Here is a 57,671-nt window from a genome sequence, read left to right as displayed (position 1 = left end):
GCGTGGCGGAGATGGAGCGCCGCTACAAGCTGATGAGCGCGGTGGGCGTGCGCAACCTGGCCGGCTTCAACAAGAAGGTGAAGGACGCCGAGGACGCCGGCCAGCCGCTGATGGACCCGTTGTTCAAGCCGAACCCGGAGCTGGGCGAGGCGCCGCGCCCGCTGGAGACGCTGCCGTTCATCGTCATCTTCATCGACGAATTCGCCGACATGATGATGATCGTCGGCAAGAAGGTCGAAGAACTGATCGCACGTCTGGCACAGAAGGCACGTGCAGCCGGCATCCACCTGATCCTGGCCACCCAGCGTCCGTCGGTGGATGTGATCACCGGCCTGATCAAGGCCAACATTCCCACCCGCATCGCGTTTCAGGTGAGCTCGAAGATCGACTCGCGCACCATTCTCGACCAGTCCGGCGCGGAGACGCTGCTGGGTCACGGCGACATGCTGTACCTGCCTCCGGGCACCGCCATGCCCGAGCGTGTGCACGGCGCGTTCGTCTCCGACGATGAAGTGCATCGCGTGGTCGAGCATCTCAAGGCGATGGGTCCGGCCGATTACATCGAGGGCGTGCTGGACGAGGTTCAGACCCTGGGGGACGGCGTGGTGGTGGGTGCCACCGGCCTGCCGGAAACCAGTGCCGGCGGCGACGAGTCGGATCCGCTGTATGACGAGGCGCTGAGGGTGGTCACGGAGACCCGCCGCGCGTCGATTTCTGGCGTGCAGCGCCGGCTGAAGATTGGCTACAACCGTGCGGCGCGACTGATCGAGGCCATGGAAGCGGCCGGCGTTGTCAGTGCGCCCGAGCACAATGGCGACCGGACGGTGCTGGCACCGCCGCCGCCGAAGTAAGGCCCGACGTACCCCCACGACGTCCAAGGATCCGACGAATGCTTCATCCCGTACCACGCGCGCTGGCGCTGGCGCTGGCTGGCCTGATGGCCGCCAGCCCGGCCCTGGCGGAGACCGCCACCCCCGCGCCCGCTACGGCGCCGCCTTCCACCAGCGGCGATACCGAAGCCAGCAACAACTTCAGCATCGTCCGCTATCGCGCCGACTACCAGGTGCGGCCCGACGCAGGCAATGTGCAGACCGAGACCTACGAGGTCCTGCTCAAGACCAAGGCCTCGGTCGAGCAGTTCAGCCAGGTGCGGCTGAGCTACAGCGAGAAGATGGAGACGCTGGAGGTGCTCGACGCCTACACCATCACCGCCGATGGCCAGCGCCGTGACGTTCCGGCAGATCGCATCTACACCCAGGAAAGCTATTCCAGCGCCTCGGCAGCGATGTACGCCGACCGCAAGGTGCGGGTGATCGTGTTCCCGAACCTGGCGCCGGGCACGCGCCTGTATTACCAGGTGCGCCGCACCCAGGCCACGCCGTACTTCCCGGGCTACTTCGGCCTGTGGGAGACCTTCAATGTGTTCACCGAATACGAGGATGCCGAGGTGACGCTGAGCGCACCGGCCAACCTGCCGATGTTCGTCGACAGCCGCGGCGTGCAGGGCAGCGATCGCCCGGTGGTGAGGAACGGCCAGGCGCAGTGGCGCTGGCGCTACCAGCGCCGCGAGGCGATGCAGGCGCAGAACTGGTCGGCCGCCGGCTGGGAGTTCGGCCCGAACATCATGGCCAGCACCTATCGTGACTGGGCGCAGATGGGCCGGGCGTACCAGCTCAAGGCCGGTCCCGCCGCGCAGGTCACGGCGGAGATCCAGGCGCTGGCCGACCAGGTCACCGCAGGCATCGGCGACCGTCGCTCGCAGGCCGATGCGCTGTACCGCTGGGTCGCTCAGAACATCCGCTACGTCGCGGTGTACCTGGGCAATGGCGGGCTGGAGCCCAACAGCGCGCAGAGCATCCTCGACAACCACTATGGGGACTGCAAGGACCATGTGACCCTGCTGGAAGCCCTGCTGGCCGCCAAAGGAATTGCCAGTTCGCCGGTGCTGATCGGCGCCGGTGGCGGGCCGACGCTGCCGAAGATTCCGGTGCTGGGGCGCTTCAACCACGCCATCACCTACATTCCCGAGTTCGATCTGTACCTGGATTCGACCACCGCCTGGGCGCGCTTCGGCCAGTTGCCCGAGGGCGACCTGGGCGCGCCGGTGATGCGCACGGCCGACGCGAGCCTGGCACGCACGCCGGCCAATGGTCCGCAGCGCAACGCAACCTCGATGGAGGTGCGCTTCACGTTCGATGCCAACGGCAATCTGCGTGGCGAGACGATTCCGCAGCTGGGCGAGAATGCCGAGATCGGCATGCGCGCACAGTTCGCCCAGCTCAACGCGCAGAATCGGGCGCGTGCCGAGGAGTCGATCATGGCGGCGTCCGGTTTTGATGGCCGCGGCCAGCTGCAGCTGCAGGGCGTCCCGGTCGATCTGACCCGGCCGTTCGGCTACCGCATGGCCTTCCAGGCGGAAGACTACGTGGACTTCAGCGTGGCCGGGGGCATGGCGGTGCCGGATCCGCCAGGCGGCGAGTCGGTGCGCGGGCTGTACGCTACCGCGTCTGCACCGGCCAACGAGACGCCGTTCTACTGCAACGCGAGCCTGCGTGAAGAAACCTATCGCCTGCAGTTCCCGGCCAACGCGCCGATCATCGCCGTTCCGGCCAGCCAGCGTTTTGCCAATGCCGCGGGCGAGTACCGGGTGGAGTGGAGCCGGCAGGGCCAGGAGGTGATCGTCCACCACCGCCTGCAGCAGAATGCCGTGCGTGGACCGGAGGCACTGTGCCAGCCCCAGGACTACACCGCGTTCCGCGCGCTGTATCGCGAAGTGCGCCGCGGCTTCCGCGGACAGGTTCTGTATGGAAGGCTGCCTGCGTCGGCCAACTGAATCCCCGGTGGACGTGCGGGGCGGCATAATGTCGCCCTGATCGCCCATTCATCTTTGCCCGGGCACACTGACATCCACCTTTCCTTGCGCCCGCGCCCACAGGATTCCCGCATGAACGTCCGCCTCCGCCGTATTCTTGCCGCCAGCACTCTCGCCATGGCCTGCGCCGCCGCGGGCAGCGCGTGGGCGGGTGCCCGCGATGACCTGAAGAACTTCACCAGCGGCCTGAAGGGCCTGGATGGCCAGTTCAGCCAGCAGGTGTTCGACAGCCGCGGCAAGGTCAAGGAGTCGACCAGCGGCCGCGTGGCCCTGTCGGCCCCGCGCCTGTTCCGCTGGGAGTACGTGCGGCCGCATGAACAGCTGATCGTGGCCGACGGCAAGAAGGTCTGGATGTACGAGCCGGACCTGGAGCAGGCCACCGTGCGCGAGCAGGGCAAGGAAGAGCAGAACAGCCCCTTGACCGCGCTGATCAACCCGACGCTGCTGGAGCAGCAGTACGACCTCAGCGAGGAGGCGGCACAACGGGATGGCCTGCAGTGGCTGTCGCTGTCGCCGAAGCGCGATACCGAGGCCAGCTTCCAGTACGCTGCACTAGGCTTCAACGCCCAGGGGCTGGCGAGGATGGAGATCACCGACGCGGTCGGCCAGCGCACCGTGATCAATTTCAGCGGCTGGAAGCGCAACCCGACGTTCGCGGCCTCGACCTTCCGCTTCAGCCCGCCGGCCGGCACCGACGTCATCGGCAACTGATGCGTGACGCCGGTCATGGCCCGGCGCTACCGATGTGCGCATTTCGCCGATCCGCCGGGCATGGCCCGGCGCGACCGACGGGGGGCGCGGTACAATGAGCGGGTGCCAAGACAACGCTCCACTTCCTTCCCCGGCCCCGATCTGCTGAGTGTCGATCGGGAGCACCTGCGCCCGCTCGCCGAGCGCATGCGTCCGCAGACGCTCGATGAAATGGTCGGGCAGAAGCGCCTGCTCGCTCCGGACAGCGCACTGCGCCGGGCGGTCGAGTCGGGTCGGGTGCATTCGATGATCCTGTGGGGCCCGCCGGGCTGTGGCAAGACCACGTTGTCGCTGCTGCTGGCCGAGTATTCCGATGCCGAGTTCCGCGCCATCTCCGCCGTGCTGTCCGGCCTGCCGGAGGTGCGCCAGGTCCTGGCAGAAGCGGCGCAGCGTTTCGCCGAAGGCCGGCGTACCGTGCTGTTCGTCGATGAGGTGCATCGCTTCAACAAGGCGCAGCAGGACGCGTTCCTGCCGCATATCGAGCGCGGCACCATCCTGTTCGTGGGTGCCACGACCGAGAACCCGTCCTTCGAGTTGAACTCGGCGCTGCTGTCACGCTGCCGTGTGCACGTGCTGGAGGCGGTCTCGCCCACCGACATCGTCGAGGCACTGCAGCGGGCGCTGGGCGATCGCGAGCGCGGCCTGGGCCAGGAGTCCATCGAGGTTGCGCCCGAGCTGCTGCTGGAGATCGCCACCGCTGCCGATGGCGACGTGCGCCGCGCATTGACCCTGCTGGAAATCGCTGCCGAACTGGCGGGGGGCGAGGGCGGGCACATCACCCCGCAGACGCTCACCCAGGTGCTGGCCGACCGTACCCGCCGTTTCGACAAGGGCGGCGAGCAGTTCTACGACCAGATCTCGGCGTTGCACAAGTCGGTGCGCAGTTCCAATCCCGATGCGGCGCTGTACTGGCTGACCCGCATGCTCGACGGCGGCTGTGATCCGTCGTACCTGGCGCGCCGGCTGACCCGCATGGCGATCGAGGACATCGGCCTGGCCGATCCGCGAGCACAGAGCATGGCGCTGGAAGCGTGGGACATCTACGAACGGCTGGGCAGCCCCGAAGGCGAGCTCGCGTTCGCCCAGTTGGTGCTGTACCTGGCCAGCACCGCCAAGTCGAATGCAGGCTACGCGGCGTTCAACCAGGCCAAGGCCGACGTGCGCCAGAGCGGTACCGAAGAGGTGCCGCTGCACCTGCGCAACGCGCCGACCAAGCTGATGAAGGAACTGGGCTACGGTGCCGAGTACCAGTATGACCACGATGCGGAAGGCGGGATCGCGCTGGATCAGACCGGCTTCCCCGATGCGATGGGCGAGCGCGTGTACTACAACCCGGTGCCGCGCGGACTGGAGATCAAGCTGAAGGAAAAGCTCGACCGGTTGCGCGCCGAGCGCGAGGCGGCGCGGGCGGCGAAGCGGCGTTGATCGCCGTTACGCAACCAATCCGATTGTCGGGTCCACGCTGATTCGAGAGAATCCCCGGTTCACTTCTCAAGGATGACGTTCATGCAGGACATGACTCTGGCGTTGAAGCGGTACGCCCAGTTCGAGGGTCGGGCCAATCGCCGCGAATACTGGATGTTCCAGCTGTTCCTGTTTCTGGTGGCCACGGCGGTGTCGCTGCTGGCCGGCGTGCTGGCGATCATCATGCGCTCCAGTCCGGACGCACTGAGCGCCATCCTGATCGGCATGATGGCGCTGCTGGGCCTGATGTGGCTGGCGACGATCGTGCCGCTGATCGCCGTCACCGTGCGCCGTCTGCATGACTGCAACCAGTCCGGCTGGCTCTATCTTCTCGCATTGGTGCCGATGGGCGGCCTGGTGATCCTGGTGTTCGCTCTGCTGCCGGGCACGCCGCAGGAAAACCCGTACGGCCCCGTGCCTGCGGGCCCTTGACGCGGCACCCGCCGGGCAGCGCCCGGTCCTGGGAATCGGCCCTCCCGCCTTGGCGGGAACGAGATGATGCGTCCCATGACGCCGCGTTATCGCGCGCGTGATACACAGTGTGACGTTTGATCGTTGTGATAATCATTCGCGTTTAAGGTAGACTGCGGTCCCTTGTGAAACAGCGGCCCAGGCCGCTGACGTCGCCCGCCGATGAAGCATTTCGTCCTGCCTCCGCACCGTGGTCCGCTGGCCCGCGGCCTTGCCGTCCTGATGATGGGTCTGCTCCTGGCTACCCCGTATGCGTACGCGCAGCAGCGCAATCCGCTGCAGAAGATCGGCCACACCGTGCTGGATGAGCCGGCCGCCAGCTATCGCTTCGAGCATTTCGTGATCGACAGTGCCGACACGCAGCGCCGCTGGCGGGTGAATCTGGCGATTCCGGTCCGCGCCTCCAGTGCACCTTCGCCGGTGCTGTACGCGCTGGACGGCAATGCGGTGGCGATGGTGCTCGACCAGCCGCTGCTGGCTGAACTTGCAGCACTCAAGGCGCCTCCGGTGCTGGTGCTGATCGGCTACGACAATGATCTGCGCATCGACTCGAAGGCGCGGACCCGTGACTACACGGCATGGATCGACCGCGCCGACGATGAGAGCGGCGCAACCCAGGCGGTCGGCGGGGGCGCTGCGGCGTTCCTTGATGTGATCGAACGCCGCATCAAGCCCGAGGTGGAGCGTCGCGCGCGCGTCGACACCGGGCAGCAGGCGCTGTGGGGGCACTCGCTCGGTGGCCTGTTCGTGCTCAACGCGCTGTACACCCGGCCGGCCGCGTTCCAGGCCTATCTCGCCGCCAGTCCCTCACTGTGGTGGGCGCAGGGCGCGGCGCTGGGCGATCCCGAACAGCAGTTCGTGCAGAACGTCCATGGGCAGCCGGCCAGGGTCTGGTTGATGCTGGGAGGCGCTGAGCGCGTCGGCGACCGCGGCAAGCGTGACCTGAACAACCCGCGGGTGGTCGCGCACCTGCGCCGCATCGGCGGCGCCACGCCTGACGCGGCGATGCAGTTGTCCGAGCGGCTGCGCCGGGTGCCGGGGCTGAGCGTGCAGTACCGCGAGTTTCCTGGCCTGGGCCATGGCCCGATGCTGCCGGCGTCCTTCCACGCGGCGCTGCATGAGCTGTACGGGGTGACCGATCGCAGTGCAGGCGATGGCGCCAGTGCAACGGATGGGCCGTCCAGCGAATGAATCCCTTCGCGCGGCGTGCCGTGCGACCCCACTACCCAGGCGAGGCTGCCCGCGTGCAGCGGCCCAGGCAACCGATGAATCCCGCGCCACGCGGCGCGGCCTACGTGTGCAAGGAGCCTGTCATGTCGTTCCGTTCCTCCCTTCGTCCTTCGCTTCGCTTCACCACTCTGGCCACCGGCCTGCTGCTGGCCGTCGCGGCCACCGCGCAGCCGGTATTCGATCAACCGGCCAACGCCACGTTCAAGGGCCAGGTGGTCTCGCGCGGCGACAATGTGGTGCCGGGCAGCACCGCCGATGTGGTCGGTCGCGGCTTCGTGCCGGGCCAGAAGGTCAGCCTGCTGCGCGGCGACAGCGTGTTGAACGCCCAGCCGGTGGTGGTTGATGCCGATGGCAACTTCAAGACCCAGCTGGCCATTCCCGCCGATGCCGTGCCGGGCACCCATCCGGTCGTGGTGCGGGCGAGCCAGCCGGCCGCCGCGACGGTGCTGAAGCTGCGCGTCTCGCCGCAGCTGCCGCTGTCGGGCCAGGCGCAGTTCACCACCCAGTCCAACAAGCTGGTGCCGGGCCTGTACCAGTCCGCCTACAGCGCCGCCAGCAATGCGCTGTTCGTGACCTCCGCGGTCGGCCGGCCGCCGGTGACCCAGTCGCAGCTGCTGAAGATCGACCCGGCGTCGCTGAAGGTCAGCAAGGCGATCACTCCGGCGCAGGTGCCGGGCAGTACCAACGGCGCGGTCTATGCGGTGTACGGCGTGGGCGTGGATGATGCCAACGGCAACGTGTGGGTGACCAATACCCGTCAGAACAGCGTGGCCGTCTATCGTCAGAAAGATCTGTCGCTGGTGCACCAGTTCCCGGTCGATGCGGTGCCGCATGCGCGCGACGTGGTGATCGATGGTACCCGCGGCAAGGTGTTTGCCTCGGCCACCGGTGAGGATCACCTGTCGGTATTCGATGCGAAGACGTTCAAGGAGCTCCCCGCGGTGACGCTTGAGTCGGGCGTGGATGACGGCAAGTTCACGCCGATGAGCCTGGTGCTGGACGAGAAGGGCGGCAAGCTGTTCACCGTCAGCATCGGCACGCCGGAGGCGGCGGTGATCGACGTGGCCAGCGGTGAGGTCGAGAAGGTGATCGATCTGGGCAACTCGATCAGCGCGTCGGGCGTGGCGTTCGACGCGGCGCGCAACCGGTTGTACGTGGCGTCGCAGGGCACCGACAACCTGCTGATCGTCGACGTCGCAGCCGGCAAGGTGCTGCACGATGTGCCGGTGGGCGCGGGTGCGCTGAACGTCGCCTTCGATGATGCATCCGGCCTGGCCTATGTCAGCAACCGTGGCGCCGGCACCGTGACCGTGGTCGACCGCGAGGGCAAGGTGGTCGCCAACCTCGACGGCGGCACTTTGCCGAACCACGTCCGTGCCGATGGCAAGGGCAACGTGTTCGCGGTGAACAAGTCGCGCGGCGCTGAAGACCCGAGGGGTGACCGCATCACCCGCATCACCCCGAAGCAGTAAGTCAGACGGCAGGGCGGCGCGCGCGTCGCCCTGCCAGCAAGGAGAACGTCCATGAACATCGTGCCCCGTCTGCGCCTGTGCGCACTTCCGTTGGCTGTTTCGCTGGCACTGGCTGCCTGTGGCGGCTCGTCGGCTCCCTCCGATGCCAAGAAGCCTTCCGAACCGCCGCCGGCGGCGATGGCGGCCGCCGCGGACACCGCGTTGCCGGCAGGCTGGAAACGCGTGGCCGGTGCCGAGATGCCGGCCGTGCATGACCAGAAGGCCGTGCTGCCGGCCAAGGTGCATTCCGATGACGGCGCCGATATCGCGGTGACCGACACCCGCCGGATCATCGCCGGTGGCGACGACGTCATCGCGGTGATCGAGGCGCTGGGGCTGGGCAAGCAGGTATTTGCCGCCCCGACCAACACCACCACCGAGGCTGGCCGGGCTGCGCCGCACCAGTTCCTGTTCAACCGCACCACGGGTGTGGAGGGTGTGCTGAGCCTGCGGGGTTCGCTGTTCCTGGGCAACAGCCTGCGCCGCCACACCGAGCTGGCGAAGAAGCTGCGCGAGGTGGGGGAGCCGGCGGTGGTCATCGACGATCTGCAGCCGGCGCCGGACAAGGTGCGCAAGGTCGCCGCCGCACTCGGGCTGGCCGAAGCAGGGCAGACGCTTGCCACGCAGGTGCAGCGTCAGCTGGATGAGGCCGCAGCGATCGGCCGGGGCCTGGGCCATGCGCCGCGTGTGATCCATGTGTCGGCCACCGGTGCCGGTGGCGCACCGACCGTTGCGGGCACCGACAGCGCATCGGCGCAACTGATTGCGCTGGCCGGCGGCGTCAACATCGGCACCGAAGCGGGAGTGAAGAACTACTCGCAGCTGAGCAATGAGGGCGTGGTCGCCGCGGCACCGGAGGTGATTCTGGTGACCGAGCACGATCTGCAGCTGTTCGGCGGTGCCGAGGGCCTGTGGAAGTCGTACCCGACGCTGAAGCAGACACCGGCCGGGCAGGCCAACCGGGTCTGGGTGATGCCGGATGTGCAGCTCAAGTACACCAGCGTAGGTTCCGGGGCTGGCGCACTGGCGCTGGCGCGGGCGCTGGCGGCGCTGCCGAAGGCATGAGTCCGGCGGACCGGCGCCGTCGTCGCGGGCGGACGATGTTGATGGTGGCGATGCTGGCACTGCTGGCCGCCATTCTGGCCTCGTTTGCGGTCGGGCCACTGCGCTTGCCACCGCTGGAGGTGCTGCAGGCGCTGGCGGTGAAGATGGGGCTGCTCGATCCGCAGGCGGTGAGCAGCCGCGACCTGGCGGTGGTCTGGCAGCTGCGCATCCCGCGCGCCCTGTTGGGCGCGGTGGTGGGGGCATCGCTGGCGATGGCCGGTGCCAGCCTGCAGGGCCTGTTCGGCAATCCGTTGGCGGACCCGGGCATTGTCGGCGTCAGCCAGGGCGCCGCGCTGGGCGCGGTCGCCGCCATCGTGCTCGGTGCTGCAGGTGCGGCCGGCTGGTTGGTGCCGGTGGCCGCGTTTGCCGGCGGTGCGCTTGCGATCGGCCTGACCTACGCCCTTGCCCGGCCGGGCAAGGGCAGTGGCAATGCCACGCTGTTGCTGGTCGGCATCGCCATGGCGGCGTTCTGCTCGGCGCTGATCGGTTTCCTGACCTACATCGCCAGCGAGAGCGAACTGCAGTCGCTGGTGTTCTGGCAGATGGGTTCGCTGGCCCGCGCCAGCTGGAGTGATGTCGCCGCCGTGGTGCCGTTGTTCGCCATCGGCGTGTTCGCGCTGCAGCGCCTGGCAACGCCACTGGACATGCTGGCGCTGGGGGAACGCCAGGCCCAGCATCTGGGCCTGGACGTGGCACGGACCCGCCGCCGGCTGGTGGCGTTCAGTGCCCTGCTGGTGGGTGCGGCCGTCGCGTTTGCCGGTTCGATCAGCTTTGTCGGCCTGGTGGTGCCACACGTGGCGCGCATGCTGGTGGGGCCGGGGCACCGCTGGTTGCTGCCCCTTTCCGGCCTGCTGGGGGCGCTGCTGATCGTGGTGGCCGATACGGCCGCGCGCACGCTCGACCCGCCGGCGGAGATTCCACTCGGTCTGTTCTCGGCTGCACTGGGTGCACCGTTCTTCCTCTGGCTGGTGCTGCAGCAGCGCCGCAAGGCAGCCCCATGACGGCCCTGCTTCATCTGCGCGACGTCGTGGTGCGACGCGGGCAGCGCGAGATCCTGCACGGCATCAACCTGGCGTTCGAGCCGGCGACAGTCACTGCCTTGGTGGGGCCCAATGGCGCTGGCAAATCGACGCTGCTGGCAGTGGCTGCGGGCGATCTGCATGCCGATGCGGGTGAGGTGAGCCTGCTTGGCAGGCCGCTGGCCGGCTACAAGGCCGGTCCACTGGCGCGCGAGCGCGCGGTGATGCCGCAGGAGCACGGCGTGCGCTTCGCCTTCAGCGTGGAGGAGGTGGTGGCGATGGGGCGCCTGCCACACCCGCCCGATCCCGTACGCGATGGCACGCAGGTGGAGGCCGCGATCGACGCGACCGAACTGCAGGCGCTGCGCCTGCGCGAGGTGCAGCAGTTGTCCGGTGGCGAGTCGGCCCGGACCACGTTCGCGCGCGTGCTGGCGCAGGATACGCCGCTGCTGCTTCTCGACGAGCCGACCGCTGCGCTGGATCTGCGCCACCAGGAGCGTACGCTGCGCAGCGTGCGTGCCTGTGCCGAGGCCGGGGCCTGCGTGATCGTGGTGCTGCACGACCTGAATCTGGCCGCCGGCCATGCCGACCGCATCGTGCTGCTGGAACAGGGCAGGGTGGCCGCCGACGGCTCACCCGCGCAGGTGTTGACCGTGGACACGCTGCAGCGGGTCTACCAGCAGGACGTGGTCGTGCTGGAGCATCCGAAGCGGGGCGTGCCGCTGGTGGTGGTCACCTGATCCGGGCGGCGAAAGGAATCCTCATCGTTCCACTGGTGCGCGCAATCAGCACTTGCGCGCCAGATTGGCAGGTCTAGAATGCGCCCCATGAACCGGATGCCGCTCCTGAAGTTTTTCACCCTGACCCGCGCAAGCGCGGAACGGGCGTGTCTGCCTGGAGCTCGACGGGGCCGCTGAATCGGCCACCGTTGGACCATCCACAGAGCGCCCTCCGGGGCGCTCTTTTCGTTTCCGCAGTCCCTTTCATCCACCCGCTGCACCGCAAGGAGAACGTGCCATGCACCAGATCGCCGAGACCGAACGCTAGCCGCGCACCCTGTCGCCAACCGGGGTGCGCGGCCCCCGAAGTTGGCTTGCAGGAACCCATCACATGAACACCCAGATCCTTTCCCGTCGTCGCAACCTCGGCATCATTGCCCACATCGACGCCGGCAAGACCACGCTCACCGAACGACTGCTGTGGAAGAGCGGCGAGATCCACCGCGTCGGTGAGGTCCATGACGGCAACGCCACCACCGATTTCTCGGCGATCGAGCGCGAGCGTGGCATCACCATCGGCGCAGCAGCCGTGCAGGCGCAGTGGGCGCCGCGCGATCTGCCGCCGCATCGGCTGACCCTGATCGACACCCCGGGCCACATCGATTTCGCCATTGAAGTCGAGCGTTCGCTGCGGGTGCTCGACGGTGCCGTCGCGGTGTTCTCTGCCGTGGATGGCGTGCAGCCGCAGTCGGAAACGGTGTGGCGCCAGGCGCGCCGGCACCGGGTGCCGTTGATCGCCTTCGTCAACAAGATGGATCGTGTCGGCGCCTCGTTCGAGCGCGTGCTGGAGCAGCTGCGGGACAAGCTGCAGGCGCGGCCGTGGGCGCTGGGTGTGCCGCTGGGCAGCGAAAGCGACTTCAGCGGCTGGGTCGATCTGGTGGATGAGCGCGTGCTGCAGTGGCGCGACGGCGGCGTGGTGACCATCACGCCGTGGGATGACGCTGCACGCAGCCAGTGGCAACCGCGGCGCGACGCGCTGGTGGAGGCCGTGGCCGACCATGACGAGGGTCTGGCCGATGCGTGGCTGGAGGGCCGGGTGATCGATGCGGAACTGCTGCGCGCGGCACTCCGGCGGGCGACGCTGGCCGGTGCGGGCGTGCCGGTGCTTGCGGGTGCGGCGTTCAAGGACAAAGGCATCGAGGCGCTGCTGGATGCGGTGGTCGATTACCTGCCTTCGCCGTTGGATCGGCCTGCCGTCACTGCCGAAGGCGAGGCTGGCGACGTGCTGCTGCCGCCGGATCCGGAGGGTCCGCTGGCGGGTCTGTTGTTCAAGATCACCCATCAGCAGCACGGTGCGCTGAGCTTCGTGAGGCTGTATTCGGGAACGCTGAAGGCAGGCGACGCTGTGGCCAGCTCGCAGCATCCGCAGGGTCGGCGCGTGAGCCGCCTGGTGCGGGTGCAGGCAGACCAGACCCATGACATCGAGCAGGCCGTGGCCGGTGACATCGTCGCGGTGCTGGGCTGGAAGGATGCAGTCAGCGGTGAAACGCTGAGCGCACGCGATCAGCCGTTGCGCCTGGAGAGCATCCAGGCACAGGCGCCGGTGCTGGCGTGGCGCCTGGAACCTGCGCGTGCAGCGGACCTGATCCGCATGGCGCAGGGGCTGGCCAGCCTCGCCCAGGAGGATCCGTCATTCCGCGTGGAGACCGATCGCGAGAGCGGCGAAACGCTGGTATGGGGCATGGGCGAACTGCACTTGGAGGTGATGGTCGAGCGCCTGCGCAGCGAATGGAAGGTCGATGTCGGCATCGGTTCGCCGCGCGTTGCCTACCAGGAAATGCCGTTGCGTGCGGTCTCCGGCGTGGTCGGCAGGGTCGTCAAGCAGAGCGGTGGCCAGGGCCAGTTCGCCCATGTGGTGCTGGACGTGGCGCCGCGCGAGGACGACCAGGTGGTGTTCAACGATCGCATCGTCGGAGGCGTGATCCCCCGTGGTTTCATCGCAGCGGTGGAGAAGGGTGCGCGTGCGGCGCTGTCGGAAGGACCGCATGGGCATCCGGTCGTGGGCATCGAAGTGACCCTGGTGGACGGCCAGACCCATGCCAAGGATTCCTCGGACATGGCGTTCCACCGGGCCGGCAGTGAGGCCGTCAGGGCCGCGCTGGCCAGTGCCGGCACGCAGGTGCTGGAGCCGGTGATGGCGGTAACGGTGCATTCGCCCTCGGCGTCGGTGGGCGACGTGGTCGGCGACCTCAACCGTCGCCACGGTCGCGTCGCGCGCATCGAGGACCAGGAGGGCCGTGCCGAAGTGAGCGGCTTTGCACCGCTGGCGCAACTGGTGGGCTACACCACTGCGTTGCGCTCGCTCAGCCAGGGGCGCGCCAGCAGTGAAGCGCACCTGCACGGTTACGAGCCGGTACGCGCTGCCTGAAGTGTGCAAGGGGCCCGTTCGCGGGCCCCTCTTGCTGCCGGCGAGCGGCAGCAGGGCGCATTGCAGTGCAACAAAAGTGTAGAAAAGGCTGGATTAAAGTGATGCCTCACGATAAATTGCGCACCCGTCGTTGCTTGCCGCTGTCTGCCCCCACTCATGCGTGATGACAAAGACCCCGGAACCCTGGAGCTGACCCTGCCGCGCAAGCGCGGTCGTCCGCCCAAATTCGGGTACGCGATGAGCGATGCGCAGCGCGCCGCGCGTTACCGCGCACGCAGGTCGGGCCAGGCCAACCACGCCGATGTGCGCTCCTGCAGTGACATGGTCCTGCTGGACAAGATCCGCGCCGCGGTCAGTGCGCGCGACACCGAACTGGCGGGCTTCCTTGTCCACGTCCTGTGGCAGCGCTATCCGCTGCAGCTGAAATAAGTCAGTGCCGGGGTGGTGGTCGTCACCCGGCTTGTTGATAATGCGGGATTCAGGTTGTTCCCGCTGGCGCGCCCGGGATGGCAGGCGCGCATGACGAAACGGTTCCTACGATGACCACCAGCGACACCACCACCGAAGCGGCGCAGGCCGGCACCCCCCTGTTCTACACCCGTCCGGTGCCGCTGCAGGCTGATGTGCACGCCGACCTGCGCATCCTGCCGGGCAAGCTTGATTTCGCCGCCGGCAACAACGCCATTCCGCTGGTGCTCGGCGAGTTCTCGCTGGCACTGCACCATTTCCCGATCCTGTTCGCCGGCCCCGGCGCCGTTCCGATGGCTGCCGTCGGCGTGACCAACGAGAACCTGTTCATCAAGGACGGGCTGTGGGAAGACGAGGCCTACGTTCCGGCCTATCTGCGTCGCCACCCCTTCATCTTCATCGACACCGGCGCGGACAACGATTTCCTGCTCGGCATCGATGAAGCGAGCCCGCGCGTGGTCAAGGGAGGCGAGGAAGGCCAGGCGCTGTTCGCCGACGGCAAGGCTACCGACATGGTGCAGCAGGCGCTGGAGTTCTGCGGCCAGTACACCCGCGAGCACGAACAGACCCAGGCCTTCTCCAAGGCGCTCATCGAAAAGGGACTGCTGGTCGAGCGCAACGCGACCGTACGCGCTCCGAACGGCCAGGAGTTCAACCTCAACGGCTTCCAGGTGGTCGACGTCGAGAAGTTCGTCGCGCTGCCCGAGGAAACCGTGATCGAATGGCACCGCAGCGGCTGGCTGGCCCTGATCCACCAGCACCTGATGTCGCTGGGCCGCTTCAACGACCTGACCCGTCGCCAGGTGGAACGCCTGGCAGCCTGAGCGGGCTGAAGGGCCGGGCTCCCGCGCAGCGGGGCCCGGTCCGTGCGGGACTAGCGCAGTGACTGCGGAACGCGCCGCAGCTCGCGGGTGTCATATCCCATCGCGGCGATGCGTTTCACCGCCTGCGCATAGTCCTCCGCAGAGACCTGCGGGGTGCGCGCCATGTACCACACGTAGTCGCGCTTGCTACGCGCCACGATGGTCTGCTGGTAGTCGCTATCGATCCAGGCAATGACGTACTCGGCCTGAATGGGCCATACGAACTGCATGCCCCAGATGGCGCCGTTGCCTTCCTTCTCGACCCTGCCGATCGGGTGCATCGATCGCTGTGGTGCGTCGAAACTGCCCTTGCGATAGGTGAAGGTGGTCTGGATGCGGCCGTCCGGCCGCGGCGCGTAGCTTTCAATGGCGTCAAACGCTTCGCGTTCTGGCCAGGAAGGGATATGGGCGATGACGTACCAGTCGCCCATGAAGCGGGGAACGTCGACCGCCTGCGGTCGCGGCAGAGGGCGCAGGTCACTTGAACTGCAGCCGGTGCCGAACAGGGCGATCGCCAGGAACGAGAGCAGCGGAAGGGGGCGCATGGTGACCTCAACGTGGCCGGAACAGGTAATGGGCAACCAGCCACTGCTGGCCGTTGTCGTAGCCGAACAACTCGGCGCAGGCCATCCAGAACATGCGCCAGCGGTTCCACCATTGCCTTGCCGCCGGCCTGCCATAGGTTGCCTCCAGGATCGGCATGATGCGTTCACGCGCGGCATCCTGGTTCGCCAGCCAGTGGTCAGCCGTACGCTGGTAATGCGTGCCATCCAGCAGCCAGCGCCGCTGCAGGCGCAGGTCCTGCTGGAAGTGCAGCAGAGTGTCGGCAGCGGGCATCAGCCCACCCGTGAAGAAGTGCCGCCCCATCCAGTTGTCGCCGCCTTCGGTTTCAAAGGGGTACATCAGGGTGCGGTGGGCGAAGATGTGCACGAACAGCGCGCCGTCGGGCTTCAGCCACTGCGCGATGCGTGACATCAGCTGCGCATGGTTGCGGACGTGCTCGAACATCTCCACCGAAACGCAGCGGTCGAAACGGCCGGCGGGCAGCTCCAGCCGGTTCACATCGCAGGTGATCAGCTCGACATTGCCCAGCCCGCGCAGCCTGCACTGTTCAAGGATGTGCTGGCGCTGGCTGTGCGAATTGGACACCGCCGTGATGCGCGCGCCCGGGAAGCGCTCGGCCATCCACAGGGTCAGCGAGCCCCAGCCACACCCCAGTTCAAGGATGTGCTGCCCGTCAGCCAGGCTGGCACGCTCGCCGTAGAGCTCGAGCATGGCGACTTCGGCTTCGTCCAGGGTCTCGCGACCGCTCGGGTAGTAGCAGCTGCTGTATTTCAGGCGCTTGCCCAGGCAGGCCTGGAAGAATGCGGCGGGGACTTCATAGTGTTGCCGGTTGGCGGCATCGACATGAAGCGCGACCGGGCTGCCGGCCAACTGCTCAAGGCACTGGTTGAAGCGCGCGGACTGCGCCTCGATGCCCCCGGCACTCTCTTCCTGGAGGCGTTGGGCGCACAGCCGGCGGATACCGGAGCGCAGGGCCACATCCGGAATGAGGCCGCGCTCGGCCCAGGCGATCAGCCCGGTTTCCGGATCGGCAGGCGTTGCGAGCGATGTGGCGACAGTCATGGCAGGTGCTCCTTGGACGAACGCGGGAACCACGGGAAGAACATCGGCGTGCTGCGCTGGTAGTCGCGGTAGTCCTCACCACGGCTGCGCAACGCCTGCTTTTCGGTGAAGGGAATGCCGCTGAGATAGCGCAGGAACAGGTACATCAGCACCGGTCCTGTCCAGGCAAGCCAGCCCAATGGCGAGCCGGCCGCGAGCAGGACGTAGGTGAACCAGTGCAGCCATTCGAAGAAGTAGTTGGGGTGCCGCGAGTACCGCCAGAGGCCGGTGCGGCAGGTGCGCCCCTTGTTGGCCGGGTCGGCGCGGAACCGTGCGAGCTGATGGTCGGCCAGCGCCTCGCCGCCGACGCTCAACAGCCAGACTACGGCAGCGGCGGCAACCCAGCCCGCCGCGGCGGGCGAGTCGTTGCTGGCGACGGCCACGAATGGCAGGGAGAACAGCACGATCAGCAGCGCCTGGGCGATGAAGAAGCCGAAGATCTTGCCCTGGTGGCTCTGCCAGTGATCTCGCAGGTATCGGTAACGCCCGTCCTCGGCCTCGCGCCGCACGCGGCTCCACAGGTGCAGCGCGAGTCGGCCGCCCCACAGGCCGCCCAGCACCGCAAGGGCCACACGCGGCAGCGCGGCGCCGTCACCGAGCAGGGCCAGTATCAGCGCTGACGCAGCGACGCCCTTCGCCCACAGCACATCGACGATGCCGATGTTGCGGTGACGGCGTTGCCATGCCCATCCCCAGGCCATGATGAGCAGGGCATACAGGGCAACCCAGGGCAGGGCGTTCATGGTCGGGCTCCGGCAAACGGTGGGCGGATGGCCAGCCTCGACCAGCGACGCGCAGCGCTACAGAGCAGCGGCAGGGCGATGCTCCAGCCGATACCCAGCGTCAGCAGGCCTTTCCAGGCCGGGGGCGAAAGCTGCACGGCGTCGAAGCCGCGGCTGGCGGACAGGTACGCCAGCGGGGCAAGCAGCAGGCCAAAGCACACGGGGAGCGCCGTGTTCCGCTGCAGGAAGGCCATCGATGCATTGATCGTCATCGCGAAGGACGCCCAGAGTGCGAGGATCCAGGGCGGTGGCATCCAGCCCAGGGGCGCAGCGGCATAACGCACCACGCCCGCGGCGGCAGCGGCGCCATCGACCAGCCACGCACAGGCCAGGGCCAGGACCAGCAGGCGGAGCTCGACCCGGGGCAGGGGACTGGTGCTGAGCTGGCTGGCCACGAACAGTGTGGCGGCCAGCAGTGCTGGCCATTGCAGCCCGCGCCCGGCGCCAGCGACCGCGCACAGCCAGACCGCCTGGTTGCCGAGCAGATTGAGCCAGGTGCGGCGCATGTCAGTGTGCGCCCGTGGCGTGCGCGCTGCCCCGATGGCCGGGGCGTGCCAGCAGCAGGTGTGAAACGCCGATCGAACGTTCCAGGAAGCCGCCCTCGCAGTAGGCCAGGTAGAACTCCCACAGACGGCAGAACCGGGCGTCGAACCCCTGCGCATGCACTGCAGGAAGCTGTGCGAGGAATCGCTGGCGCCACGCCCGCAGCGTGAGGGCATAGGAATGGCCGAAGTCCTGCTGCGCCAGCAGCTGCAGATCGCTGGCACGGGTCTTGGCGGCCATGATCGCGTTGATGGAAGGGATGAAGCTGCCGGGGAACACGTGGCGTTTGATGTAGTCCACGCTTCGGCGCGCCTGCTCATAGCGGTGGTCTTCAATGGTGATCGCCTGCAGCAGGGCCAGCCCGTCCGGCTTGAGCAGCCGTTGCAGGGTGGCCATGTAGGTGTCCAGATACTGGGCGCCGATCGCTTCGATCATCTCGATCGAGACCAGCTTGTCGTACTGCCCGTCGAGGTCGCGATAGTCCTTCATCAGCAGGGTGATGCGATCCTCCAGGCCCGCAGCGCGCACCCGTGCCGTGGCCAGCGCATGCTGCTCGGCGGAGATCGTGGTGGTAGTGACATGGCAGCCGTAATGCTGCGCGGCATGCAGTGCGAATCCGCCCCAGCCCGTGCCGATCTCGACCACCCGGTCTCCGGGTGCCAGGCGCAGCTGCTGGCAGATGCGATCGAGCTTGCGCCGCGAGGCGTCCTCGAGCGTGTCCTGCTCGCTGGCGAACAGTGCCGATGAATACATCAGGTCCGTTGACAGGAACAGGGCGAAGAAGTCGTTGCCGAGATCGTAGTGAGCCGCGATGTTGCGCCGGCTGCCTTCGCGGCTGTTGCGGCGCAGCCGGTTCCAGCCGCGCAGCAGCCAGCCGCCGATGCGTGCCGGGCCACGTTCCATGCCGTCCAGCAGATCGCGGTTGCGCACCAGCAGGCGTACCAGCGCAACCAGGTCGTCGCATTGCCAGTCGCCATGGATGTAGCTCTCGCCTGCGCCTACGCTGCCTTGTGCGGCGACTTTGCGGTAGAACGCCGGGTCATCGATGGTCACAGTGACATGCAGTTCCCCCGCAGCGTCGCCCAGCAGTGTTTCGCCGAGGGCATCGCGTACCCGCAGCTGGCCTTCGCGCAGCGGCGCAAGCTGGGACAGCAGGCGTTGGCGCAGGTATGCGTCGAGCGCGCCGGCCCGGGGCATGGCTGCCGATGGAGTCATCTCGTTCATCGCGGTTTTCCGGCAAGTGAGGGGTGGTCATGGACCGGGTTGCGCTTGAGCCACAACCGCAGCGCATGCCAGTGAATCGCCGCAACGACCTGCACGGTCATCAAGGGATACAGGGTGAGCACCTTCGCCAGGCCGCGCCCGTCCAGCGGTCGTCGCTGCATGTGCTGCGTGGCGTCGAACTGGCGCACGCCCTCCTGCAGAACCTGCATGTGGACCCTGAGGTCCTCGCCGGGCGTGCTGAACCGCCAGTCGTAGGTGCAGTCCATCGCCATGAAGGGCGACACATGGAAGCGCTTCTGGAACTGCCAGCGCAGTGAGCCCGGCTCGCTGGCCGCTTCTGCCACTGACAGGACGTAGGCGTGGCGCTCTTTCCATGGCGTATTGGTGATGTCGGCCACGATGCAGTCCAGTGTGCTGCCGTCAGGCTGGTAGCAGTAATAGAAGCTGACCGGGTTGAAGACGTGCCCGCCGAAGCGCAGATGGGTCAGCAGGCGGATGGGGCCCGCCGGGCGATGACCCCGCACGCCTGCGACATGGCGGCGGACCGCCTCGGCAAGCGGCATCGAGGGGTCGCCGAAGTAGTCGCTGCGCCGGAACTCCGCCAGATTGCGGCGGTTCAAGGACCACAGCCATCGTCCGGCAAAGATCGTGTCCAGCTCGTCGAGATCAAGCAGCAGCTGCGCGACCGGGTAGCGGAAGGCGTGCGCGTGCGGCTGGTGCCTGCGGTGTATCACGTGGCCGAAGTAGAGGGCGCTGGCGCTCATGCGGCGGCCTCGTCCTGTGTCATGGGACGTGGCTGTGGCGAACAGGTCCGCATTGCGTCGACGACACGACGGGCACTGCGGATGCCATCTTCGTGGAAACCCCACCCCCAGTAGGCTCCGGCAAACCAGGTGTGGCGGCGGCCCTGTACGTCGGCCCAGCGCTGCTGGGCTCGGACTGCAGCATGATCGTGCACCGGGTGTGCATAGCTCATACGACGCAGTATGCGGCGTGGGTCGATCGCCCCGGTGCGGTTGAGCGTCACGACCAGCGGGATGTCGCCGGGCAGTCCCTGCAGCAGGTTCATGCAGTAGCTCACGGTGCAGGGAGCGGCGGGATCGCGCGGCACATGCGCGTTCCATGCAGCCCATGCCTTGCGGTTGCGGGGCAGCAGGGATGCATCGGTGTGCAGTACGACGTCGTTGGGCTGGTAGCGGATGGCACCCAGTACGTCACGCTCGATCGGATCGGCATCGGCCAGCAGTGCCAGCGCCTGGTTGCTGTGGCAGGCGAGGATCACTTCATCGAATCCTTCCACGCCCGCAGCGCTGTGCACGCGCGCGCCCCAGGGCATCCGCTCGACGGCGAGGACGGGACACTCCAGGCGCTCGTGCACCCGCCAGCGGCGGCGCAGGGCGTCCACGTAGCGCGCCGAACCACCTTCCACCACGCGCCACGGCGCGCGGCCGGTCATCTGCAGCATCTGGTGGTTGGCCATGAACTGGGCCAGGTAGCGTGCGGGGAAGTCCAGGACGGTCGCCGTCGGCGACGACCACAACGCCGACGCCATCGGCAGCAGATGCTCGTCGACGAAGGCCTTGCCATAGCGCTGGCTGCGCAGATAGTCGCCCAGCGTTGGGCCTTCCCGCTCGGCCAGCAGCAGCGGCGCATCGCGATAGAAGCGCCGCAGGTCGGAGAGCATTCCCCAGAAGCGCGGCGAAACGAGGTTGCGTCGCTGGCAGAACAGGCCGTCCAGCGAGGTGGCGATGTACTCTACGCCCGACCGCTCGCTGTGCATGGAGAAACTCATGGTGGTGGGCCGCGAGGTGACGCCCAGCTCGTCGAACAGCGCGCTCAGCAGCGGATAGTGCAGCGGATTGAACACGATGAACCCGGTGTCCACAGCCATCCGCGTCCCGCCCAGCTCGAGATCGTGGGTGTGGGTGTGTCCGCCGAGATAGTCGTTGGCCTCGAACAGCGTGACGTCATGTTCGCCGTCCAGCCACCATGCACTGGCCAGACCAGAGATTCCCGAGCCGATGACTGCGATGCGCATGTCAGTATCTCGCCTTGTCCAGGACCCACGCAGGGATGGGTTTGAGCCCGCTGACCAGCCGCAGGGCGGCCATTGCGCGCAGTCCGTACCAGGTCATGTCCACCTCCCACCAGCGGAAGCCCTGCCTGACCGAGCCGGGAAAGAAGTGATGATTGTTGTGCCAACCCTCGCCGAAGGTCAGCAGTGCCAGCCACAGATTGTTGCGGCTGTCGTCACGGGTATCGAAGCGGCGCCGGCCGAAGCGATGCGCCAGCGAGTTGATGGTGACGGTGGCATGGAACAGGACGACGGTGGAAACGAAGAAGCCCCAGACCAGAAGCTGCGGCCCGGACGTGTGCAGGCCGGGCGCTGCCCGTTCGAGCAGTTCGCCCAGTACATAAAGGCCTGCCGCCAGCAGTACCGGCACCGCGATGTCGAAGCGGTCCAGCCAGCGCAGTTCCGGGAACCGGGCCAGATCAGGCACCCGGGCAAGGTCGGTGGTGAACGCCTCGCGGGTCAGGAACCAGCCCATGTGACTGCGCCAGAATCCGCGCTGGCGTGGGGAATGGGGGTCCTGCGGCTGGTCGGCGTGGCGGTGGTGATGCCGGTGGTGCGCGGCCCACCACAGCGGGCCGCGCTGCACGCTGGAAGCGCCGATCACCGCGAATACGAACTGCACCCAGCGCGGCGCCTGGAAGGTTCGATGCGAGAAGTAGCGGTGATAGAAGGCGGTGATCGCAAACATCCTGATCGCGTAGAGCGCAGCTGCCACGGCCACGGCGATCCAGGACACCCCCACCCAGATCACGCCGAGGCAGGCCAGGTGCATCAGCGCGAATGGCACCGCGCGCAGCCAGTCGATCCGATCCGCACGCCCACTGTCGGTGTCCATTGCAGTGCCGGCGTCGAACCAGCGCCGGATGGTGCTCAGAAGGCGTTCGCGTCGGCTGCGGAGGGGCGCTGCGGAAGCCATGGGGCGGATCTCGAGAGAGGCGTGTGTTTCTCTACGCAGAAGGGCGGGAAATGGATGCGCCTCGTCGCAGATTCTTCGTCTTCCTGTTTGTCTTCACTTCGCCGTAACGGCGCACCCGGCGACCAGAGGCCGCACCCACGCCTGCTGCCACTGGCTGTCCGGCTGGGGCGCAGGCGGGCTGTCGAAGCGCACCACCACGGCGGGGTAAGTGCCACGTGCATCGCGCAGGTTGCTGGTGCCGCGGAACTCCAGCAGGCGACGATCGGCCTCGGCGTAGACCAGTGACAGGCGTGGGGCCACGCCGCCATACCAGGTGTCCAGCTGGACCTCGAATGACTGTGCAGCCAGCCCGCGCCAGCGGTTCGCACCACGCCAGCTGACCTTGACCGGATAGAAGCGCTGGCGCCCGGGGACGAGAAAGGGCAGGGTCACCTCGGCTCCCTGCAGCAGCGGTGTCCAGTGCTGGCGCACGGCCGCATCGAAGCCGGCATCGACGACTGCACCGGCAGGCGCTGGCAGGCGTGCCTGCCGCGATGTGGACGAGGCACTCTCCTTCCACGAGATGCGGACTGCATCGCTGGACATCTCCACGTCAGCCTGCTGACCCGAGCGCTGGTCGAGCAGCCGGTAGCCGCGCGCCAGCGGTCGATCCGTGGCCGCCATGTGTTTTCTTGCAAAGGGCTGGCCGTCCGGGCACAGGTACTGGACCCAGCGCTCGGCGCCTTCCGTGGCGCCCCGCTGCCAGTGCATCTCGCGGTAGGCCACCCGGCCATCCGGCAGGGTGGCGATGCCCTCGTTGTGCAGCAGGGTGGCCGAGAGTGCGTGGCAGGGCAGGCACAGCAGCAGGAGAGTGATGCGCATCGAAGGCGCTCCGGCGGGGGGACGTCCTGGCATACGCGGCAGGGCCGTTGCTGGATGCAGGTCGGCGCTGCATCCAAACGGGCCCGTGGCCCGTACTCAGGACAGACCTTCACCAGCCCGCCGCGACCGCAGATGTACCCTGACGCCGCCAGCCCTCCCGTTCCCTTCGACACCGCCCGCCTCGTGTCCAGTTCCCAGCAGCCCAGCACTGACGCACTGAACTGGACCGGTGACATGGACGCGGTGGCGCGGTTGCGCGACCGCGACTGCTTCATGCGCATCTATGACCACTTCATGCCCAGGTTGTGCGTCTATCTGCGCGGACTCGGCGTGCCGGATGCCGTGGCTGAAGAGCTTGCGCAGGAATGCCTGTTGAAGGTGTGGCTGCGCGCTGGAGACTACGATCCGGCGCAGGCGGCACTGAGTACATGGCTCTACCGGATCGCCCGCAACCTGCATATCGACCGGGTCCGGCGCGAGCGCAGCTGGATGCAGGTCCAGGCGGCCGTCGAAGAGGCCGCTGCCGCGGACCTGGTCGAGCGCAGCAGCGCCGAGCAGTTTGCCGACCATGCACGGCTGCGCCAGCGCATCAACGAACTGCCGGCCGTGCAGGCGCGCATGGTCCGGATGTCGTACTTCGAGGCCAAGAGCCACGGTGAGATCGCCTCCATTCTGGGCATGCCGCTGGGGACCGTGAAGTCGCATCTCCGCCGCGCATTCCTGCGCCTGCAGTCGCGGATCGGAGGTGCGCAATGAGCCCGCACCACCATCTGCACGAATCGACGTTGATGAGTTATGCAGCCGGCGCACTGCCGGCGCCACTGAGCATCGTCGCCGGCACGCATCTGGAGCGCTGCCCGGTGTGCCGGCAGCGCCTGCGGGAGGCTGAGGCGATCGGTTCGGCGCTGCTGGAACACACCCAGCCTGCGCTTGCCGAAGACCGCCGGGACGCCCTGCGCGAGGCCATGCTGGCCCATCTGTCCTCGCAGGCGGTCTCAGCAGCGGCCGAGCCATCATCGCCGCGGGAGGTGCCGCATGAACGGCCGGAGGCCGATCCGGACTACCTGCCGGCATCGCTGCACCCGTATTTCGGCAGGTCACTGGCAGCGCTGCGTTGGCGCTGGATGGCGCCTGGCGTGCACTGCATCCGGGCCGAACAGATGCCATCGTTGATCATGCTGAAGATCGCACCCGGAAAGTGCCTGCCGATGCACAGCCACGGGCGGAGCGAGCTGACGCAGATCCTGCGCGGTTCCTACAACGATGCGTTGGGCCTGTTCGCGCCTGGCGATGTCGCGGATCTTGACGAGGACGTTGAGCACCAGCCGGTGACGGCGCCGGGCGTGCCATGCATCTGTGTATCCGCGCTGGATGCCCCGCTGGTGTTCAGTGGTTGGCTGGCGCGGCGCATCCAGCGTTTCGTGAAACTCTGAGCCTTATGGACAGCCACGCCGCCCCTGGCAGCATGAAGCTGCTCGTTGCCGGCGCAACGGGGCTGGTGGGGCAGGGCGTTGTCCTGGCCTGCCTGGAATCGCCCCGGGTGCAGCGTGTCACGGCACTGGTCCGCAGGCCGGGCAGCCGGCCGGGGCAGCAGGTCGCCGAACTGCTGCTCGCCGATTTCCGGCAGGCCGCCGGCAGTGTTGACCTGTTTTCGGGATTCGACGCCTGCCTTTACTGCGCCGGAGCGCCGCCGGTGGGAACCCGCGAAGCCGAGTACCGCGCGGTGACCTTCGATGCCACGCTTGCCGTGGCTTTGGCGTTCGCCCAGGCATGTCCGCAGGGGCGCTTCCTGTACGTGTCCGGGGCGCATGCCGATCCGCAGAGCCGCATCATGCCATTGCGGGTGAAGGGGCAGACCGAACAGGCACTGGCCCGCTTGCCGATCCGTACGGTGATGCTGCGACCAGGCGGTGTCCAGCCTGTTGCAGGTACAGGCACGGTGCATTCGTGGATGAAGCCACTCTATGGTGTCGGCGCCCCGGTGCTGGGGCTGGTCGCACGCATGGCCCCTTCCATCGCGACCAGCAATCTGGCCCTGGGGCGGGCGATGGTTGCATTGGCCGACATGCCACAGCCGCCGGGCGTTGTTGAGTGCGCGCAGATCAACCGGCTCGGCACCAGACAAGGCCCCTGAGCCGGCGCGCGCCCCGGTCCGTCAGCTGGAGGACGCCAGCACGCGGCGGATCGATTCGGCCAGATCGGCGCGCGTGAATGGCTTGCTCAGCAGCGCCGCAGAGCGGCCCGCGCCCCCCGGGGCGTCATGATCGCGCGGATAGCCGGATGTGAACAGAATCGCCACCTCAGGCCAGCGCTCCCGGACTTCGCGACCCAGTTCCCAGCCGGACATGCCGGGCATCACGATATCGGAGAACAGCAGATCGATGCGCGCGTCCGGGCGTTCCAGCAGGCGCAGCGCGGACGGCCCGTCATGTGCCTCCAGCACGCGGTAACCCAGCTGGCGCAGGGCGTCAACGGTGTACGCGCGGACATCGTCATTGTCTTCAGCGACCAGGATGGTCTCGCCGCGCTGTTCATAGCCGGCCAGGCCCGCTGCCGGCGCGGGGGATTCACGGGGCAGTGGCAGCGGCGAGCGCGGGAACATCATGGTGATGCTGGTTCCTCCACCCTCCACGGAGTCGATCAGGACGTGGCCGCCGGACTGCTTGACGAAACCATGCACCATGGAGAGCCCCAGGCCCGTGCCACGCCCCACCTGTTTCGTGGTGAAGAACGGCTCGAACACCCGCGCCAGCGTATCGGCCGGCATGCCGTGGCCGTTGTCGCGGACACGCAGCATCACGTACTCGCCCGGAGCCGCATCGGGGAACAGGGCGGCGTAGTCGCCGTCGAGATGGCTGTTGTCGATCTCGACCTTCAGCCGGCCGCCGCTGGGCATCGCATCGCGTGCATTCACCGCGAGGTTGAGCACGGATGCCTCCAGCTGCGCGACGTCCAGTTCCACGCACCAGATGCCGGCAGCCGTGCTGATCTCCAGTCGCACCAGCTCGCCCAGCGCCCGCTGCAGCATGTCCTGCATTCCGAGCATGCAGTCGTTGAGGTTGACGGCCTGGCTGCGCAGGGGCTGGCGGCGCGCGAAGGCCAGCAGCCGCTGGGTCAGGCTTGCCGCGCGCGAGACGCCCTTCAGGGCGTTGTCCAGTGCGCGTGTGGTCGCCTCGGCCGACGCTCCAGGATGGCCGCTCAACAGCATCGCGTGCTCGACGTTGCCGGAGATGACCGTCAGGATATTGTTGAAGTCATGGGCGATGCCGCCGGTCAGCTGCCCGACGGCCTCGATCTTCTGCGCCTGCCGAAGTGCATGCTCTGCCTGTAGTCGTGCGGTGGTCTCCACGGCTTCGGACACCACCGCGGTGACCTCGCCGGCGCCGTCCTGCAACGGACGGAATGAAACGTCGAAACTTCGCCGGCCGGTGGGCAGCTCCAGTTCGAGCGAGTGCAGGGAGCTGCGCCCACTTACGGCATCGGCAACCGCCTTGTCGATCACCTCGCTCATTCCGGGCGTGGTGGTGAACCAGGGCGTCTGCCAGTAGGGGGTATCCACAACCTGCGCCTTCTCGGCCAGCACCGCGGCCAGCGAGGCGACGTTGGCGTCGACGACACGCCCGGACAGGTCAAGCAGCACCTGATGCTGGAAGCTGGACTCGAAGATGGACTGCAGACGTCGCTTGCTGGCCCGGAGCTCGGCGGTGCGCGCCTGAACCTGCCGCTCCAGCGACTGGTTGTCCTCGCGCAGGGCCAGTTCGGCGCGCTTGAGCTGGGAAACGTCGCTGCCCACGCAGATGTAGCCGACCACGCGGCCATCGGCTGCGCGCTCCGGTACGCAGTCCATCTGTACGAAGCGCGTCTCACCGCTGCGATGGGCAAGACGTGCCTGGAAGTTGGCGCGCTCTCCCTGGAGGACCTGCTGCAGGCTGGGCAGCGCCTCCTCGAAGGCTGAAATCCCACTGATCTCGCGCGCAGTCCGTCCCTGCAGTTCGGCCAGGCTTACCCCGTGCCAGTCGAGAAACGCACGGTTGGCGAAGCGGAAGCGGTGTTCGTGATCGAACTGCGCGATCAGCGCCGGAACCACGTCGGTGATCTGCTGCAACTGCGCCTGGCTGTCATTCAGCGCCGCCTGGGCCTGGGCCAGCTTGCCACGCTCGTGCGCCTCCTGCCGTGCACGCCTTATCGCGTCCGGCAGTCGTTGCAGCCGCTGCTTCACCACGTAGTCGCGCGCGCCACGGGTCAGGGCCTGCACCGCCAGTTCTTCGGTAAGCGTGCCGGAAACAAAAATGAACGGCGTATGGGGGACGCGTTCGCGCGCCAGGGCCAGGGCCGCATCGCCATCGAAGCCGGGCAATACATGATCGGCGAGGATGACGTCATGCGTGCCGCTGTCGATGGCATCGAGGAAACCCCGACGCGTCCATACGCGCTCCGCCTCGAAATCCAGGCCGGCCCGCAGCAGCTGGGCGGAGATCAGCTCCGCATCGAGTGCGCTGTCCTCCAGCATGAGGATGCGCAGGCGCTCGCCGCGGTCGGTGATATCACCCATGGTGGTGTCCCGAGCCGTTCGGGCGATGCGGCGGTGGTTGATTGGTGATTCCCCAGAACATGCCAAGCCCCTGGATCGCGTCGAAGAATTCCTTGAAATCCACGGGCTTGACCACGAACGCGTTGACCCCTAGTTCATAGCTGCGGATCAGATCCTGCTCCTCCCGCGACGAGGTCAGCATCACGATCGGGGTGCTGCTGAGAACGGGATCGCCACGAACCTGCTCGAGCACCTCCAGTCCATTGACCTTCGGCAGCTTGAGATCGAGCAGCACGACCACGGGGCCGCCATGGCGGGCACCGGAAAAGGCGCCCTCGCATCGCAGATAGTCCAGCGCCTCGGCGCCGTCACGCACATGGATGACATCATTGAGCAGCTGGCAACGCGACAGCGCGGCCAGGGTCAACTCAGCATCCTTGGGGCTGTCCTCGACAAGCAGGATCGGCCGCAGGTCCCTCATTGAACATCTCCAGAATGCAGGGGCAGGGTGAAATGGAGGGTGGCGCCTTTGCCCGGCTCGCCCTCGGCCCAGGTGCGGCCGCCATGGCGGCCGATGATGCGGCGCACGTTGGCCAGGCCGATGCCGGTGCCTTCGAACTCCTCGACATGGTGCAGCCGCTGGAATACGCCGAACAGCTTGTCCACATAGCGCATGTCGAAGCCGCAGCCGTTGTCGCGCACAGTGAAGACATCCTCGCTTTCCGAGCGCTCGTGCGCCACTGCGATCACCGCGTGCGTGCGCTCGCGGGTGAACTTCACTGCATTGGACAGCAGGTTCTGCCAGACCAGGCGCATCATGGTGGGGTCGGCCTCAACCGGGGGCAGGTCCCCGATCTGCCAGTGGACGTCGCGTCCGTGGTATTCGAACTCCAGCATCTTCCGCACATCCTCCACCATGGCTGCCATGTCGATGCGTGCGCGACCCAGCGTCGAGCGGCCCATCTGGGAGAAGCTCAGAAGATCATCCACCAGCGTGCCGGCCGATTTGGCCGAATCGACGATGGTGTCGAGGAAACGCCGCTCGGTCTCGTTCAAGCGCTCGGCTGCCGAGCTGCCCAGCAGTTCGGAATAGCCCACGATATGCCGGAACGGGGCGCGCAGATCATGGCTGATGGAATACGAGAACGCCTCCAGCTCCTTGTTGCTGCGCATCAGCTGCTCGTTCAGTTCGGCCATCTCTTCCGCCTTGCGCAGCACGATGTCGACGATGGCGTTGCGCATCTCGAGCGCCGCATCGCAGTCGGCCTCGTTCCACGGCAGGCTGCGCTGCTGCACGGTCTCTTTCCATGCCTCGAAGGAATGCCGTGGCGACAGGGCGTCGCTGCCGCCTGCGCTCTTGCGTGGATCGCCACCCCATCTGACCGTGCGTACCACCTCTGGGCGGAACCACATCAGGTAGCTGTCATGCAGCTGGGAGATGGATACGGCGATCACGCCGCTGGCAACATCGCTGAACTGCTCCGCAGGCGGCCAGGCCGCGGTCAGATGATCGGTGACGTACATTTCCTCGCCCACGTGCGCGGTCGCGAGCCACTGTGCCAGCGCAAGTACCTCCGGATTCCCGGGGCATTGGCCCAGGCGCATGCAGTCGTTCCTGTGCACGATGGCCGCGCCCTGCGCGCCGGTCAGTGAAAGCAGGCTGTCAGGGTCCCGGCGGAGCGCGGCCATGAAGTCCTCGTCGCCGGCCATGCGGCCCAGCAGCTTGACCAGCAAGGACCGGCGCCCGACCCGTTCCTCAACGGCGCGTGCGCGCTGCTTCAGTGCGATCTGCAGGGACAGGATCTGCCCCATGAACTCGCAGGCCGTGCGCACGTGATAGGGCAGCCGGCGCGGCTGTGCGCTGTGGCACGACACCAGCCCCCACAGCTGTCCCTCGTGGATCAGCGAGACCGACATCGATGCCGCCGTGCCCATGTTGCGCATGTACTGCAGGTGCACCGGCGAGACGCTGCGGAGCGTGGAAAGGCTCAGGTCGGTGGGCGGGGCCTGGCGATGATGCCCGGCCCGCACCAGGGACACGGGCGTGTAATCGCAATCGGCGATCAGCCGCACCCGGTTATGCAGATACAGGGCGCGCGCCTGCGCCGGAATATCCGATTCCGGGAAGCGCAGATCAAGATACGAAGGCAGGATGCCGTTGCCATCTTCGGCCACGACGGTTCCATTCCAGCCGGCGTCGAACTGGTAGACGAGCGTACGGTCGAATCCGGCGATCCTGCGTATGTGCGCAGCCGCCAGCTGGCAGAGATCCTCGACCGTCGCGGCCCCCTCGATGGCGAGCATCAGTTCGCGGATCGCGGGGTACAGCTCCTCCAGCGAGGCGGGTTGACCGGCAACGGGGGCTTCCAGTTCGATCAGAAGATCGTCATCTGAACGATGCGCGAGCAACTGGTGGCGCCCCAGCCCATCCAGGTGGACCGCGCCCAGGTGCAGCGTGCCGCCGGGTGCGATGTGCCGCAGGCGATGTACGAAGGGGCCGATCACACCGCCCAGTGCGTTCTCGACATGCTGCATCAACGGATCACCGTACTGGCGCAGCGCGATGGGCTGGCTAACGGCACATTCCCGCACCAGCAGCGTCAGCGGATCCAGCACCAGCAGCACGCCGTAGGGCTGGATGGCGCCCGGTGTGTGGATGGGTTCCCGCGCACAGTCCGACAGTGCATCGTTCCAGGTGCGATCAGCGGAAGGCATCAAGGGCGGTACTCATGATTCGTGACGGGCCGGGCGGAATGGAATGGTGACGGAAAATGCTGCTGCCGCATACCGTCCGGACGATGTGAATGCCTGTTCACGCATTGCTGAACACTTCAGCTGCGCAACGCCGCACGAATGCAAACGCCTGTTGAGCCGCGCTGCAGGCCTGCTGGCGTTGCTGCTGCGTGAGGGGTTCCGCATCCAGATGCGCGCGGGTGATCCGCCATTGCTCGGCCACGCCTGCAGGCGAAGGTGCAAGGTGACGGGCGCCATGGCCGGCACCCAGCCCCAGCGCGGCGGCGTACTTGAGCAGGACAGCCGAACCCAGGGCAGAACCCTCGACGGTATACAGCCAACCCAATGCCGACGCACGGGATGCGTGCTGCAGCCTGGGACGCCAGGCATGCGCGCGTGGCAGCGGGGCGCCCATATCCAGCAGATCCTGTTCAACCAGCTGCAGTCGTGCCGTTGCCGGAAGCATCAGCCCGTCCATGTACAGCGGCGCGGCGGCGTGGTGGAAATGCCATTGGACCTGGAGAAAGCGCCCGTAGCGCAATGTGGATTCGAACAGGCGTTGCCCGATCAGGAACGCATCGAGGCTGCCGTGCACCGACCGCGTGGCGTCCCTCAGGTACACGCTCAACGGACTACCGGCAGACTGCTGGCAGCGGGCGGGTGGATCGGAGGACGGCAATGGACTGTGCATCTGCGGCACCCTAGCAGAATCGGTCCGCGGCCCGCACAAGATTTCGCGGTCACTGCATGTGCACTGCACACCCGCTGCACGCCGGTTTCCATAACGTACGCAGGACACTTCCACTGGCGCTCCGTCGTGAACCTGCACACACCCCCGAACACGTCCCACTCCATGCGCGCGATGCCGGACAGCTGCCAGTTCCAGCTGCTGGATGTGGATCTTCTGCAGGACCCCGGCACCCGCCGCATCGTTCACCTGTATTCCATGGTGGCACGCTGCCTGCGCTGCGAGACGGTGTTCAAGGCGGTGGAGGGGCAGGGCCTGGTCAGTATGTCGGCCATCCGCGTGCTGCGCTGCCCGACCGGCTGCGGGCAGCAGTCGCTGAAGGGCGCGACCCTGCGCAGCTGGCAGCCTGCGCCTGAAGCAACCGCCTGAAGCGCGCACCGCCTTACAGGGCCCCGGGGTTGGCCTGCCACACCGCGTAGTTGAGTACGGCGGCGAACCCTACCCACAGCAGATAGGGCAGTAGCAGGATCGCCGCCAGCGTCCGGATGCGCGCGAAGGCAATCACGGTGGCGATGATGAGCGCCAGCAGGGCCAGGATATCCACGAAGGCGAGCGCACCCTGTTTCCATCCAAAGAACAGCCAGCTCCATGCGGTGTTGGCTGCCAGCTGCACGACGTAGAGCACCAATGCCACCGTGTTGGGGCGCCGTTCCTTCTCGCGCCAGACCAGCCACGCGGCCACTGCCATCAGCGCGTACAACACCGTCCAGACCGGTCCGAACAGCCCGGCGGGAGGCGCCCACGCGGGCAGCGACAGGGTGGAGTAGAAGTCCGATGCCGAGATCGAGGCCCGTGCGCCAAGCGCCGCTGCCACGAAGGTCAGCGTAAGCCAGCCGGCCAGTCCAAGGGCCTGCGTTGTTCGTTTCATCGGGCATCCTCGCGTGGGTCTCGAACCAATACGAACGAGTGGCACGTTTGGATGCAGCGCCGGCCGTCAGTCCCCAGGCGCATGTTGCGCAGGTGCCGCCGAGGCGGGCAGCAGGGAGGGGCGCTCATCAAACCACTCGCGGGCCTTTGCCAGGTGCCAGCGGCGCTGCTCGCCGTCGAGCTCGAGGCCGGCGCCGAGCACGCCCCAGCGCAGATAGAGATCGCCGCGCTTGTGCTGACCGGGAAGATCGAGGCGGGCGCGGACGGACCACCGGTCATTCTCCGCAGTCAGCCCGTCCAGGGTGAGATGCCCCGGCCGCCAGCGCAGTGCGGTCTGCGCATCGACCTGGCCAGCGTCGAGCAGCGACAGCACCCAGCGTGGATAGTCGCCGCGCTCGGCAAACATCGCCAGCAGGGGCGAGGCATCGCTCATTGCCACGGCGCCACGTGCGTCCACTTGGAACGGCGACTGTGCATCGATGCGCCCGGACTGGATGTCGATACGTCCGCGCCACGGCGTCTTGCGTGCGACACCGGCCATCTGGATGTTGCGCAGCTCGACGGTGCTGCCGGAGACGTCGAAATGGCGGTCAGTGAAGTTGCCGCGGCGCAGGGCTGCATCCAGCTGCACGTCGCCGGCCAGTGACAGCCCCGCGACCTGCGCACGCGCCTGCCGGCCGAGCAGGCGGGCGCTGCCCTGGCCGATGCGACCATTGGTGTCCAGCCGAATGTCGCCGCTCACCTGGCCGGTGCCGCCGAGCAGCCGTACCTGGTCCGTGCCCAGATAGCGGTTGTAGGCTGCCAGGTCCGGAATGGTGGCGTCACTGAAACGCAGGTGCGCGCGTACACCGTTGCGCAGCTCGCGGATACGGCCGTCACCGCTCAGCGTCACCTGCAGATCGCGGCCATCGAACAGCCGTGTGCGCGGCGCGTCCGTCGGGTTGGCAGTGAAGCGGGGCAGGCGTACCGACAGCTCGGCGCGGGTGGGCGATCCGTCCTTGAGCTCACCATGCGCGCTGGCCGTGCCCGCCATCGTCACGCCGGCAATACCGGCAACCGCTTTGGCGGAGGGAATGTCGACCGTGCTGCCCGCCACCAGTTCACCATTGCGGAGCTTCAGATCCGCCTGCAGGACGCCGCCGCCATCGAGCTGCAGCCAGGGTTTGCGAACGAACAGTGCGGGGATCCAGTTGAGCGAGGTGAAGGTCCACTCGCCGCGCACCGTTCCCGAGGTCCGTTCGATCAACTGGTCGATCTGGCGGAAAGGAATCTCACGGCCAGCAATCCGCAGATCGGCGTCCAGCGCTGCGCCCGTTCCTTCTTTGGGAGGCAGCCGGGCCTGCAGCCGAATGTCGTCGGCGGTGTTGAGCTGCAGGGCCAGAACGCCACGGCCGGGAGCGCCGTCACCGAGCAGCAGGGGCACGTGCCACAGCGCGTGGCTGCCGGGCTGCAGGCGTCCATGGTCCATCCGGATGTCCATCTGCAGTCGCCCCGGCACCGGGGCACTGGCGATCCGCGGCTGCGCCAGGCCGGTATCCAGGCGAAGCCCCTGGCTTCGTGCGTTGACCTCGAGCGCAGCCCGCAACAGGCCCAGTTTGGCCAGGCCGGGCGCCTGGTCGCGGAAATGGCGGGGATAGCTGAAGCGGGACGTGAGTTCTGTGTCCCCCAGCAGCTGGACGCCGTCATAGCTGACGTCGGCGGCATCGAAGCGGACCTGGGAATCGAACAGTTCCGACGGACCGCCGCGCAGTTGCTTGAGGAAACCGACCGTTCCGGCTCCCTTGCCGATGATCAGCAGCTTGCCCAGCCGGGCACTGCGGATGCTGTCGCTATGGATGGCGTTGAAGCGCAGCGTCCACCCGCGGGTACCGCGGGGGGGCGAGGGGACGACCTGATCGACGCGACTGACGTCGGCCGAAACACCGGTCGCCAGCAGCCGCGGCACCCGGACTTCGCGCCGGAACAGGGGGAGGAGGGCAAGGCGCGCACTGGCACGTTCCGCATGCAGCACATAGACCGTGTGGTTGACGTGGCCGCGCATGTGCACGTTCCAGGCGATCACGTGGCCCGGCACCAGTGTGATCGCCGGGCCCGTGGTCATCACGAACTTCTGCGGCTTGCGGTTGGTGACGTTGTCGAACAGCGGCGTGTTGAGGAAGACGTTGCCCGCCAACAGATAGGCTGCGTAGAGGCCGAGCAGGATGTAGAGCGCTGTGCGCCACCGGCGAGGCAAATGCTTGAGGTGCGCGCGGACTGCTGCCATGAACGCTCAACATGATGACGAACTCCGGCCACTATGGCCGAGTACCGTGGTTCACCATGTGAAGTGACTGGCGGCGCTGGTGCAGCATGGCCCAGTGCGGAAACCGCATGAAGGTGGCGGCGTTCCGCTCGCGCGGGCAGCCACACTGAACCCTGTGCCGGACCAGCGATGGCTCAGAGCAGCAGCAATGCCCCGAGCAGCGCGGGCGGCATCACCAGTACGCCGATGCGCAGGAAGTCGAGCCCGCTGACATGTTCGCCTTCCCGACGCAGGGCCACCAACCACAGCAGGGTCGCCAGCGAACCGGTCACCGACAGGTTCGGGCCGAGGTCTACACCAATCAGCAGTGCCGCGCGCGTCTGCGCCGGCAGGTCGGCCATCTGCCCCAGTGAGCCTGCGGCCAGGCCCACCGGCAGATTGTTGGCGAGGTTGCTGAGCAGGGCTGCGGCCGAGCCGGCCAGCCACCCGGCCTGCTGCGGTGAGGTGCGGGCAAGGGACTCCAGCGCACTGGCCGCCATCTGTATCACGCCGGTCTGTGCCACGCCTTCGACCAGCACGAACAGACCTGCCACCAGCGGCAGCACGCCCCAGGACACGTTGCGCAGCAGCGGCAGGGGACTCTGGTGCTGGCGAAGGGCGACGGCGACGACGCTCGCGCTGCCTGCGCAGAAGGTCACCAGACCCAGCGGGCCGTTCAACGCCGACGTCACCAGCAGCGCTGAGCCGGTGAACAGCACGCCGTAAGCACTCAGGCGACCGCCAGCAGACAGGGGGCGATGTTCCGGCGCCGGGGCCAGTGGCTGCGCGATCTCGCGGCGGTGCACCCAGCGCAGGACCAGGTAGGTCGCACCGATCGCCGCCAGCGACGGCAACGCGAACTGCGCCAGCCACTGCTGCAGCGGTGGCATGTGCCTGCCATACACCACCAGATTGGCCGGATTGGAGATGGGCAGCACGAAGCTTGCCGCATTGGCGATGAACGCACAGACGAACAGGTAGGGCAGGGGATTGGCGCGGGCCGCCCTGCAGGCGGCATAGACCGCAGGGGTCAGCACGACCGCGGTCGCGTCGTTGGAGAGGAATACCGTCACCAGCGTGCCCACCAGGAACACCAGGTCGAACAGCCGCCGCCCGGAGCTCCCCGCGTGCCGCACCGCGTACAGCGCCAGCCAGTCGAACAGGCCTTCCCGCCGCGCGAGCTCTGCCAGAACCATCATCCCAACCAAGAACAGATAGACATCACCGCCTTCGGCGACCGCGCCGAGGACCGTGCCGACCTGCATCACACCGGTCAGCGGCAGCAGCGCTGCCGCCACGACGGCCCAGACATACTCGGGCAGGCGGAAAGGACGGAACAGCAGACCCACGGTGGCGAGCGCCACCGCCGACCAGATGATGGCGGAGGAGTAGGAAGCGAGCATGGGGAGGGGGAGCAGGAAACGCGGCATCATACCGTGTGGGTCGCGCCGCGGCCGCGTGTGCGATGCGCACAAGGGGACTGCCGCGGGAATGATTTGCTGCGCTGCACGGTGACAAGCGGGAACCAGGGTGATTAGTCTGCGCCTCAACGCGATGGTAGCGCTACCAATAGATTCGGGGTTTTGGGTCCAGGGGCTGCCTTCTTTACCGCGTGTTCGTCCTGGCAGGCTTGAAAGCGAGTTTGAGTCGCGGCGCGTCCGGCGCCCGCGATGTTCGGTTTGGAATACGGGCCTCGCCCGTGCGTGCCCCTGGGAGGGGGCGGTACATCCATTCGATCGTATGTCATAGGGGACTTTCATGAGCGCTCGCAGTTTCCGTGCTACTCCAGACCCGAGGACCCGTCCATGAGCCGGACCTTGGCGAAGTTCCGCTCCAGGGCCATGTTCACGTTCGTCGGCGGCGTCCTGGTGATCAATCCCGCCTTCGCACAGGAGGCCTCCACGACCACCGCACAGCCGCCTACGGCGCAGACGCAGCCCACGCAGCCTACTCAGCTGGACGCGGTGCAGGTGACCGGTATCCGCAACAGCCTCAGCCAGGCCATGGACATCAAGCGTGATTCGGCTGGCGTGGTGGACGCGATCAGTGCCGAGGATATCGGCAAGTTCCCCGATACCAACCTGGCGGAGTCGCTGCAGCGCATCACCGGCATCTCCATCGAGCGTCGTGACGGCGAAGGTGCACAGGTCACTGCACGTGGCTTCGGTCCGCAGTTCAACATGGTGACCCTCAACGGACGCCAGATGCCCGGTGCCGATGCATTCGGTGCGTCCGGGCAGGTCGCCATCGGTGGCGTCGACGGTGGCACCCGCGCCTTCAACTTCGCGCAGCTGGCCGCCGAGGCCATCAACGGCATCGAGGTCTACAAGACCAGCCAGGCGCAGGTACCCAGCGGCGGCATCGGCGCGACGATCAACATCCTGACCGCGCGGCCGCTGGATCACGAAGGGATCATCGCCAATGCCGGCGCGAAGCTCGTCTCGGACCGCAGCCAGCCGTTCGACAATGATCTGACGCCGGAGCTGTCGGGCATCTTCAGTTACAGCAACCCGGAAAAGACCTTCGGTGTGAGCCTGAGCGCGAGCCAGCAGAAGCGCAAGGGCGGCTCGGTGCAGGCCACGGAGAACTACTGGAACGTGCAGCCGTGGACGGGCTCGATGCCCGGCAACCCGACGGTGGTCAACGCGCCGGAGATCGGCCAGCTCTATGCACGCCCGAACGACCTGCGCTATGCATTCTCGGAGTTCGAGCGGGAACGCGTGAACGGCCAGGCCGTTCTGCAGTTCGCGCCCACGGACAGCCTGACCCTGACCGTGGACTACACCTACTCGACCAACGAGATCACCGAGAACCGTGGCGAGCAGGGCATGTGGCTGCAGAACAGCAACTATACCAACGTCCAGTTCGATACCAGTGGTGCAGTGGCCACCCCGGTCTACATCCGTGAGATCGCCGGCACCAAGGATTTCGGGTTGGAACAGCAGCGCAGCATGCAGGAGTACAAGCTGGGATCGCTTGGCTTCAATGCCGTGTGGAATGTCACCGACCGCTTCAAGCTGAGCTTCGACGCACACAATTCGAAGAACGAGAGTCGTCCGAATGATCCGCTCACCGGCGGCGGCTCGATCTTCATGAGCATTGCCGGCACCAACAACTGTACCCGTGGCCCCCATTGCGGTGGCTCCTGGGTGCAGGAACTGGAGTTCAACAATGGTCTGCCGGTCGGCACCCAGACCTGGTATCCCAGCACGGCAGATGCGATCGCCGGCACCAACGGCGTGGTCAACCCGGGCTTCCAGGAGGGCGAGATCGGCACCCAGGTGCTGCGTGTCAACGCACAGTCGCAGGTGAGCGAGATCAAGCAGGCCCGCGTGGACGGCGAATGGAACTTCGACCAGGGGCGGTTCCAGTTCGGCGTGGATACCAACAAGTCGACCACGCACCGCATCCAGGCAGCCGAGGCCTACTCGACCCTGGGCGACTGGGGCGTGGCCAACGTGAACCGGGATACCGATGCAGGGCTCATGGATCTGCTGCGTCCGGTCAACATCGTCGGCCTGTTCGATGACTACAGCGCCAGCAGCTGGCCCGCATGGCGCGGCAACGCCGGCCAGCTCGCGCAGTGGGCGGCGGACGAATATGGCGTGGGGCTGGGAGTCAGCCCGCAACGCGCGGCCGACAACTTCGTGGAAGAGAAGACCAAGGCGGCCTACTTCCAGGTGGAACTGGATGGTCAGCTGGGCAGCATGCGCACCAATACCCGGCTGGGCGTGCGCTACGAAACCACCGACGTGGTCTCGACCTCGGTCATCGCCGTTCCCGAGTCCATCGAGTGGCAGGCCAACAACGATTTCCGCATCGTGCTGTCCGATGAGCAGCAGCCCTTCACCGAGAAGGCAAGGTACAGCTACATCCTGCCCAATCTCGATTTCAGCATTGATTTCACCGATGAGCTGAAGGGCCGTGCCTCGTTCGGCAAGAGCATCGCCCGCGCGCCCTACGGCAATCTGTATGCGGGCCCGGGTGCACAGCAACCGTTCGGGTCGGTGCTGATCGATCCGTCGTCGCGCGCCAGCGGCAATGCGCAGAATCCCAGCCTGAAGCCGCTGGAATCGGACAACCTCGACCTGGGGCTGGAGTGGTATTTCGCCGACGCCAGCTATGTGTCGTTGACCTACTGGAACAAGTCGGTCGACAACTTCATCGGCAATACCGTTGTCCAGGAAAGCCTGTACGGGCTGACCGATCCCACGTCCGGCCCGGATGCGCGTGCGGCGCTGGACTTCCTCACCAGTGCAGCCTGCGTCTCCCAGGTCGGTGCCGCCAATGCGGCCGCCTGCTCGGCCAACGACACCTCGCTGTTCACCGCGCTGGCGTTGCTGCGCAACAACCCCGCCGGGCTGGCGGCCTACAACGGAACCGACGCGCAGGTGCTGGCCACCGAAGCGGCCTACGATCTGTATGGCCAGGCGGACGATCCGCTGTACCAGTTCAATGTCAACCGCCCGATCAACCAGAACAAGTCCAAGCTGCACGGCTGGGAGCTCGGCGGGCAGTACTTCTTCGGCGACACCGGTTTCGGCGTGCTGGCCAACTACACGATCGTCAGCGGCGACGTCGGCTACAACAATGGCGGCGATCCGGGCATCGACCAGTTCTCGCTCACCGGTCTGAGTGATACCGCCAACGCCATGCTCATGTACGAGAAGTACGGCTGGTCGGTCCGCCTGGCGTGGAACTGGCGCGACCAGTACCTGATCCTGGCCAACCAGGGCGCCAGCCGCAATCCCTACTATGTGGAGGCGTACGAGCAGTGGGATCTGAGCGTGAACTACACGCTGGACGACCACTGGTCGTTCGGACTGGAAGCGATCAACCTGACCGGCGAGGACGTACGCTGGCGCTCGCGCACGTCGCAGATGATCGTGAAGCTGGCTGACCAGAGCCCACGCTACATGCTGGGTGTCCGTTACAAGTTCTGAGTCTGGCGACGGACCCGTCCGGCGCGGTACCGTTGTCCCGGCAACGGTACCGCACGGGCCTGTCCTGACGCAGCACCTGTCGCACGTGCCGGCGGTACCCTGCCGGCCACTGGCCCCGCACCGGACTGGACACCCTGATGGCCCGCTATGAAATGCTCAACAACATCGCCCATCGGGACCTGAGGGTCGCCACCGGTTTCGGCCCCGAGTTCGGCGACGCCGTGGGCATGGTGCCGGCCTATCCCAGCGAGTTCGCCGAACTGCAGCGGGAATATCCCATCTTCCTGCGCAAACAGGCCGGATCGGGCGAATGGCAGGCCGTCGCCCTGCTCGGGTTTGAACAGCACGAGAACCTCTTCCTGCAGGACGGCCGCTGGAACGCCTCCTATCTTCCGGGAGCCGCAGCGAAGGGGCCGTTCCTGATCGGATTCCAGGAGCATTACATCGACGGTGTGCTCACCCGGGAGGCGGTGATGCATGTCGATCTGGACCATCCCCGGGTCAACACCGATGCCGGCGAGCCGTTGTTCCTGCCGCAGGGTGGCAACACCCCCTACCTCGACCACATCGCCGGCGTGCTGCGTGGCATCCATGATGGCAGCGCATTCGGCGCCGCGATGTTTGCAATGCTCGATGAAAGCGGACTGATCCAGCCGGTCACGCTCGATGTGCAGATCACACAGCATCACCGGGTGAGCGTGAACGGATTGCACGGCATCGACCGTGAGCGCCTGGCGCTGCTGGACGACTCGACGCTGGCCGCGCTGAATCGCGCTGGCTGCCTTGAGGGCGCCTACCTGATGCTGGCGTCGCTGCACAACATGCGCCGCCTGATCGCCGAGAAGCAGCGGCGCCTGCGCGCGCAGGATGCAGCAGCGTCCACGGCCAGGAACTGAGGGCGGGCGATGGGGGCTGCGATGCGGATACTGGAGGGCATCGATCCTGCTGCGCTGCCTCTGGCCTCTCTGGTCGAGGCCGGAGAGCCGGTAGTGCTGCGAGGCATTGCGTCAAACTGGCCGCTGGTCGAGGCTGGACAACGCTCCACGCTGGACGCGCTGGCCTACCTGGGCGGCGTCGACGCGGGCGTGCCCATCCAGTACTCGTTCGGCGGGCCAGACATCGACGGGCGCCCGTTCTACACCGCCGACTTCAGCCGGCTGAACTTCGAGGTCCGTCGGGCATCGCTCAGCGAGGTGCTGGACGGGATCGCCTCGACGCTGCATGAGCCAAGACCGCCCACCTACTACGTGGCGTCGCTGCCGGTGGAGCGGGCATTGCTGCCGGCATTCGCACAGGCCAACCAGGCAGGGTTGGCAGGGCAGGGCATCGACGCGTTGGCCAGCATCTGGATCGGCAACCGCGTCACCGCATCGTGCCATTTCGATACCCCCGACAACCTTGCGTGCTGCGCGGTGGGCCGACGCGAGTTCACGTTGTTCCCGCCCGAACAGATCGACAATCTCTACCCAGGCCCGCTGGATCCCACGCCAGGCGGCCAGGTGGTGAGCGTGGTGGACTTCGAACGTCCCGACTTCGACCGGTATCCCCGCTTCAGGGAGGCCCTGGCGAATGCGCGCAGCGCAGTGCTGGAGCCAGGGGATGCCATCTTCATTCCCAGCATGTGGTGGCACCACGTGCGCAGCCTGGCGCCGTTCAATGTGTTGGTGAACTACTGGTGGCGTAGCTCGCCGGCCTTCCTCGGCTCGCCCCTGCCGGCGCTGCACCATGCGATGTGGGCCCTGCGCGATCTGCCCGCGCGTGAAAAGAAGGCGTGGGAAGCGCTCTTCCAGTACTACGTATTCGGCCCCGGCGCGCGCGCGGGGCAGCACCTGCCCGACGATGCGCGGGGGGATCTTGCACCGTTCGACGAGCAGCGCGCGCGCCGCATGCGCGCGATGCTGCTGGGCAGACTCAACCGCTGAGGGGCACCGTGATCGATACCGCGAGCACAGCAGAAGGGCGCATCCGCAAGGTGGTCATTGCCGGCGGTGGCACCGCCGGTTGGCTGGCCGGATGTGCGCTGTCCCATCAATTCCGTGACCAGCTGGACATCACCCTGGTCGAGTCCGAGCAGATCGGTACGGTCGGTGTCGGCGAGTCCACCGTACCGCCCATCCGCACTTTCCATCACTTTCTGCAGATCGACGAGCAGGAGTTCCTGCGCGCGGTGGCCGGCACGTTCAAGCTGTCGATCTCGTTCGAGAACTGGCGCCTGCCGGGCGAGCGCTTCTTCCATCCGTTCGGCACCATCGGACATGGCACCTGGGCCACGCCGTTCCACCATTTCTGGCTGGACAGCCTCCGCCGCGGGATGCCATCGGACCTGGGCGATTTCTGCCTGGAGAGCGTCGCCTCGCGCGACGACCGCTTCTCGCTGCAGACCCAGCCGCAGCCCAGCTACGCCTATCACTTCGATGCCGGTCTCTACGCCCGGTTCCTGCGCCGCAGAGCCGAAGCGCAAGGCCTGCGACGGGTGGAGGGCAGGATCGCCGAGGTCAGACAGCATGCGCATGATGGTTCGGTGCAGTCGCTGGTGCTGGACGACGGGCAGGTCATCGAGGGCGATCTGTTCATCGACTGCACCGGCTTCCGTGGCCTTCTGATCGAGCAGACATTGAAGACCGGCTATGAGGACTGGCACGAATGGCTGCCGTGCGATCGTGCCGTCGCGGTACAGACCGAATCAATCGCGCCGCCGGTGCCGTACACCCGGGCCATCGCCCATGAAGCCGGATGGCGTTGGCATATCGCGCTGCAGCACCGCGTCGGATGCGGGCTGGTCTACTCCAGCCGGCACATGTCCGATGATGAGGCGAGGGCGAAGCTGCTGCGCGACGTGGGCGCACCGCCGCTGCGCGAACCCTGGCAGGTGCCCTTCCGCAGTGGACGCCGTCTGCAGGCCTGGAACAGGAACGTGGTTGCGCTGGGGCTGGCCAGTGGCTTCATCGAACCGTTGGAATCCACCAGCATCCATCTGACGATCAGCGCCGTGGTGCGGCTGATCCAGTTGTTTCCGTTCGATGGGATCGCGGCCTCACTGGTGCAGCTCTACAACGAGGTCAGTCGCCAGGAGATGGAACACGTGCGCGATTTCATCATCCTGCATTACCACGCCACCCAGCGCGAAGAGCCGTTGTGGAAGGCGTGCCGCGAGATGGCGGTGCCCGAGTCGTTGCAGCAGCGGCTGCGCGCGTGGCGTGAGCGCGCGCACGCGTGGCAGGACCCCGGCGAGCTGTTCCGGGTCGAGTCGTGGACCAGTGTGCTGCTTGGCCAGGGCATCCAACCGGGCCGCCCGCACCCGCTTGCGCGGGCACTGAGTGACGCCGACCTGCGCACGCTGCTGAAACGCATCCAGCAGCCGGTGCGGCAGGCGGCCACGCAGATGCCATCGCAGGCGGAATTCATCGACCGCTATTGCCGTTCGGGCCCCGAGGTATGGCACGCGAACAGGGCGGCGTCGTAACAGGTCTGCCTGCAGATGCCGCGACGGCGAGCAGGGTTTTGCGTTGCAGCACGCTTTTTCCGCCGCGGCTGGTTACAGTGCGGCATCACGGCGGGCGGCACGCACGCCATGCAAACGAGGAGGCAGTGCAACAAGGCCTCCTTTTTTGAATGTCAGAAATGGTAGCGCTAACTTTTCGGTGTTCGGAGGCGGTTTCGATGGGTCTGGTTGCCGGTGTCGACGCAGGAACGCAGAGTTTGAAGGTGCTGGTCTACGACCCGGAGGCGCGTGCCGTTGTCGCCCGCACCAGCGCGGCGCTGGAGATGAGCAGCGCCGCCGATGGCAGCCGGGAACAAGTGCCGGCCGACTGGGTGGCAGCGCTGCGCACCTGCTTCGACGGGATTGATCCATCGCTCCGGTCACGCATTGCAGGTCTGGCCGTATCGGGCCAGCAGCACGGCTTCGTGCCGCTGGATGCGGCGGGCGACGTGCTGGCGCCGGCCAAGCTCTGGTGCGATACCAGCACGTCGGCCGAATGCACCCGCATCATGGATGCCGCCGGCGGAATCGACCGGACCATCGCGCTGGCCGGCAATCCGATCCTTGCCGGCTATACGGCCTCCAAGCTGCCGTGGACGAAGACGCATCGCCCGACAGCCTATGCGCGGCTGGCGACCATCCTGCTGCCGCACGACTATCTCAATTTCGTGTTGACCGGGCAGCGGTTCTGCGAGCACGGAGATGCCTCCGGCACGGGCTGGCTCGATGTGCGCACGCGCACGTGGTCGCAGGCGCTGCTGCGCGCCACGGATCCGGACCGCGATCTTGCCGCCTGCCTTCCCCCCATCGCCCCACCTGATGCGTTGTTCGATATCGACCGCGCGGCTGCCAGCATGCTCGGACTGCCGGTGACGGTGAAGGTGGCGGTCGGCGGTGGCGACAACATGATGGCGGCCATCGGCACCGGCTGCGTCACGGAAGGCCGCCTGGCGATGAGCCTGGGAACGTCGGGCACGTTGTTTGCCTACTCCGATTCACCGGTGATCGATCCGGACGGGGCCTGGGCCGCCTTCTGCTCTTCCACCGGCGGCTGGCTGCCGCTGATCTGCACGATGAACTGCACCGTCGTGACCGAGCAGGTAGCGAGTACCTTCGGTTTCAGTACGCGTGACGGCGATGCCCACCTCGACGCGACGTCGCCCGGCGCTGGCGGATTGGTCATGCTGCCGTTCCTCAATGGCGAGCGCACCCCCGACCTGCCGCTGGGCAAGGGCGTGCTGGCCGGCCTGGACACCCACAACTTCACGCCGGCGCACATCTACCGCGCTGCCATGGAAGGGGCGACCTACAGCCTGAAGTTCGGCTACGACGCGTTCAGGCGCGCCGGCATGCAGTTCGACCGCATCGTGCTTACCGGGGGTGGCAGCAACAGTGCCGCGTGGCGGCAGCTGGTGGCCGATGTGTTCGGACTGCCGGTCGACGTGCCGGTGCAGGCCGAAGGCGCGGCATTCGGTGCGGCGCTGCAGGCCCTGTGGGCCATCGGGCGGTCGCAGGGTGATGCCGCGCCGATCAGCGAGGTCACCGCGCAGCATGTCCGCGTGGACCCAGCACTGTCCGCGCGTCCGGATTCCGGCCGCAGTGCGGCCTATGCCTCCGCCTATTCGCGTTTTCTCCGCCATCTCGAGGCCGTCACGCCGCTGCAGCGCGGCTGAGGTCCGCCTCCCTCCAACATCCCGCACAACGACAGGAGCACGTACCATGACCACGCAGCCCTTCATCGGCGCCAAAGAGTACTTCCCGGGCGTCGGCCGCATTCCGTTCGAGGGCAGGGACTCGGACAATCCGCTCGCCTTCAAGGTCTACGACGCGAACCGGGTCATCGGCGGCAAGACCATGCAGGAGCACCTGCGCTTCGCCGTGTGCTACTGGCACACCTTCTGCAACGCCGGCCACGATCCGTTCGGACCGGGAACCCGGCAGTTTCCGTGGGAGGCCGGTTCGCCGCTGGCCACTGCAGAGGCGAAGGTCGATGCAGCCTTCGAGTTCTTCACCAAGCTGGGCGTGCCGTACTGGTGCTTCCATGACATCGACCTGGCGCCGGATGCAGACGACATTGACCAGTACCAGAAGAATCTCACGCACATGGTGCGCCTGGCCAAGGCCCGCCAGGACGCCACCGGGGTCAAGCTGCTGTGGGGTACGGCCAATCTGTTCTCGCACCCGCGCTACATGAACGGCGCATCGACCAATCCTGATTTCGCCGTGGTTGCCCGTGCCGCGGTGCAGGTGAAGGCCGCGCTGGATGCCACCGTCGAGCTGGGGGGCGAGCACTACGTGTTCTGGGGTGGGCGCGAAGGCTACGCGTCGCTGGCCAATACGCAGATGAAGCGCGAGATCGAGCATTTCGCGCGGTTCCTGACGATGGCCCGCGACTACGGCCGCAGCATCGGCCTGAAAGGCAACTTCCTCATCGAGCCCAAGCCGATGGAGCCGATGAAGCACCAGTACGATTTCGACAGCGCGACCGTGGTGGGCTTCCTGAAGGAGCACGGGCTGGACAAGGACTTCAAGCTCAACATCGAAGCGAACCACGCCACGCTCTCGGGGCACACCTTCGAGCATGACCTGCAGGTGGCCTCCGACCATGGCCTGCTTGGCAGCATCGATGCCAACCGTGGCAATGCGCAGAACGGGTGGGACACCGATCAGTTCCCGAGCGATCTGTACGACACCGTAGGCGCGATGCTGGTCGTGCTGCGGCAGGGTGGCCTGGAGGGCGGGCTGAATTTCGACGCCAAGGTGCGCCGGGAGTCGACTGACCTGGAAGACCTGTTCATTGCCCACATCGGCGGCATGGACGCGTTCGCACGGGGTCTGGAAGTGGCACACGCACTGCTCACCGAGTCGCCGTGGGAGCAGTGGCGCAGGGAGCGCTACGCGAGCTTCGACACGGGAGCCGGCAAGGATTTCGAGCGCGGCACGCTGAGCCTTGCCGACCTGGCCACGCTGGCCGCCGATATCGGCGAGCCGCGCCAGACCAGCGGCAAGCAGGAACGCTACGAGAATCTGCTCAACCAGTATCTGCTGCGCTGAGCACGGCAGCATCAAGGCGGCAATGGAGCGATCGAGGGGATGTCGATGAACCAGGCAGCAGATGGCGGAGAGAACACACGGCTGATCGTTCTGATCAGCGTGGTGGCAACGATTGGCGGGTTCCTGTTCGGGTTTGACAGTGGCGTCATCAACGGCACCCAGGACGGCCTGCACCAGGCGTTCCGCTCCGGGGAATGGATGCAGGGCTTCGAGATCGCCTCGATGTTGCTGGGCTGCGCCGTGGGTGCCTTCAGCGCCGGCAGGTTGGCCGACCGGCTGGGGCGGCGCAATGTGCTGATCCTGTCGGCGGTGATGTTCCTGCTGTCGGCGCTGGGGGCCGGCGCTGCGGGTTCTTCCGCGTGGTTCATCGTCGCGCGGGTGATAGGGGGATTTGCAGTTGGCGCGGCGAGCGTGATTTCACCGGCCTACATCGCCGAGGTGGCACCCGCCCGTTACCGTGGCCGACTGGCTACGGTGCAGCAGATCGCGATCATCAGCGGGCTGACCGCAGCGTTCCTGTCCAACTACCTGCTGGCCGCCGCCGCCGGGGCATCGACGGAGCCTCTGTGGGCAGGGCAGGCCGCCTGGCGCTGGATGTTCTGGATGCAGGCGGTGCCCTCGCTGGTGTTCCTGCTGCTGTTGCTGACCATCCCCGAGAGCCCCCGCTACCTGGTGGTGAAGCGGCGCAAGGAGGACGCACTGCGGGTTCTCACCCGGCTGCTGGGCCGCGACAAGGCACAGCTCACGCTCGACGAGATCGAGGCCTCCCTGTCCACCGACCATCATCGTCCGCGGCTGTCCGACCTGAGGAGCAGAGCGACCGGGCGGATCCGTCCCATCGTCTGGGTGGGTGTCGGCCTGGCCTGTTTCCAGCAGCTGGTCGGCATCAACGTGGTCTTCTACTACGGCGCCGTGCTGTGGCAGGCGGTCGGGTTCTCGGAGAACGACGCGCTGCTGATCAATGTGCTGTCCGGCGCACTGAGCATCGGCGCATGCCTCGTCACCGTGCTGCTGATCGACCGTATCGGTCGCAAGCCGCTGCTGTGGATCGGCTCGGTGGGCATGTCCGTATCCCTGGCGCTGGTGGTGGTGGCCTTCGCCAGCGGCTCGCTGGCCGACGGGCACCTGCAGCTGCCGGGCCGCATGGGCACCCTGGCGCTGGTTGCCGCCAATGCCTACGTCGTGTTCTTCAATCTGTCCTGGGGACCGGTGATGTGGGTGATGCTGGGCGAGATGTTCCCCAACCAGATCCGGGGCTCGGCACTGGCCGTCGCCGGTGCAGCGCAGTGGACGTCGAACTTCGCGGTCACGGTGACGTTTCCGATGCTGCTGGCCGCGGCCGGGCTGGCGGCAACCTACAGCATCTACCTGGTGGCCGCGGTGGTCTCGGTCGTGTTCGTGCTGCGCCATGTGCACGAGACCAAGGGCAAGGAACTGGAGCAGATGGAAGGATGAGCGCCATGACATCGCAGGATTCCATGCGCCGTGCCGGCGCGCTGATCGCCGGACTGATGCTGGCGCTGGTCGGTTGCAAGGGGGGAGACCGGCCAGCGCAGGCCACCGCTACCGAGGCTGATCCATGGCCACAGGTGGCCTGGCCCCTGGCCGAGGATGCCGCACTGGAGAAACGCATCACCGACCTGATGGCCGGCATGACCGTGGAGGAAAAGGTCGGCCAGCTGGTGCAGGGAGACATCGCCAGCATCACCCCCGACGACGTGCGCAGATACCGGCTCGGCTCGATCCTGGCCGGAGGCAACTCCGATCCTGGCGGTCGCTACGATGCATCGCCCGCCGAGTGGCTGGCGCTGGCGGACGCGTTCTACGACGCCTCCATGGACACCTCGCAGGGTGGAAAGGCAATTCCGCTGCTGTTCGGCATCGACGCGGTGCACGGGCAGAGCAACATCATCGGCGCCACGCTGTTCCCACACAACATCGGGCTCGGCGCTGCTCGCAATCCCGAGCTGCTGCGCAGGATCGGCGAGATCACCGCGCTGGAGACACGCGTCACCGGCATGGAATGGACGTTCGCGCCAACGGTCGCGGTTCCGCAGGATGACCGCTGGGGGCGCACCTACGAGGGCTATTCGGAGTCTCCCACCGTAGTGGCCAGTTATGCGGGTGCCATGGTGGAGGGCCTGCAGGGCAGGATAGGGTCGCCTGACTTTCTTGATGGCCGCCATGTGATCGCGTCGGTGAAGCACTTCCTGGGCGATGGTGGCACGACCGGCGGGAAGGACCAGGGCGACACCCGCATCAGCGAGGCCGAGCTCGTGCGCATCCATGCGGCCGGGTATCCGCCGGCGATCGCTGCCGGGGCACAGACCGCCATGGCGTCGTTCAACAGCGTCAACGGCGAGAAGATGCACGGCCACCGGCACTACCTCACCGACGTGCTGAAAGGGCGGATGAACTTCGGTGGCTTCGTGGTCGGCGACTGGAATGGCCATGGACAGATCAAGGGCTGCACGACCACCGACTGTCCCGCCACCATCAATGCGGGCCTGGACATGGCCATGGCGTCGGACAGCTGGAAGGGCTTCTACGAAACCACCCTGGCAGCCGTGAAGGACGGCAGGATCACTGCTGAGCGGCTGGATGATGCGGTGCGCAGGATCCTGCGGGTGAAGCTCCGCTTGGGCCTGTTCGAGGCGGGCAGGCCTTCCACCCGGGCGGTCGGCGGCCAGTTCGCGCTGATCGGCGCCACTGAGCATCGCGCGGTGGCGCGGCAGGCGGTGCGCGAGTCGCTGGTGCTGCTGAAGAACCAGAACGGCATCCTGCCGCTGTCGCCAAAGCAGCGGATCCTCGTGGCCGGCGACGGTGCCGATGATGTCGGCAAGCAGGCCGGCGGCTGGACGCTGAACTGGCAGGGCACCGGCACCACCCGCAAGGACTTCCCCAATGCGGATACGATCTTCGAGGGCATTGCGCAGCAGGCCAGGGCCGCGGGTGGCGAGGCCACGCTTGCCATCGATGGCAGATACACAGTGAAGCCGGATGTGGCGGTGGTGGTGTTCGGTGAAGATCCGTATGCCGAGTTCCAGGGCGACCTGCCCACGCTGGCCTACAAGCCCGGCGATGAAACGGATCTGGGATTGATTCGCCGGCTCAAGGAAGACGGCATTCCAGTGGTGGCGGTCTTCCTGAGCGGGCGACCTCTCTGGGTGAACCGGGAAATCAATGCCGCGGACGCCTTCGTGGCGGCGTGGCTGCCGGGATCGGAAGGCGGTGGCGTTGCCGACGTACTGCTGCGTGGTCCGGATGGCCGCATGCAGCACGACTTCAAGGGCAGACTCAGCTTCAGCTGGCCACGTACGGCCACGCAGTACGCCAACAACGTCGGCCAGAAGGACTACGCCCCGCTGTTCCCGTTCGGCTTCGGTCTGAGCTATGCCGACAAGGGCGATCTGGCGGCACTGCCGGAAGTTTCGGGCGTCACCGGCAACGAGGGGGCAACCGGTGTCTTCTTTGCCCGCGGCGATGCAGGTGCCGGCATGGCGCTGCGGCTGGAGGATGGTGCGGGGCAGGGCATGACCGTGATCAGCGTGCCGGATGCACTGGCAGATGACCGTCTGAAGATCACCGGTGTGGACCATCTGGCCCAGGAGGACGGCCGGCGTCTTGCCTGGTCGGGTCAGGGGGAAGCTGTGGCCGCACTGCAGTCGCACACGCCGCTGGACCTGCAGCGGGAAGCCAACGGTGATCTGATGCTGTTGACCACGCTGCGTGTCGACGTGGCACCACGTGGCGACGCGTGGCTGGCGGTGGGCTGTGGTGCCGGGTGCTCGGCCCGCATCGCCATCGGGCCCACGCTGGCGGCGCTTCCGGTCGGCCAGTGGACGCGCGTGGGCATTCCCCTGAAATGCCTGGCTGCGGCCGGAGCGAAGGTAGGTGCGCTGGATCGGCCGTGGTCGGTGGGGACGGCTGATGCAATGACGATCTCCGTGTCCCGCGTGGCGCTGGGCGCGCTGAACGAAGCCGAGACCACCCTCGGATGCGGTGCGTGATGGCATCCTGCCTGAAGGCCAGCGCGCTGGACACAGGCACCGTGCGGGTGCCGGCATGACACGGGCCTGTGCGCTACCGGTGCGTAGGCGGGGCCGCCACCGAATCGCGTGCGATCAGGCGATGCGGCACGACATGATCCCGCAGTACGGGGGCGTTTCCGGCCGGGCGACGGATGGTGCGCAGCAGGATATCGATGGCAGCATTGGCCATCGAGGCGATCGGCTGATGGATCGTCGTCAGTTCCGGCCACACGGTGGTCGCGGCCGATGTGTCATCGAAGCCCACCACCGACAGGTCGCGGGGAACCTCCAGGCCGCGTCGGTGCGCCACGGAGATGGCGGCTGCCGCCATGTCATCGTTGCTGGCGAAGATGGCCGTCGGTGGCCGACGCTGGGACAGCAGCTTCTCGGCGGCGGCCAGTCCGGACCGGTAGGTGTAGTCGCCGTGCTGGACCAGGCCGGGTTCCACCGACAGTCCGGCTTCCTGCAACGCGGTGACGAAACCATCGTAGCGACGCGCACTCGCGCTCAGATCCCGGCGCCCGCGGATGAAGCCGATGCGGCTGTGGCCCTGCCGGATCAGGTGCTCGGTCATTTCCTTGCCTGCGTTGAAGTCGTCGATGCGGACGCAGGACAGGGCCTCGCTCAGGCGCCCCGATGCGATGGCCACCACCGGGATGCCGGCCTTCACCAGTTCACTCACGGCCGCCTGCGATTCGCACAGCGGCGGCGGCAGGATCACCCCGTCGACGCGGCTGGCCAGGGCACGCGCTGCCGTGCGCTCGGACTCATCGTCAAGGTTGTCCCAGTAGTCGATGACCAGTTGGATGGCAGAGCTGGACGCGACGCGCAGCAGCCCGACCAGCAGTTCGCGCAGGTAGGCACCGCTGGGATTGGTATAGATCAACGCAATGCGCGTGTGCTGCGCAGCGGCCAGCGAACTGGCCGCCAGATTGGGCGTATAGCCCAGCTCACGCACGGCACGCATCACCCGCTCGCGGGTGACGTCCCGCACCTTGCCCTGGTTGATCACCCGCGACACGGTCATCGGCGAAACGCCGGCAAGGGCCGCAACCTCGTCGATCGTCACGCCCGCGGTTCTGCGGCGAACCGATTTCTTCGGCTTGTCCAATGCACGATCCCTTTGTTCTTGGTGGCGTTGCCGCGCAGGTGCGAGGGCAGATGATGAACCGTTCCGGCGCCGGTCGTAGTCTACAAAGTCGAATGTTAACGCCGTTGTTCCGTGCTGTCGGCGGACGGCTGTGCGCCGCCCTTGCCTTGCTGGCATGCGCCGGTGGCGCACATGCGGAGGATGGCTACGCATTGTGGATGCGCTACGTGCCGGCGGCCGTGGAGGTCGCTGCCGGCTATCGGCTGCAGCTGGGCGAGGTGGTCGGCCCTGACCAGACGCCTACCCAGCGCGCCGCGCGTGATGAACTGGCGCGCGGCCTTCCCGGGGTACTGGGAAAGGCACCGCCCATCCGCACGGACCTCGCCGGTGATCGCGCCCTGGTGCTGGGCACGCCGCAGTCCTCGATGCTGGTCGCGCCGTTCCGCGAAGACATTGCCACCTTGGGTGAGGATGGCTACCTGATCAGGAAGGTCCGCAGCGGAGGACGCGATCTTCTGCTGGTGGCGGCACGGCAGGACATCGGTGTGCTGTACGGCGTGTTCCACCTGCTGCGGCTGCTGCAGCGTGGCGGATCGCTGGAGTCGCTGGACGTGCGGGAATCGCCCCGGGTTGCGCTGCGGGTGCTCGATCACTGGGACAACCTGGATCGCTACGTCGAACGCGGCTACGCGGGCAGCTCCCTGTGGGACTGGCAGACCCTGCCGCAGTGGCGTGACCCGCGCTATACCGACTACGCCCGCGCCAACGCGTCGCTGGGCATCAATGGCACCGTACTGAACAACGTCAATGCCAGCGCCCTGAGCCTGTCGCCGGCCTATCTCGCCAAGGCCGCCGCGCTGGCGGACCTGTTCCGCCCCTACGGCATCCGTGTGTACCTGAGCGCACGCTTCAGCGCGCCCATCGAGCTCGGTGGCCTGGCCACGGCCGATCCGCTGGATCCGGAGGTGCAGCGCTGGTGGCGGAAAAAGGTCGAAGAGATCTACGCCCTCATCCCGGATTTCGGCGGCTTCCTGGTCAAGGCGAACTCGGAGGGCCAACCGGGCCCGCAGGATTACGGCCGCTCCCATGCCGACGGTGCCAACCTGCTGGGCGATGCCCTGGCGCCGCACAACGGCGTGGTGATGTGGCGTGCCTTCGTCTACTCGCACGAGGTGCCGGAAGATCGCGCCAAGCAGGCCTACGGTGAGTTCATCGGCCTGGACGGTGCCTTCCGCCGCAACGTGATCGTGCAGGTGAAGAACGGGCCGATCGATTTCCAGCCCCGCGAGCCGTTCCATCCGCTGTTCGGCGCGATGCCACGCACGCCGTTGATGATGGAGTTCCAGATCACCAAGGAGTATCTGGGCTTTGCGACGCACCTGGTGTACCTGGGCACGCTGTACGAGGAAGTGCTGCGGGCCGACACCCGGGTACGCGGACCGGGCTCCACGGTCGCGCGTGTGGTCGACGGTTCGCTGCACGGCCATGCGCTGACCGGCATCGCCGGCGTCGCCAACATCGGCGTGGACCGGACCTGGAGCGGCTCGCACTTCGATCAGGCCAACTGGTATGCCTTCGGGCGGCTGGCCTGGAATCCGCAGCAGTCTGCCCGCGCCATCGCTGAAGACTGGGCCGCGCTGACGTTCTCGCCGGACCCGCAGGTGACCGGCCCGATCGTGCGGATGATGATGGCCTCGCGCGAAGCGACGGTGGACTACATGACCCCGCTGGGCCTGCATCACCTCATGGCCCGTGGGCATCACTACGGCCCCGGTCCCTGGGTGGATGGGGGGCCGCGCGCCGACTGGACGTCCGTGTACTACCACCGCGCGGACCGGCACGGCGTGGGCTTCGACCGCACCTCGGCCGGGAGCAACGCGGTATCCCAGTATGCCCCGGCGGTCGCCGCGGAGTACGGCGACCTGGCGCGGGTGCCGGAGTCGCTGCTGCTGTGGTTCCATCATGTGCCGTGGGATCACCGCATGCGTTCGGGGCGGTTGCTGTGGGACGAACTGGTAGGACGCTACTCGCGTGGCGTGCGCCAGGTGCAGTCCCTGCAGGCTACCTGGGCAACCCTGCAGGGCCGGATCGATCCACAACGCTATCAGCACGTGGCCGCGTTCCTGCAGATCCAGCAGGAGGAGGCGCAATGGTGGCGCGATGCCAGCGTGGCGTACTTCCAGTCGCTCAGCGGCCGGCCGTTGCCGCCCGGCGAACCGCCACCGCCGCACCCGCTGTCGTATTACCAGGCATTGCAGTTTCCTTTCGCACCGGGGGATGGACGATGAGCATGATCGGACGGGCCGGGCGGGCGGCCTTGCTGCTGGCCCTGGCTGCAATGGCCGGGTCCGTCGCGGCACGGGAGCCGGGGGCGTTGCTGCATCCGCTGTTCCAGGATCATGCCGTCCTGCAGCGTGATCGGCCGATCGCGGTCTGGGGCCAGGCGCCTGCGGGGCAGGAGGTTTCCGTGACCTTCGCCGGGCAGGCGCTGACCACGCAGGCGGATGCCACGGGCCGATGGCACGCCACGCTGCAACCGACTCCGGCAGGCGGCCCCCACATGCTGCAGGCAACGTCCGGCAAGGACATCCAGATCGCCCGCGACATCCTGGTCGGCGATGTCTGGCTGTGCTCCGGACAGTCGAACATGGAGCTGCCCGTGTGGCGCGCGCTCAATGCAGGCAGCGAGATCGCCTCCGCCACGCTGCCGACGATCCGCCTGTTCACCGTGCCGCAGGCCGCGGCGGTGCAGGCGCAGACGACATTCCAGAGCGCGGTTGCCTGGACGCCGGCATCGCCCGCCACGGTGCGCGACTTCTCCGCGACCTGCCTCTACTTCGCACGCGAGCTGCAGCGCACGGTCGCCGTGCCGATGGGATTGATCCAGGCCGCCTGGGGCGGCTCGCGGATCGAGGCATGGACCAGCGTCGAGGCGCTGCGCGCGCAGCGGGGCATGGCAGAGCCCCTGGATATCCTCGCGCTGTATGCCGGTGCCCCCCTGGCGGCACGCGCACGCTGGGGGCGGTACTGGCAGCAGTGGTGGGCGACGCGCGATGAGGCTGTGCCCGGCGCAGCGCCGTGGCGCGCGGAGGCCAGCGACATCGGATGGCAACCGGCGCCGGCAGCGCTGGGCGCATGGGAGCGGTGGAACGTCCCGGCGCTTGCCGATTACAACGGCATGGTGTGGTATCGCACGCAGGTCATGCTGAGTGCGGAACAGGCGGCGCAGGGCGCGACGCTCGAACTGGCATCCGTTGACGAGACGGACATGACCTGGGTGAACGGTGTCGCCGTGGGCAGCCAGTATGGCGCCGGTGAGCGGCGCTATCCGCTGCCGAAGGGGCTGTTGAGGGCTGGCTCCAACAGTGTCGCGGTCAACGTGCTGGACACCTACGGTGAAGGTGGCCTGGCCGGCCCTGCCACCGCACATGCGGTGATCCTGGAGGACGGTCAGCGGGTGGTGCTGGATGCGTCCTGGCAGTACCGGATGGCACCTGGCGGACAAGCGCCCCCGTTCGCTCCCTGGCAGGCGGCGACGGGTCTATCGACGTTGTACAACGGCATGATCGCGCCGCTGGGCGCGTTCGGACTGCGCGGCATGCTGTGGTACCAGGGGGAGTCGAACACCGGCGACGGCGCCGGATATGCGGCACTGCTGCGCTCGCTGCGGGATGACTGGCGACGCCAGTTCGGTGCAGGCACGCCGTTGCTGCTGGTGCAACTGGCTGGCTATGGCCAACCGCCCGTCGCCCCTGCGGACAGCGGATGGGCGCAGGTGCGCGACGCACAGCGCCGGGTCGCGGCCGAAGATCCCCGCAGTGGCCTCGCCGTGACCATCGACATCGGCGATGCCTACGACATCCACCCACCGAACAAGCAGGAACTGGGTCGCCGTCTGGCCCGGGTCGCGCGCCACGTCATCTACGGCGAGCACGCAGTGGCCCCGTCAGGGCCGGATGCGGCCAGGGCCCTGCGCGTGCCGGCAGGCGTGGCCGTCGAATTCGAGGATGTCGACGGCGCCCTGGCAGCAATCGGTTCGAAGCACCCCATCGGCTTTGAACTCTGCGATGCCGCTGCCCCGCGCTGTGAGTACAGCGACGCCGAACTGGATGGACGCCGGGTGGTGTTGCGCAGCCTGCCTTCCCTGCGCCCGACGCATGTCCGCTACTGCTGGGCCGATGGCCCGGTGTGCACGCTGCGTGACAGCAGCGGGGCGCCGGCCGGTCCGTTCGAACTTCCCATTGCCGACGCCGAGGCCCGACGATGAAGATGTTGTCCCTGCAGCACCCTTCTGCCCGGCGCGCCCGGGTGTCACTGGCGCGCCGGATGCTGGCAGCGATGTTCGCGCTGTCGGCGGCGACCGCCCATGCCGCCTCGCCAGAGGCCGCGCCGCCGGTGTACTTCGACTGGTTCGAGTACCGCGGTCATGACACCGCGTTTGAGGCGCCGCTGCCGGCGGGCCACTACCGCAACCCGATCCTGGCCGGCTTCCACGCCGATCCGAGCATCGTGGGCGCGAACGGGAAGTTCTACCTGGTCAACTCCAGCTTCACCTACTACCCGGGCATTCCGGTGTTCGAGAGCGTCGACCTGGTCCACTGGAAGCAGATCGGCAACGTGATCGACCGTCCGACACAGCTGGATTTCGACGGTCTGAGCGTCTCCCGCGGCATCTTCGCGCCCACCATCGAGTTTCACGAGGGAACCTTCTACGTCGTCACCACCGCGACCGACAGTGGTGGCAATTTCATTGCCACCGCGCGGGATCCGGCGGGACCGTGGTCCGATCCGCACTGGTTGCCCAGCATCGATGGCATCGATCCGTCACTGTTCTTCGACGACGATGGCAAGGTCTATCTGATCAACAACGATGTGCCGCCTGGTCCGGCGCGCTACGACGGCCACCGCGCCATCTGGATGCAGCAGATCGATCTGTCGGCCTTCAAGCCGGTCGGCCCGCGCAGGGTGCTGGTCGATGGTGGCGTGGAGCCGTCGAAGAACCCCATCTGGATCGAAGGGCCGCACATCTACAAGCGTGAGGGCTGGTACTACCTGTCCGACGCCGAAGGCGGCACAGGGCCGCAGCATTCGCAGGTGGTGCTGCGCAGCCGTGATGTATGGGGGCCGTACATCCCCTATCCGGGCAATCCCATCCTGACCCAGCGCGAGCTGCCGGACGACCGGCCGCTGCCGATCACCAATGCAGGGCACGCCGATCTGATCGAGGGCCCGGACGGCTCGTGGTGGGCAGTGTTCCTTGCCAGCCGCAATTACCAGAAGCGGCACTACAACACCGGGCGCGAAACCTATCTGCTGCCGGTTCGCTGGCAGGATGGCTGGCCGCAGATCCTGCCGACCGACCAGGCCATTCCCTATGTGGTCAAGGCACCGTCCTGGATGCAGGGGCAGGCGTCCCAGGCGCCGCTGACCGGCAACTTCGTCGACCACGACCCCTTTGATGGGCCGACGCTTGCCGCCCACTGGCTGCGCGTTCGGGTGCCCAAACAGGCCTGGGCCGACCTGGGTGACCGGCCGGGCATGCTGGCCGTGCACCCGCTTGCGGAGAATCTGGACACGCTGCGCAATCCGGCGTTCCTCGGTCGCCGCCAGCAGCATCTGCGCTTCGAGGCGAGTACCGAGATGTCCCGTCCGGCCATCGGTGTCGCGGCGGGCCTGGCTGCATTCCAGAGCGAGGCCTACTGGTACTTCCTTGGCGTCCGCAGCGTGCGCGGTGATCGTCTGTCGGTCTTCCTCGAGGGCCGCGACGGCAGCGGCACCACGCGAACGCTGGCCAGCCGCGAGGTCCCCGCATCCGCGGTCCTGCGTCTGAAGATCGCCGGGGATGAGGCCGACTACGCGTTCTCGTTCGATACCGGTGACGGGCAGGGCTGGCAAACGCTGGCACGCGATGTGGATGGCACGGTTCTGAGTACTGATCGCGCAGGCGGCTTCGTAGGCGCACTGCTGGGACCATTCGCGCGCGATGAGCGCGCCGGGAGGAGCAAATGATGATATCGACTTCGTCCAACGGCGCTGTACACCGCGGCACGCGGCATGGCCGGCGGGCGCTTTATGCTGCGCTGCTGTGCGTGGCGACCGCCGCGTCGGCCGCTGCGCCGCGGCCGTGGCTGGATGCTTCGGCCAGCTTCGAGCAGCGGGCCGCATCGCTGGTCGCCCAGATGACGCTGGAGGAGAAAGCCGCGCAGATGCAGAATGCCGCGCCGGCGATCGAGCGCCTCGGTGTGCCGGCCTACGACTGGTGGAACGAGGGGCTGCATGGCGTGGCGCGGGCAGGGCAGGCCACTGTCTTTCCACAGGCCATCGGACTGGCGGCGACGTTCGACGTGCCGCTGATGGGCGAGGTGGCGACGACCATCAGCGACGAGGCCCGTGCGAAGCATCACCAGTTTCTCCGCGAGGGATCGCACGGGCGTTACCAGGGGCTCACGTTCTGGTCCCCGAACGTCAACATCTTCCGTGACCCGCGCTGGGGCCGTGGCCAGGAAACCTACGGCGAGGATCCCTACCTGACTGCCCGCATGGGCGTCGCCTTCGTACGTGGCCTGCAGGGCGATGACCCGGTGTACCGCAAGCTCGATGCCACGGCCAAGCATCTGGCCGTGCACAGCGGGCCGGAGGCCGACCGTCACCACTTCGACGCGCGGCCCAGCCGGCGCGACCTGTACGACACCTACCTGCCGGCGTTCGAGGCGCTGGTGAAGGAGGGCGATGTCGATGCGGTGATGGGCGCATACAACCGGGTGTACGGCGAGTCAGCCAGTGCCAGCCGGTTCCTGCTGCGCGACGTGCTGCGGCGTGACTGGGGCTTCAAGGGCTACGTCGTCTCGGACTGCTGGGCGATCGTCGATATCTGGAAACATCACCGGATCGTTGCCACCCGTGAAGCCGCCGCAGCGCTGGCGGTCAGGAATGGCACCGAGCTGGAGT

Annotated in this window: 46 protein-coding genes and 1 pseudogene (2 of these 47 cut by a window edge); 30 read left to right on the top strand and 17 right to left on the bottom strand. The window is 67.1% G+C overall.

What is annotated here, in order from left to right:
• The 13 genes from ACVOMM_RS07145 to ACVOMM_RS07085 all read left to right on the top strand — a co-directional run.
• Positions 1 to 851, top strand: the 3' portion of a protein-coding gene (locus ACVOMM_RS07145; RefSeq protein WP_283219318.1) for a DNA translocase FtsK. It extends 1,513 nt beyond the left edge of the window; 851 of the gene's 2,364 nt are visible here — the last part of the coding sequence; the start codon falls outside the window, past its left edge; it ends in the stop codon at positions 849 to 851.
• A gap of 38 nt (positions 852 to 889) precedes the next feature.
• On the top strand, positions 890 to 2,833 hold the full coding sequence (locus ACVOMM_RS07140) for a DUF3857 domain-containing protein (RefSeq protein WP_481526061.1): 1,944 nt from the start codon (positions 890 to 892) through the stop codon (positions 2,831 to 2,833).
• 111 nt (positions 2,834 to 2,944) lie between these two features.
• The gene (gene lolA, locus ACVOMM_RS07135) at positions 2,945 to 3,583 is read left to right on the top strand and encodes an outer membrane lipoprotein periplasmic chaperone LolA (protein ID WP_481526060.1); all 639 of its coding nucleotides are present in this window, start codon (positions 2,945 to 2,947) and stop codon (positions 3,581 to 3,583) included.
• Positions 3,584 to 3,769: 186 nt separating this feature from the next.
• Entirely contained in the window at positions 3,770 to 5,047 is a 1,278-nt protein-coding gene (locus ACVOMM_RS07130; RefSeq protein ID WP_227255445.1) for a replication-associated recombination protein A, read from the top strand.
• A gap of 81 nt (positions 5,048 to 5,128) precedes the next feature.
• Complete coding sequence (locus ACVOMM_RS07125; protein ID WP_197571038.1) at positions 5,129 to 5,518, top strand: DUF805 domain-containing protein; 390 nt, start codon at positions 5,129 to 5,131, stop codon at positions 5,516 to 5,518.
• A gap of 201 nt (positions 5,519 to 5,719) precedes the next feature.
• The gene (locus ACVOMM_RS07120) at positions 5,720 to 6,748 is read left to right on the top strand and encodes an alpha/beta hydrolase (protein WP_065182201.1); all 1,029 of its coding nucleotides are present in this window, start codon (positions 5,720 to 5,722) and stop codon (positions 6,746 to 6,748) included.
• A 122-nt stretch (positions 6,749 to 6,870) separates the two neighbouring features.
• Positions 6,871 to 8,259 (top strand): YncE family protein, encoded by a 1,389-nt coding sequence (locus ACVOMM_RS07115; RefSeq protein ID WP_279941535.1) that lies wholly within the window; start codon positions 6,871 to 6,873, stop codon positions 8,257 to 8,259.
• A gap of 51 nt (positions 8,260 to 8,310) precedes the next feature.
• Positions 8,311 to 9,363 carry a heme/hemin ABC transporter substrate-binding protein gene (locus ACVOMM_RS07110; protein ID WP_481526059.1) on the top strand — a complete coding sequence of 351 codons (1,053 nt, stop codon included), beginning with the start codon at positions 8,311 to 8,313 and terminating at the stop codon, positions 9,361 to 9,363.
• Entirely contained in the window at positions 9,360 to 10,403 is a 1,044-nt protein-coding gene (locus ACVOMM_RS07105; RefSeq protein ID WP_053518563.1) for a FecCD family ABC transporter permease, read from the top strand. The genes ACVOMM_RS07110 and ACVOMM_RS07105 overlap by 4 nt, the downstream gene beginning before the upstream one ends.
• Positions 10,400 to 11,161: a heme ABC transporter ATP-binding protein gene (locus ACVOMM_RS07100; RefSeq protein ID WP_065182205.1), complete on the top strand. Its 762-nt coding sequence runs from the start codon at positions 10,400 to 10,402 to the stop codon at positions 11,159 to 11,161. Before ACVOMM_RS07105 ends, ACVOMM_RS07100 begins: the two co-directional genes overlap by 4 nt.
• 370 nt (positions 11,162 to 11,531) lie before the next feature.
• Entirely contained in the window at positions 11,532 to 13,568 is a 2,037-nt protein-coding gene (gene fusA, locus ACVOMM_RS07095; RefSeq protein ID WP_481526058.1) for an elongation factor G, read from the top strand.
• Positions 13,569 to 13,724: 156 nt separating this feature from the next.
• Positions 13,725 to 13,997: a hypothetical protein gene (locus ACVOMM_RS07090; RefSeq protein ID WP_019659661.1), complete on the top strand. Its 273-nt coding sequence runs from the start codon at positions 13,725 to 13,727 to the stop codon at positions 13,995 to 13,997.
• 110 nt (positions 13,998 to 14,107) lie between these two features.
• A complete protein-coding gene (locus ACVOMM_RS07085) occupies positions 14,108 to 14,860 on the top strand; it encodes a SapC family protein (RefSeq protein WP_053518557.1) in 753 nt (250 codons plus the stop codon).
• Between the two features lie 50 nt (positions 14,861 to 14,910).
• Here ACVOMM_RS07085 and ACVOMM_RS07080 read toward each other — a convergent pair whose 3' ends face one another.
• From ACVOMM_RS07080 to ACVOMM_RS07040, 9 genes are all read right to left on the bottom strand, one after another.
• The gene (locus tag ACVOMM_RS07080; protein ID WP_065175694.1) at positions 14,911 to 15,444 is read right to left on the bottom strand and encodes a lipocalin family protein; all 534 of its coding nucleotides are present in this window, start codon (positions 15,442 to 15,444) and stop codon (positions 14,911 to 14,913) included.
• Between the two features lie 7 nt (positions 15,445 to 15,451).
• The gene (locus ACVOMM_RS07075; RefSeq protein ID WP_164152905.1) at positions 15,452 to 16,525 is read right to left on the bottom strand and encodes an SAM-dependent methyltransferase; all 1,074 of its coding nucleotides are present in this window, start codon (positions 16,523 to 16,525) and stop codon (positions 15,452 to 15,454) included.
• Positions 16,522 to 17,307, bottom strand: a complete 786-nt coding sequence (locus tag ACVOMM_RS07070) for a DUF1295 domain-containing protein (RefSeq protein WP_461287876.1) — start codon at positions 17,305 to 17,307, stop codon at positions 16,522 to 16,524. Before ACVOMM_RS07070 ends, ACVOMM_RS07075 begins: the two co-directional genes overlap by 4 nt.
• On the bottom strand, positions 17,304 to 17,852 hold the full coding sequence (locus tag ACVOMM_RS07065) for a DUF2878 domain-containing protein (protein ID WP_346475192.1): 549 nt from the start codon (positions 17,850 to 17,852) through the stop codon (positions 17,304 to 17,306). Before ACVOMM_RS07065 ends, ACVOMM_RS07070 begins: the two co-directional genes overlap by 4 nt.
• A gap of 1 nt (position 17,853) precedes the next feature.
• Positions 17,854 to 19,113, bottom strand: a complete 1,260-nt coding sequence (locus tag ACVOMM_RS07060; protein WP_180875144.1) for an SAM-dependent methyltransferase — start codon at positions 19,111 to 19,113, stop codon at positions 17,854 to 17,856.
• The gene (locus tag ACVOMM_RS07055; RefSeq protein WP_128988603.1) at positions 19,110 to 19,877 is read right to left on the bottom strand and encodes a DUF1365 domain-containing protein; all 768 of its coding nucleotides are present in this window, start codon (positions 19,875 to 19,877) and stop codon (positions 19,110 to 19,112) included. The genes ACVOMM_RS07060 and ACVOMM_RS07055 overlap by 4 nt, the downstream gene beginning before the upstream one ends.
• The gene (locus tag ACVOMM_RS07050) at positions 19,874 to 21,151 is read right to left on the bottom strand and encodes an NAD(P)/FAD-dependent oxidoreductase (protein ID WP_481526057.1); all 1,278 of its coding nucleotides are present in this window, start codon (positions 21,149 to 21,151) and stop codon (positions 19,874 to 19,876) included. Before ACVOMM_RS07050 ends, ACVOMM_RS07055 begins: the two co-directional genes overlap by 4 nt.
• Before the next feature lies 1 nt (position 21,152).
• Positions 21,153 to 22,103 carry an acyl-CoA desaturase gene (locus ACVOMM_RS07045; protein WP_164152110.1) on the bottom strand — a complete coding sequence of 317 codons (951 nt, stop codon included), beginning with the start codon at positions 22,101 to 22,103 and terminating at the stop codon, positions 21,153 to 21,155.
• 93 nt (positions 22,104 to 22,196) lie between these two features.
• Complete coding sequence (locus ACVOMM_RS07040) at positions 22,197 to 22,964, bottom strand: hypothetical protein (protein ID WP_481526056.1); 768 nt, start codon at positions 22,962 to 22,964, stop codon at positions 22,197 to 22,199.
• Between the two features lie 132 nt (positions 22,965 to 23,096).
• Between ACVOMM_RS07040 and ACVOMM_RS07035 the strand changes: the two genes are divergently transcribed.
• From ACVOMM_RS07035 to ACVOMM_RS07025, 3 genes are read left to right on the top strand one after another with little or no spacing between them, the layout of a single operon-like run.
• Complete coding sequence (locus ACVOMM_RS07035; protein ID WP_065182216.1) at positions 23,097 to 23,720, top strand: sigma-70 family RNA polymerase sigma factor; 624 nt, start codon at positions 23,097 to 23,099, stop codon at positions 23,718 to 23,720.
• Positions 23,717 to 24,397 carry a ChrR family anti-sigma-E factor gene (locus ACVOMM_RS07030; protein ID WP_481526055.1) on the top strand — a complete coding sequence of 227 codons (681 nt, stop codon included), beginning with the start codon at positions 23,717 to 23,719 and terminating at the stop codon, positions 24,395 to 24,397. Before ACVOMM_RS07035 ends, ACVOMM_RS07030 begins: the two co-directional genes overlap by 4 nt.
• A gap of 32 nt (positions 24,398 to 24,429) precedes the next feature.
• On the top strand, positions 24,430 to 25,098 hold the full coding sequence (locus tag ACVOMM_RS07025) for an NAD-dependent epimerase/dehydratase family protein (protein ID WP_481526054.1): 669 nt from the start codon (positions 24,430 to 24,432) through the stop codon (positions 25,096 to 25,098).
• 21 nt (positions 25,099 to 25,119) lie between these two features.
• On the opposite strand, the gene ACVOMM_RS07020 is transcribed toward ACVOMM_RS07025, so the two are convergent.
• From ACVOMM_RS07020 to ACVOMM_RS07005, 4 genes are all read right to left on the bottom strand, one after another.
• Complete coding sequence (locus tag ACVOMM_RS07020; protein ID WP_481526053.1) at positions 25,120 to 27,516, bottom strand: response regulator; 2,397 nt, start codon at positions 27,514 to 27,516, stop codon at positions 25,120 to 25,122.
• On the bottom strand, positions 27,509 to 27,976 hold the full coding sequence (locus tag ACVOMM_RS07015) for a response regulator (protein WP_053518529.1): 468 nt from the start codon (positions 27,974 to 27,976) through the stop codon (positions 27,509 to 27,511). Before ACVOMM_RS07015 ends, ACVOMM_RS07020 begins: the two co-directional genes overlap by 8 nt.
• On the bottom strand, positions 27,973 to 30,210 hold the full coding sequence (locus tag ACVOMM_RS07010; protein WP_481526052.1) for an ATP-binding protein: 2,238 nt from the start codon (positions 30,208 to 30,210) through the stop codon (positions 27,973 to 27,975). Before ACVOMM_RS07010 ends, ACVOMM_RS07015 begins: the two co-directional genes overlap by 4 nt.
• 97 nt (positions 30,211 to 30,307) lie before the next feature.
• Positions 30,308 to 30,850, bottom strand: a complete 543-nt coding sequence (locus ACVOMM_RS07005; protein ID WP_231107782.1) for a biliverdin-producing heme oxygenase — start codon at positions 30,848 to 30,850, stop codon at positions 30,308 to 30,310.
• 195 nt (positions 30,851 to 31,045) lie between these two features.
• Here ACVOMM_RS07005 and ACVOMM_RS07000 point away from each other — a divergent pair, with 195 nt between their 5' ends.
• Entirely contained in the window at positions 31,046 to 31,345 is a 300-nt protein-coding gene (locus ACVOMM_RS07000; protein ID WP_065175681.1) for a hypothetical protein, read from the top strand.
• Between the two features lie 13 nt (positions 31,346 to 31,358).
• On the opposite strand, the gene ACVOMM_RS06995 is transcribed toward ACVOMM_RS07000, so the two are convergent.
• Together ACVOMM_RS06995 and ACVOMM_RS06990 are read right to left on the bottom strand one after the other, a co-directional pair.
• A complete protein-coding gene (locus ACVOMM_RS06995; protein ID WP_065182222.1) occupies positions 31,359 to 31,844 on the bottom strand; it encodes a TspO/MBR family protein in 486 nt (161 codons plus the stop codon).
• A 66-nt stretch (positions 31,845 to 31,910) separates the two neighbouring features.
• Positions 31,911 to 34,106: an AsmA family protein gene (locus ACVOMM_RS06990; protein WP_481526051.1), complete on the bottom strand. Its 2,196-nt coding sequence runs from the start codon at positions 34,104 to 34,106 to the stop codon at positions 31,911 to 31,913.
• A 74-nt stretch (positions 34,107 to 34,180) separates the two neighbouring features.
• On the opposite strand from ACVOMM_RS06990, the pseudogene ACVOMM_RS06985 reads away from it, so the two are divergent.
• Positions 34,181 to 34,255, top strand: a pseudogene (locus tag ACVOMM_RS06985) (CGNR zinc finger domain-containing protein); the annotation flags it as partial.
• Between the two features lie 24 nt (positions 34,256 to 34,279).
• Here the strand turns inward: ACVOMM_RS06985 and ACVOMM_RS06980 are convergent.
• Complete coding sequence (locus tag ACVOMM_RS06980) at positions 34,280 to 35,527, bottom strand: arsenic transporter (protein ID WP_481526050.1); 1,248 nt, start codon at positions 35,525 to 35,527, stop codon at positions 34,280 to 34,282.
• Between the two features lie 402 nt (positions 35,528 to 35,929).
• Here ACVOMM_RS06980 and ACVOMM_RS06975 point away from each other — a divergent pair, with 402 nt between their 5' ends.
• The 8 genes from ACVOMM_RS06975 (at position 35,930) to ACVOMM_RS06940 (ending at position 49,612) form a co-directional block, all read left to right on the top strand.
• On the top strand, positions 35,930 to 39,067 hold the full coding sequence (locus tag ACVOMM_RS06975) for a TonB-dependent receptor (protein ID WP_053518517.1): 3,138 nt from the start codon (positions 35,930 to 35,932) through the stop codon (positions 39,065 to 39,067).
• A 137-nt stretch (positions 39,068 to 39,204) separates the two neighbouring features.
• Positions 39,205 to 39,963: a SapC family protein gene (locus ACVOMM_RS06970; protein ID WP_065182226.1), complete on the top strand. Its 759-nt coding sequence runs from the start codon at positions 39,205 to 39,207 to the stop codon at positions 39,961 to 39,963.
• Positions 39,964 to 39,972: 9 nt separating this feature from the next.
• Positions 39,973 to 40,989, top strand: coding sequence for a cupin-like domain-containing protein (locus ACVOMM_RS06965; protein ID WP_460256559.1), 1,017 nt, complete (start codon positions 39,973 to 39,975; stop codon positions 40,987 to 40,989).
• 8 nt (positions 40,990 to 40,997) lie between these two features.
• Positions 40,998 to 42,530, top strand: a complete 1,533-nt coding sequence (locus ACVOMM_RS06960) for a tryptophan halogenase family protein (protein WP_065182228.1) — start codon at positions 40,998 to 41,000, stop codon at positions 42,528 to 42,530.
• A gap of 197 nt (positions 42,531 to 42,727) precedes the next feature.
• Positions 42,728 to 44,221 carry a xylulokinase gene (xylB, locus tag ACVOMM_RS06955; RefSeq protein ID WP_481526049.1) on the top strand — a complete coding sequence of 498 codons (1,494 nt, stop codon included), beginning with the start codon at positions 42,728 to 42,730 and terminating at the stop codon, positions 44,219 to 44,221.
• A 46-nt stretch (positions 44,222 to 44,267) separates the two neighbouring features.
• Positions 44,268 to 45,602, top strand: a complete 1,335-nt coding sequence (gene xylA, locus ACVOMM_RS06950) for a xylose isomerase (RefSeq protein ID WP_197571018.1) — start codon at positions 44,268 to 44,270, stop codon at positions 45,600 to 45,602.
• Positions 45,603 to 45,647: 45 nt separating this feature from the next.
• Positions 45,648 to 47,057, top strand: coding sequence for a sugar porter family MFS transporter (locus ACVOMM_RS06945; protein WP_164152081.1), 1,410 nt, complete (start codon positions 45,648 to 45,650; stop codon positions 47,055 to 47,057).
• Entirely contained in the window at positions 47,054 to 49,612 is a 2,559-nt protein-coding gene (locus tag ACVOMM_RS06940; protein ID WP_481526048.1) for a glycoside hydrolase family 3 N-terminal domain-containing protein, read from the top strand. The genes ACVOMM_RS06945 and ACVOMM_RS06940 overlap by 4 nt, the downstream gene beginning before the upstream one ends.
• A 73-nt stretch (positions 49,613 to 49,685) precedes the next feature.
• On the opposite strand, the gene ACVOMM_RS06935 is transcribed toward ACVOMM_RS06940, so the two are convergent.
• Positions 49,686 to 50,744 carry a LacI family DNA-binding transcriptional regulator gene (locus ACVOMM_RS06935; RefSeq protein WP_053516379.1) on the bottom strand — a complete coding sequence of 353 codons (1,059 nt, stop codon included), beginning with the start codon at positions 50,742 to 50,744 and terminating at the stop codon, positions 49,686 to 49,688.
• 92 nt (positions 50,745 to 50,836) lie between these two features.
• Between ACVOMM_RS06935 and ACVOMM_RS06930 the strand changes: the two genes are divergently transcribed.
• The 4 genes in view from ACVOMM_RS06930 to ACVOMM_RS06915 are tightly spaced (at most 59 nt apart) and all read left to right on the top strand, a layout consistent with a single transcriptional unit that may run on beyond the window.
• A complete protein-coding gene (locus ACVOMM_RS06930) occupies positions 50,837 to 53,011 on the top strand; it encodes an alpha-glucuronidase family glycosyl hydrolase (protein ID WP_481526047.1) in 2,175 nt (724 codons plus the stop codon).
• A gap of 2 nt (positions 53,012 to 53,013) precedes the next feature.
• Complete coding sequence (locus ACVOMM_RS06925) at positions 53,014 to 54,990, top strand: sialate O-acetylesterase (protein ID WP_481526063.1); 1,977 nt, start codon at positions 53,014 to 53,016, stop codon at positions 54,988 to 54,990.
• A 59-nt stretch (positions 54,991 to 55,049) separates the two neighbouring features.
• Positions 55,050 to 56,732: a glycoside hydrolase family 43 protein gene (locus tag ACVOMM_RS06920; RefSeq protein WP_481526062.1), complete on the top strand. Its 1,683-nt coding sequence runs from the start codon at positions 55,050 to 55,052 to the stop codon at positions 56,730 to 56,732.
• Positions 56,732 to 57,671, top strand: partial view of a glycoside hydrolase family 3 protein gene (locus ACVOMM_RS06915; RefSeq protein WP_481526046.1) — the 5' end (the start) only. Its footprint extends 1,766 nt past the window's final position; the window shows 940 of its 2,706 coding nt (coding positions 1–940); its start codon is at positions 56,732 to 56,734; its stop codon lies off the right edge, out of view. Before ACVOMM_RS06920 ends, ACVOMM_RS06915 begins: the two co-directional genes overlap by 1 nt.

The sequence above is a fragment of the Stenotrophomonas sp. STEN009 genome (genome assembly GCF_056760395.1).
This window is presented reverse-complemented; position numbering and strand designations above follow the sequence as displayed.

Excerpts from the sequence above, each read along its gene's own strand:
- ACVOMM_RS07140 (WP_481526061.1), top strand. The coding sequence starts at position 890 with ATGCTTCATCCCGTACCACGCGCGCTGGCGCTGGCGCTGGCTGGCCTG.
- lolA (WP_481526060.1), top strand. The coding sequence starts at position 2,945 with ATGAACGTCCGCCTCCGCCGTATTCTTGCCGCCAGCACTCTCGCCATG.
- ACVOMM_RS07130 (WP_227255445.1), top strand. The coding sequence starts at position 3,770 with ATGCGTCCGCAGACGCTCGATGAAATGGTCGGGCAGAAGCGCCTGCTC.
- ACVOMM_RS07125 (WP_197571038.1), top strand. The coding sequence starts at position 5,129 with ATGCAGGACATGACTCTGGCGTTGAAGCGGTACGCCCAGTTCGAGGGT.
- ACVOMM_RS07120 (WP_065182201.1), top strand. The coding sequence starts at position 5,720 with ATGAAGCATTTCGTCCTGCCTCCGCACCGTGGTCCGCTGGCCCGCGGC.
- ACVOMM_RS07115 (WP_279941535.1), top strand. The coding sequence starts at position 6,871 with ATGTCGTTCCGTTCCTCCCTTCGTCCTTCGCTTCGCTTCACCACTCTG.
- ACVOMM_RS07110 (WP_481526059.1), top strand. The coding sequence starts at position 8,311 with ATGAACATCGTGCCCCGTCTGCGCCTGTGCGCACTTCCGTTGGCTGTT.
- ACVOMM_RS07105 (WP_053518563.1), top strand. The coding sequence starts at position 9,360 with ATGAGTCCGGCGGACCGGCGCCGTCGTCGCGGGCGGACGATGTTGATG.
- ACVOMM_RS07100 (WP_065182205.1), top strand. The coding sequence starts at position 10,400 with ATGACGGCCCTGCTTCATCTGCGCGACGTCGTGGTGCGACGCGGGCAG.
- fusA (WP_481526058.1), top strand. The coding sequence starts at position 11,532 with ATGAACACCCAGATCCTTTCCCGTCGTCGCAACCTCGGCATCATTGCC.
- ACVOMM_RS07090 (WP_019659661.1), top strand. The coding sequence starts at position 13,725 with ATGCGTGATGACAAAGACCCCGGAACCCTGGAGCTGACCCTGCCGCGC.
- ACVOMM_RS07085 (WP_053518557.1), top strand. The coding sequence starts at position 14,108 with ATGACCACCAGCGACACCACCACCGAAGCGGCGCAGGCCGGCACCCCC.
- ACVOMM_RS07080 (WP_065175694.1), bottom strand. The coding sequence starts at position 15,444 with ATGCGCCCCCTTCCGCTGCTCTCGTTCCTGGCGATCGCCCTGTTCGGC.
- ACVOMM_RS07075 (WP_164152905.1), bottom strand. The coding sequence starts at position 16,525 with ATGACTGTCGCCACATCGCTCGCAACGCCTGCCGATCCGGAAACCGGG.
- ACVOMM_RS07070 (WP_461287876.1), bottom strand. The coding sequence starts at position 17,307 with ATGAACGCCCTGCCCTGGGTTGCCCTGTATGCCCTGCTCATCATGGCC.
- ACVOMM_RS07065 (WP_346475192.1), bottom strand. The coding sequence starts at position 17,852 with ATGCGCCGCACCTGGCTCAATCTGCTCGGCAACCAGGCGGTCTGGCTG.
- ACVOMM_RS07060 (WP_180875144.1), bottom strand. The coding sequence starts at position 19,113 with ATGAACGAGATGACTCCATCGGCAGCCATGCCCCGGGCCGGCGCGCTC.
- ACVOMM_RS07055 (WP_128988603.1), bottom strand. The coding sequence starts at position 19,877 with ATGAGCGCCAGCGCCCTCTACTTCGGCCACGTGATACACCGCAGGCAC.
- ACVOMM_RS07050 (WP_481526057.1), bottom strand. The coding sequence starts at position 21,151 with ATGCGCATCGCAGTCATCGGCTCGGGAATCTCTGGTCTGGCCAGTGCA.
- ACVOMM_RS07045 (WP_164152110.1), bottom strand. The coding sequence starts at position 22,103 with ATGGCTTCCGCAGCGCCCCTCCGCAGCCGACGCGAACGCCTTCTGAGC.
- ACVOMM_RS07040 (WP_481526056.1), bottom strand. The coding sequence starts at position 22,964 with ATGCGCATCACTCTCCTGCTGCTGTGCCTGCCCTGCCACGCACTCTCG.
- ACVOMM_RS07035 (WP_065182216.1), top strand. The coding sequence starts at position 23,097 with ATGTACCCTGACGCCGCCAGCCCTCCCGTTCCCTTCGACACCGCCCGC.
- ACVOMM_RS07030 (WP_481526055.1), top strand. The coding sequence starts at position 23,717 with ATGAGCCCGCACCACCATCTGCACGAATCGACGTTGATGAGTTATGCA.
- ACVOMM_RS07025 (WP_481526054.1), top strand. The coding sequence starts at position 24,430 with ATGAAGCTGCTCGTTGCCGGCGCAACGGGGCTGGTGGGGCAGGGCGTT.
- ACVOMM_RS07020 (WP_481526053.1), bottom strand. The coding sequence starts at position 27,516 with ATGGGTGATATCACCGACCGCGGCGAGCGCCTGCGCATCCTCATGCTG.
- ACVOMM_RS07015 (WP_053518529.1), bottom strand. The coding sequence starts at position 27,976 with ATGAGGGACCTGCGGCCGATCCTGCTTGTCGAGGACAGCCCCAAGGAT.
- ACVOMM_RS07010 (WP_481526052.1), bottom strand. The coding sequence starts at position 30,210 with ATGCCTTCCGCTGATCGCACCTGGAACGATGCACTGTCGGACTGTGCG.
- ACVOMM_RS06995 (WP_065182222.1), bottom strand. The coding sequence starts at position 31,844 with ATGAAACGAACAACGCAGGCCCTTGGACTGGCCGGCTGGCTTACGCTG.
- ACVOMM_RS06990 (WP_481526051.1), bottom strand. The coding sequence starts at position 34,106 with ATGGCAGCAGTCCGCGCGCACCTCAAGCATTTGCCTCGCCGGTGGCGC.
- ACVOMM_RS06980 (WP_481526050.1), bottom strand. The coding sequence starts at position 35,527 with ATGCTCGCTTCCTACTCCTCCGCCATCATCTGGTCGGCGGTGGCGCTC.
- ACVOMM_RS06975 (WP_053518517.1), top strand. The coding sequence starts at position 35,930 with ATGAGCCGGACCTTGGCGAAGTTCCGCTCCAGGGCCATGTTCACGTTC.
- ACVOMM_RS06970 (WP_065182226.1), top strand. The coding sequence starts at position 39,205 with ATGGCCCGCTATGAAATGCTCAACAACATCGCCCATCGGGACCTGAGG.
- ACVOMM_RS06965 (WP_460256559.1), top strand. The coding sequence starts at position 39,973 with ATGGGGGCTGCGATGCGGATACTGGAGGGCATCGATCCTGCTGCGCTG.
- xylB (WP_481526049.1), top strand. The coding sequence starts at position 42,728 with ATGGGTCTGGTTGCCGGTGTCGACGCAGGAACGCAGAGTTTGAAGGTG.
- xylA (WP_197571018.1), top strand. The coding sequence starts at position 44,268 with ATGACCACGCAGCCCTTCATCGGCGCCAAAGAGTACTTCCCGGGCGTC.
- ACVOMM_RS06945 (WP_164152081.1), top strand. The coding sequence starts at position 45,648 with ATGAACCAGGCAGCAGATGGCGGAGAGAACACACGGCTGATCGTTCTG.
- ACVOMM_RS06940 (WP_481526048.1), top strand. The coding sequence starts at position 47,054 with ATGAGCGCCATGACATCGCAGGATTCCATGCGCCGTGCCGGCGCGCTG.
- ACVOMM_RS06930 (WP_481526047.1), top strand. The coding sequence starts at position 50,837 with ATGTTAACGCCGTTGTTCCGTGCTGTCGGCGGACGGCTGTGCGCCGCC.
- ACVOMM_RS06925 (WP_481526063.1), top strand. The coding sequence starts at position 53,014 with ATGATCGGACGGGCCGGGCGGGCGGCCTTGCTGCTGGCCCTGGCTGCA.
- ACVOMM_RS06920 (WP_481526062.1), top strand. The coding sequence starts at position 55,050 with ATGCTGGCAGCGATGTTCGCGCTGTCGGCGGCGACCGCCCATGCCGCC.